Annotated in this window: 49 protein-coding genes and 1 pseudogene; 37 read left to right on the top strand and 13 right to left on the bottom strand. The window is 46.9% G+C overall.

Features of this window, described 5'->3' with window-relative positions; genetic code table 11:
* The first annotated feature begins 171 nt into the window (after nt 1-171).
* The 11 genes and pseudogenes from PsAD37_RS14010 to PsAD37_RS13965 all read left to right on the top strand — a co-directional run bounded on the left by PsAD37_RS14010 (nt 172) and on the right by PsAD37_RS13965 (nt 8154).
* A complete protein-coding gene (locus PsAD37_RS14010; protein ID WP_063296680.1) occupies nt 172-1554 on the top strand; it encodes a DNA cytosine methyltransferase in 1383 nt (460 codons plus the stop codon).
* A gap of 312 nt (nt 1555-1866) precedes the next feature.
* The gene (locus PsAD37_RS14005) at nt 1867-2907 is read left to right on the top strand and encodes a hypothetical protein (RefSeq protein ID WP_063296679.1); all 1041 of its coding nucleotides are present in this window, start codon (nt 1867-1869) and stop codon (nt 2905-2907) included.
* Between the two features lie 182 nt (nt 2908-3089).
* Nucleotides 3090-3281, top strand: a pseudogene (locus PsAD37_RS29580) (primase-helicase zinc-binding domain-containing protein); the annotation flags it as partial.
* A 36-nt stretch (nt 3282-3317) separates the two neighbouring features.
* The gene (locus tag PsAD37_RS14000) at nt 3318-4211 is read left to right on the top strand and encodes a toprim domain-containing protein (RefSeq protein ID WP_244272527.1); all 894 of its coding nucleotides are present in this window, start codon (nt 3318-3320) and stop codon (nt 4209-4211) included.
* Nucleotides 4208-4567, top strand: coding sequence for a hypothetical protein (locus PsAD37_RS13995; protein ID WP_063296677.1), 360 nt, complete (start codon nt 4208-4210; stop codon nt 4565-4567). Before PsAD37_RS14000 ends, PsAD37_RS13995 begins: the two co-directional genes overlap by 4 nt.
* A 196-nt stretch (nt 4568-4763) precedes the next feature.
* Complete coding sequence (locus PsAD37_RS13990; RefSeq protein ID WP_063296676.1) at nt 4764-4943, top strand: hypothetical protein; 180 nt, start codon at nt 4764-4766, stop codon at nt 4941-4943.
* A gap of 82 nt (nt 4944-5025) precedes the next feature.
* Nucleotides 5026-5358: a hypothetical protein gene (locus tag PsAD37_RS13985; protein WP_063296675.1), complete on the top strand. Its 333-nt coding sequence runs from the start codon at nt 5026-5028 to the stop codon at nt 5356-5358.
* A 236-nt stretch (nt 5359-5594) separates the two neighbouring features.
* Nucleotides 5595-5999 (top strand): hypothetical protein, encoded by a 405-nt coding sequence (locus tag PsAD37_RS13980; RefSeq protein WP_153039751.1) that lies wholly within the window; start codon nt 5595-5597, stop codon nt 5997-5999.
* Between the two features lie 106 nt (nt 6000-6105).
* Nucleotides 6106-6789 (top strand): hypothetical protein, encoded by a 684-nt coding sequence (locus PsAD37_RS13975; protein ID WP_063296673.1) that lies wholly within the window; start codon nt 6106-6108, stop codon nt 6787-6789.
* Between the two features lie 43 nt (nt 6790-6832).
* Nucleotides 6833-7081 (top strand): hypothetical protein, encoded by a 249-nt coding sequence (locus tag PsAD37_RS13970; RefSeq protein ID WP_063296672.1) that lies wholly within the window; start codon nt 6833-6835, stop codon nt 7079-7081.
* A gap of 692 nt (nt 7082-7773) precedes the next feature.
* Nucleotides 7774-8154: a hypothetical protein gene (locus PsAD37_RS13965; RefSeq protein ID WP_063296671.1), complete on the top strand. Its 381-nt coding sequence runs from the start codon at nt 7774-7776 to the stop codon at nt 8152-8154.
* Nucleotides 8155-8454: 300 nt separating this feature from the next.
* On the opposite strand, the gene PsAD37_RS13960 is transcribed toward PsAD37_RS13965, so the two are convergent.
* Complete coding sequence (locus PsAD37_RS13960; protein ID WP_063296670.1) at nt 8455-10269, bottom strand: UvrD-helicase domain-containing protein; 1815 nt, start codon at nt 10267-10269, stop codon at nt 8455-8457.
* A complete protein-coding gene (locus tag PsAD37_RS13955; RefSeq protein WP_063296669.1) occupies nt 10266-12095 on the bottom strand; it encodes an ATP-dependent endonuclease in 1830 nt (609 codons plus the stop codon). Before PsAD37_RS13955 ends, PsAD37_RS13960 begins: the two co-directional genes overlap by 4 nt.
* A 679-nt stretch (nt 12096-12774) precedes the next feature.
* On the opposite strand from PsAD37_RS13955, the gene PsAD37_RS13945 reads away from it, so the two are divergent.
* Nucleotides 12775-13299 (top strand): hypothetical protein, encoded by a 525-nt coding sequence (locus PsAD37_RS13945; RefSeq protein WP_063296667.1) that lies wholly within the window; start codon nt 12775-12777, stop codon nt 13297-13299.
* Between the two features lie 53 nt (nt 13300-13352).
* On the opposite strand, the gene PsAD37_RS13940 is transcribed toward PsAD37_RS13945, so the two are convergent.
* A complete protein-coding gene (locus PsAD37_RS13940; RefSeq protein WP_063296666.1) occupies nt 13353-14057 on the bottom strand; it encodes a hypothetical protein in 705 nt (234 codons plus the stop codon).
* Nucleotides 14058-14398: 341 nt separating this feature from the next.
* Between PsAD37_RS13940 and PsAD37_RS13935 the strand changes: the two genes are divergently transcribed.
* Nucleotides 14399-14752, top strand: a complete 354-nt coding sequence (locus tag PsAD37_RS13935) for a helix-turn-helix transcriptional regulator (RefSeq protein ID WP_063296665.1) — start codon at nt 14399-14401, stop codon at nt 14750-14752.
* Between the two features lie 276 nt (nt 14753-15028).
* The gene (locus PsAD37_RS13930; protein ID WP_063296664.1) at nt 15029-15949 is read left to right on the top strand and encodes a M48 family metalloprotease; all 921 of its coding nucleotides are present in this window, start codon (nt 15029-15031) and stop codon (nt 15947-15949) included.
* A gap of 203 nt (nt 15950-16152) precedes the next feature.
* Here the strand turns inward: PsAD37_RS13930 and PsAD37_RS13925 are convergent, their stop codons facing one another.
* Nucleotides 16153-16833, bottom strand: coding sequence for a hypothetical protein (locus tag PsAD37_RS13925; RefSeq protein WP_193778268.1), 681 nt, complete (start codon nt 16831-16833; stop codon nt 16153-16155).
* Between the two features lie 607 nt (nt 16834-17440).
* Between PsAD37_RS13925 and PsAD37_RS13915 the strand changes: the two genes are divergently transcribed.
* Both PsAD37_RS13915 and PsAD37_RS13910 read left to right on the top strand, forming a co-directional pair.
* Nucleotides 17441-17893: a thermonuclease family protein gene (locus PsAD37_RS13915; RefSeq protein WP_063296661.1), complete on the top strand. Its 453-nt coding sequence runs from the start codon at nt 17441-17443 to the stop codon at nt 17891-17893.
* A 133-nt stretch (nt 17894-18026) separates the two neighbouring features.
* The gene (locus PsAD37_RS13910) at nt 18027-18521 is read left to right on the top strand and encodes a hypothetical protein (protein ID WP_063296660.1); all 495 of its coding nucleotides are present in this window, start codon (nt 18027-18029) and stop codon (nt 18519-18521) included.
* 340 nt (nt 18522-18861) lie between these two features.
* Here the strand turns inward: PsAD37_RS13910 and PsAD37_RS13900 are convergent, their stop codons facing one another.
* A complete protein-coding gene (locus PsAD37_RS13900; RefSeq protein ID WP_063296658.1) occupies nt 18862-19356 on the bottom strand; it encodes a hypothetical protein in 495 nt (164 codons plus the stop codon).
* A gap of 210 nt (nt 19357-19566) precedes the next feature.
* On the opposite strand from PsAD37_RS13900, the gene PsAD37_RS13895 reads away from it, so the two are divergent.
* From PsAD37_RS13895 to PsAD37_RS13865, 6 genes are all read left to right on the top strand, one after another.
* On the top strand, nt 19567-19818 hold the full coding sequence (locus PsAD37_RS13895; RefSeq protein WP_063296657.1) for a hypothetical protein: 252 nt from the start codon (nt 19567-19569) through the stop codon (nt 19816-19818).
* The gene (locus PsAD37_RS13890; protein WP_063296656.1) at nt 19808-20302 is read left to right on the top strand and encodes a hypothetical protein; all 495 of its coding nucleotides are present in this window, start codon (nt 19808-19810) and stop codon (nt 20300-20302) included. The genes PsAD37_RS13895 and PsAD37_RS13890 overlap by 11 nt, the downstream gene beginning before the upstream one ends.
* A gap of 167 nt (nt 20303-20469) precedes the next feature.
* Complete coding sequence (locus tag PsAD37_RS13885) at nt 20470-20862, top strand: hypothetical protein (RefSeq protein ID WP_153039750.1); 393 nt, start codon at nt 20470-20472, stop codon at nt 20860-20862.
* Between the two features lie 3 nt (nt 20863-20865).
* Nucleotides 20866-21222 carry a hypothetical protein gene (locus PsAD37_RS13880; RefSeq protein ID WP_063296654.1) on the top strand — a complete coding sequence of 119 codons (357 nt, stop codon included), beginning with the start codon at nt 20866-20868 and terminating at the stop codon, nt 21220-21222.
* Nucleotides 21223-21323: 101 nt separating this feature from the next.
* Entirely contained in the window at nt 21324-22163 is an 840-nt protein-coding gene (locus PsAD37_RS28555) for a hypothetical protein (protein ID WP_063296653.1), read from the top strand.
* 1137 nt (nt 22164-23300) lie between these two features.
* Nucleotides 23301-23783, top strand: coding sequence for a hypothetical protein (locus PsAD37_RS13865; protein ID WP_063296651.1), 483 nt, complete (start codon nt 23301-23303; stop codon nt 23781-23783).
* Nucleotides 23784-23861: 78 nt separating this feature from the next.
* Here the strand turns inward: PsAD37_RS13865 and PsAD37_RS13860 are convergent, their stop codons facing one another.
* On the bottom strand, nt 23862-24179 hold the full coding sequence (locus tag PsAD37_RS13860) for a hypothetical protein (RefSeq protein ID WP_063296650.1): 318 nt from the start codon (nt 24177-24179) through the stop codon (nt 23862-23864).
* A 149-nt stretch (nt 24180-24328) separates the two neighbouring features.
* On the opposite strand from PsAD37_RS13860, the gene PsAD37_RS13855 reads away from it, so the two are divergent.
* Together PsAD37_RS13855 and PsAD37_RS13850 are read left to right on the top strand one after the other, a co-directional pair.
* On the top strand, nt 24329-24850 hold the full coding sequence (locus PsAD37_RS13855) for a hypothetical protein (protein ID WP_063296649.1): 522 nt from the start codon (nt 24329-24331) through the stop codon (nt 24848-24850).
* A gap of 598 nt (nt 24851-25448) precedes the next feature.
* Complete coding sequence (locus PsAD37_RS13850; RefSeq protein WP_193778267.1) at nt 25449-26150, top strand: tyrosine-type recombinase/integrase; 702 nt, start codon at nt 25449-25451, stop codon at nt 26148-26150.
* Between the two features lie 194 nt (nt 26151-26344).
* On the opposite strand, the gene PsAD37_RS13845 is transcribed toward PsAD37_RS13850, so the two are convergent.
* The 3 genes from PsAD37_RS13845 to PsAD37_RS13830 form a co-directional block, all read right to left on the bottom strand.
* On the bottom strand, nt 26345-26596 hold the full coding sequence (locus PsAD37_RS13845; protein ID WP_063296647.1) for a hypothetical protein: 252 nt from the start codon (nt 26594-26596) through the stop codon (nt 26345-26347).
* A gap of 672 nt (nt 26597-27268) precedes the next feature.
* On the bottom strand, nt 27269-28048 hold the full coding sequence (locus PsAD37_RS13835) for a hypothetical protein (RefSeq protein WP_153039749.1): 780 nt from the start codon (nt 28046-28048) through the stop codon (nt 27269-27271).
* Between the two features lie 177 nt (nt 28049-28225).
* Nucleotides 28226-28870 (bottom strand): hypothetical protein, encoded by a 645-nt coding sequence (locus PsAD37_RS13830; RefSeq protein WP_063296644.1) that lies wholly within the window; start codon nt 28868-28870, stop codon nt 28226-28228.
* A gap of 718 nt (nt 28871-29588) precedes the next feature.
* Here PsAD37_RS13830 and repA point away from each other — a divergent pair.
* From repA to repC, 3 genes are all read left to right on the top strand, one after another.
* Nucleotides 29589-30809: a plasmid partitioning protein RepA gene (repA, locus tag PsAD37_RS13825; protein ID WP_063296643.1), complete on the top strand. Its 1221-nt coding sequence runs from the start codon at nt 29589-29591 to the stop codon at nt 30807-30809.
* Nucleotides 30809-31855 carry a plasmid partitioning protein RepB gene (gene repB / locus PsAD37_RS13820; RefSeq protein ID WP_063296642.1) on the top strand — a complete coding sequence of 349 codons (1047 nt, stop codon included), beginning with the start codon at nt 30809-30811 and terminating at the stop codon, nt 31853-31855. The genes repA and repB overlap by 1 nt, the downstream gene beginning before the upstream one ends.
* Nucleotides 31856-32048: 193 nt before the next feature.
* Nucleotides 32049-33347, top strand: coding sequence for a plasmid replication protein RepC (gene repC, locus PsAD37_RS13815; RefSeq protein ID WP_063296641.1), 1299 nt, complete (start codon nt 32049-32051; stop codon nt 33345-33347).
* A gap of 747 nt (nt 33348-34094) precedes the next feature.
* On the opposite strand, the gene PsAD37_RS13810 is transcribed toward repC, so the two are convergent.
* Nucleotides 34095-34745 carry a recombinase family protein gene (locus PsAD37_RS13810; RefSeq protein WP_193778266.1) on the bottom strand — a complete coding sequence of 217 codons (651 nt, stop codon included), beginning with the start codon at nt 34743-34745 and terminating at the stop codon, nt 34095-34097.
* Nucleotides 34746-34887: 142 nt separating this feature from the next.
* Nucleotides 34888-35778 (bottom strand): hypothetical protein, encoded by an 891-nt coding sequence (locus tag PsAD37_RS13805; protein ID WP_153039748.1) that lies wholly within the window; start codon nt 35776-35778, stop codon nt 34888-34890.
* Between PsAD37_RS13805 and traF the strand changes: the two genes are divergently transcribed.
* From traF to PsAD37_RS13790, 3 genes are read left to right on the top strand one after another with little or no spacing between them, the layout of a single operon-like run.
* Entirely contained in the window at nt 35757-36764 is a 1008-nt protein-coding gene (gene traF / locus PsAD37_RS13800) for a conjugal transfer protein TraF (RefSeq protein WP_063296638.1), read from the top strand. The two genes, PsAD37_RS13805 and traF, sit on opposite strands and share 22 nt — an antisense overlap.
* A complete protein-coding gene (locus tag PsAD37_RS13795; RefSeq protein ID WP_063296637.1) occupies nt 36764-38164 on the top strand; it encodes a conjugal transfer protein TraH in 1401 nt (466 codons plus the stop codon). The genes traF and PsAD37_RS13795 overlap by 1 nt, the downstream gene beginning before the upstream one ends.
* Nucleotides 38164-41319 (top strand): conjugal transfer protein TraG N-terminal domain-containing protein, encoded by a 3156-nt coding sequence (locus PsAD37_RS13790; RefSeq protein ID WP_063296636.1) that lies wholly within the window; start codon nt 38164-38166, stop codon nt 41317-41319. The genes PsAD37_RS13795 and PsAD37_RS13790 overlap by 1 nt, the downstream gene beginning before the upstream one ends.
* A gap of 75 nt (nt 41320-41394) precedes the next feature.
* Here the strand turns inward: PsAD37_RS13790 and PsAD37_RS28075 are convergent, their stop codons facing one another.
* On the bottom strand, nt 41395-41703 hold the full coding sequence (locus tag PsAD37_RS28075; RefSeq protein WP_153039747.1) for a hypothetical protein: 309 nt from the start codon (nt 41701-41703) through the stop codon (nt 41395-41397).
* A gap of 458 nt (nt 41704-42161) precedes the next feature.
* On the opposite strand from PsAD37_RS28075, the gene PsAD37_RS13785 reads away from it, so the two are divergent.
* The 7 genes from PsAD37_RS13785 to PsAD37_RS13755 all read left to right on the top strand — a co-directional run bounded on the left by PsAD37_RS13785 (nt 42162) and on the right by PsAD37_RS13755 (nt 46321).
* Nucleotides 42162-42443: a helix-turn-helix domain-containing protein gene (locus PsAD37_RS13785; protein ID WP_063296635.1), complete on the top strand. Its 282-nt coding sequence runs from the start codon at nt 42162-42164 to the stop codon at nt 42441-42443.
* 14 nt (nt 42444-42457) lie between these two features.
* Nucleotides 42458-42991, top strand: a complete 534-nt coding sequence (locus PsAD37_RS13780) for a transglycosylase SLT domain-containing protein (RefSeq protein ID WP_153039746.1) — start codon at nt 42458-42460, stop codon at nt 42989-42991.
* A complete protein-coding gene (locus tag PsAD37_RS13775; protein ID WP_063296633.1) occupies nt 42992-44185 on the top strand; it encodes a hypothetical protein in 1194 nt (397 codons plus the stop codon).
* Between the two features lie 367 nt (nt 44186-44552).
* Nucleotides 44553-45089 carry a conjugative transfer protein MobI(A/C) gene (gene mobI, locus PsAD37_RS13770; protein WP_063296632.1) on the top strand — a complete coding sequence of 179 codons (537 nt, stop codon included), beginning with the start codon at nt 44553-44555 and terminating at the stop codon, nt 45087-45089.
* Nucleotides 45086-45313: a hypothetical protein gene (locus PsAD37_RS13765; RefSeq protein ID WP_063296631.1), complete on the top strand. Its 228-nt coding sequence runs from the start codon at nt 45086-45088 to the stop codon at nt 45311-45313. Before mobI ends, PsAD37_RS13765 begins: the two co-directional genes overlap by 4 nt.
* Before the next feature lie 44 nt (nt 45314-45357).
* On the top strand, nt 45358-45732 hold the full coding sequence (locus PsAD37_RS13760) for a hypothetical protein (protein WP_153039745.1): 375 nt from the start codon (nt 45358-45360) through the stop codon (nt 45730-45732).
* Nucleotides 45722-46321, top strand: coding sequence for a hypothetical protein (locus PsAD37_RS13755; RefSeq protein WP_063296629.1), 600 nt, complete (start codon nt 45722-45724; stop codon nt 46319-46321). Before PsAD37_RS13760 ends, PsAD37_RS13755 begins: the two co-directional genes overlap by 11 nt.
* A gap of 84 nt (nt 46322-46405) precedes the next feature.
* Here the strand turns inward: PsAD37_RS13755 and PsAD37_RS28550 are convergent.
* Nucleotides 46406-46629: hypothetical protein (locus PsAD37_RS28550; RefSeq protein WP_206600074.1), on the bottom strand; the 224-nt coding region annotated here is incomplete at its 5' end.

Genomic DNA, 46629 nt, shown 5'->3' with positions numbered 1-46629 from the left:
CGTCAACGAAGACGCAATGCTGATATTGGTCAAAAAACCAATAATAGACGCCTATTCTGCTTTTCAAGAAGTTAGCGTTACATCAATATTATCAGATAGTTATTTCTTAAGTTAGCGCCTATGGGGCCATGCCCCATCAGGGGTGTGGCTCGTTTTCTTATGAGGAAGACCATGCCAACAATCAAAGTTTTGAAACTAGGAACCACAAAAACTGGAAACCGCCGTTTTTGGGTGGAAGGCCACTATCTTGGTAAAGAAGGCTTTACTCCGGGGATGGGCTACAACGTCCATGTGGTTGATGATCAAGTCCAGCTGAAGGCTGATACCCTTGGCCAATACACTGTGAGCAAAAGGACCGCGAAAGGCACGCTAAAGCCAATCATTGACCTTACAAACGGTGTACTGGCTGAACTATTTGAGGGTGTCGAACGTCTGCGCGTTCAAATCTCTAAAGGGATGATCGTTATAACGGCGCATCATCAGGAGATTAAAACACGCAGGCGGGAAGCGCGGCTTAAGGAGAAGGTTCAACGCGGGCAGTCGCTGTCAGTCTGCAGCTTGTTTCATGGCGGCGGCATACTCGATAGGGCCTTGCATTCTGGAATGGCGCAAAGTGGTCTGCGATCCAGTGTTTCGATTGTCAGCGAGCTGGAGGATGAATTCCTCAATCACTCGATGGAAAATCCAGATATCTGGAGCGAAGATGTCATAGCCTTATGTGGGCCGGTTGAAATGATGAACCTTAGGAAAGACCCGCCAGAAGTTGACGTACTTTTTGGTGGGATTCCGTGCACTGGTGCTTCGCGAGCAGGTAGAGCGGCAAACAAGTTGGACCATGCTGAGTCTCACGACAAGGCAGGGGCTATGTTTTTTACCACTCTAAGGTTTATTGAGGAGCTGAATCCAAGCGTTGTAATGTTGGAGAATGTTCCTGAATACCAGAATACTGCTTCTATGGAGGTGATCAGATCTGTTCTCACCAGCATGGACTACAAACTCTCCGAAAGGGTGTTTGATGGTAGCGAGTTTGGTTCACTTGAAAAGAGAAAGCGATTGTGTGTGGTGGCCGTAAGTCGTGAGTTGGATCCCATCGATCTTGATGCGATCCTTCCACAGCTGCTTAAACCAGTAGATCTTTCGATAATTTTGGAAGATCGTCCTCTCGATGCGGATGAATGGAAGAGCCATGCGTCCAAGGTCGATAAAGAGAAGCGTGATCTAAAAGCCGGGAAAGGTTTTCGGATGCAGCTGCTGGCGCCTGATGCTCCTTCATGTGGGACAATTGGGGCCGGTTACAACAAAAGTCGTTCAACTGAACCGCGATTGCTTCATCCTGAAGATCCGGAAAAATCACGTCTTTTCACTCCCGTAGAACATGCGCGAGTCAAAGGCATCCCTGAAGAATTGGTTGCTGGTTTGCCAGCTACCACAGCGCACACCATCTTGGGTCAATCGGTCATATGGCCGGTGTTCGAAGCTGTTGGTTCAGCTATTGCAGAACATGTCCAACGATGGGCTTTCGAGGGCTATGCATTGCAAAAAATGGCAGCGTGAAGCCCGTTGCAAAAATCGGTGAGATAAACCACTTTCAATAAAAGAAGTTCTCCGGCGTGCGAAAGCATGTCGGGGAACAATCTGGACTTGTGTTGACCCTCGAAATTCAGTAGTTTTTGTTTAGCTCAATTCCCCATGCTGATAACGGTATTGGCAATCGAGCTTTGTGATGCTGTTGCATCGCATAGAAAAGCTAGCTGAGCTTTGTAAATAAGCAGCAATGAAGCGCATTTGCGCAAACACATATCAATACCCTGCCGGGAGATCTCCCGCAGGGGGACTCCTTGGTTTTTTAATTGAGGAGTAATCCTAATGACAAATCCATCTTCAAAATATGATGAAAATATCTTGTTGTTTATCGCTAGAGGCAAATGGCAAGACATTGTTCAAAAAATGAAACCATCTATTGATCCAGCGATACTCAAGCGGATCAATAAAAACAATGGAAGTGCGTCAGTTAATGGTGCGCGTTTCGATAATGGTTTTGCACTGCTTAGTTGGGACCTGAAGAAACCCAAAGCGGAAGTAGTCAACTTGATCGGTGAGCTTCTACATGCTCCAGAACATTTAACTGCAGAGCAACTCACTGGTGTTGTCCCTTTTGCTGTTAAGCAGGTGATCAAAACAGACGAGAACAAAGTCGTTCAAGCCCCAAAAGCTGAGCGGTCGATCAGAAGTAACTGGATTAGGTGTAGCGAGGAAAACGCAAGACCTGCCCATAAGTTTCTGCTCCAAAACGGGCTGACCCGTATACTTGATTTGGAGAGAAGTGACATTTGGTTTGTTCCTGGCAGGAAGAACCTTTTTTCCTTTCGAAGGGCTACTCATAGCATTGTCTGTGGTAGTCGAAACTCAAATGGAGAACTTGCGGCTCACTATCGCATTCCGATTTCATCCGAGGGGATATTATCGGGTGAGATAAAGCGCTTCAGTTCCGATAAGCGATCCACTTTAGCCAACACAACGCCGGTACGTTTGGGTTTTCCTGACAATGGCATTTTGTTCCTGGCTAAGGACGTTTTAAGCGCAATGGCAATATTCGAAGCAACTGGGATCCCTACTTGGGTGAGTATCTCAGGCGACTGGAAAGGGGTCACTCTTCCAAAACATGTTTCGACTGTTGTTCTTTGGGCAAACAAACGTAGCAAGGATACCCCGACCCCTGATGATGAGCATTTCATTGATGTTTTACAAGGGCAGGGAAGAGCTTGCGGATTGTTAACTCCAACAAGAGACCTAAAGGTGGGAGAACCAGAGCTATCATGGTTTGACATGTGGCAGACGGAAGGCGCCAGTGCGTTCCCTACGACCGCCAGAGCCCTATCTGTTACTCACAGCATAAAGGCCTCTTGAAACTGATTGATTTGGCTTTGGCCAATCAACCTTAAAAGCGCGAAAGCGCTGAACATTAACCCATGCCGGGGAGACTCCCGGTTGGGGCCTCCTTGGCATTTTTTTCTTCTCCAGCGGGGTTTCGTTGAAATCCAGTTGTCTGGATTTGAACGAAATCTCGCTTTAGCCAAGGAGGTAGTACGATGGTTTCTTATGACGCGAAGGTTGTTCAAGAGAAAGCTGCAGGCAAATGGGGGCAGATTGCAAGTGACCTGGCTCCTGATCTCCAGCCAGCCTTAGATGCAAATCACAGGCATGTTCCGTGTCCAATACATGGTGGCACAGACGGTTTCCGGCTGTTCCCACGTTTTGACGACAGCGGTGCTGCTATCTGCAATACATGCGGGTGTTTTTCCAAGTTTAAGTTGCTGATGGAAGTCAATAAATGGGACTTCTCGAAAACAGTAAATGAAGTTGGAGCTTTAATTGGTGCGTCGGCAGTGGACGGTAGGAAGCATCCGACCTCCAATAGCAGAGCGTTTAAAGCAACACCTGTGACAAAACAGGCTCCAAAGCCCAACAACAAAAGCATTGCTGATTACCGGAGAAAGCTCGACTATTTCTGGGGTCTCGGCGTTAGCGTTGGGCACCAGTCAGCGGAGCCTTTGCGAAAATATTGGCAGTCCAGAGGCCTGAGTAAGCTACTTCACGGGCCTTGTGATGATGTGCGTTTTGTTAGACGCTTCAAGCATCCGAGCGGGCAGTATTTTCCTGCCAAGTTTCTGGCTATTCGAAATAAGCAAGGTGATATCGTAAATCTTCACCGAACTTATCTGACAAGTGATGGCCAGAAAGCGGGTGTCGAAAATCCGCGGTTGATGATGAAGATACCAGAAAGATTTTCGATTGCCGGTTCTGCAATTCGATATGGAACGCCAATTCAAGGCGTTCTAAGCGTTGCTGAAGGCTTTGAAAATGCCGGTGCGGTTTACTGTGCAACGGGTCTTAATTGCTGGTCAGCAGTGACCGCAAACATGCTGAAGAGGTTCAAACCACCAGAAAGCGTCCATACGGTGCTGATCTGGTGTGACAAGGACATTCTCGGCGTCGGTGACTCGGCTGCATTAGAGTTGTGCCAACGACTGAAACTTGAAGGGCTTTCTGCCTTTATCATCAAACCGAAAGGGACCATTCCTCAGGGAACCAAGGGACTCGACTGGAACCAAGTTTGGCAACAGCAGGGATCTCAAGGTTTTCCGAGTGGTGAGCACCTCTGGCGGTATCTCAATGCACACAGGTCTCCAGATATGGAGGCCTATGCATGATCACGAGAGACGTAATTATCGTGAGGATACGAAAAGCGTTTCCTCATGCTCCACTCAATCTCCCCAAAGTCGCAAAAGCTTGGCTTGCTTTGCTCCAGAAAGACAAACTGACTTTTGATGATGCTGGAGAGTTGGACGTGATTACAGGCACTGACAATTTCGTCTTGCTTAAAATCTTTGAGAGGGCAAATTTCAACCCTGCCAAAGCGTTCGCACTCTGGCTCCAGGTTGATAGCGACATCATTCGAGAGATCTATTCAGATCATAGCTTGGATGAAAGTGTCTATCAGGACTTAATTGCCTGGGCTGGGCGGCGATACGATCAAATTGACGAAATCGTTGAACTTGGAAACTGACAGGCGCGCACTTTGTGCGCCTGTCCCCCTCGTCTCTTTTTCTATGCTCAAAAAGCATTGATGAAGCGATTTAGTGGTGCGTTGCATCGCTTGGTGAAGTTAGCTGGACTTCGAAAATAAACAGCATTTTCAATCAAAATATCATGAGCCTCTTAGGGCCGCTGGACTATCTGGCGCACCAAAGGACTAGTTCAATATGAACCATTACACATTGACATGGGAAATCGACGTGGAAGCTGCGACTCCCGAAGAAGCTGCTCAAGAAGCATGGAACATCATGCGAAGACCAGGCAGCTCAGCAAACGTCTTTAACGTTTCCGACGAAGAAGGCAATTGCGTAAAAGTGGATCTACAGGAGCTTATTGAGAGCTCTTAAAGTAGGTACTGAAATCATATCAACCCGCTGGGTGCACGCACCCAGCAGGGGAAGTGCGTCCGGCATAATAAGGATGCATTACATGCAGATAAAACGAAGTAGCAAGTTTCTTCGAAGGCTATTACAGCTCTTCGGTGTAGCCTCAGGCTATAGGCCTAGTGAAACATCGCTCGATAAGATTGCATCGATCTCAGAAAAACTTGGCATAAGTATTTTTGTCGGGGGAGTCATAAACGTTGCGATCAAAGAGACTATTCCAGTCTCAACATTACTCTTCTCCGTTCTGGGGGCAGTCATTATGTTTGTTACGAGTATTTTTACTACAGAAGCAGCAAGCAAAATGAGGTCTGAAAAGCAGTTGCGCGCAACGCGCAATAAGCGTTATCATTCACAAGAAGGAAAGCCTAGGAAATGAATATGTCTTTTATTCTTGTATCATCACCTATCCTGATTTTGTTTGCTGCATGGGCGATCTTTGTTTCACTTCGTGCGATCAGAGAAGCCTCTCACTATAAATAAGTTTGAGGCCACAACCATCTGGCCGTTAGGCCTGTTGCTCCTAAAATCACAAACTTAATTCCAAATAGATCCCGCTTGGGTGCACGCACTCAAGGGGAGATGGTGCGCCCAATTTTCTTGAAAGGTCGCACCATGACAACACTCAATCCTTCAATCACTTCATCTGAACGATCAGACAGCAAACCCTCTTTGCAAAATGATTTTGCTGCTGCTGCTGCTTGCGCGAGCGTTCAAGCAATCAAAAGCACTTCTCCTGATTTGGAAGCTAGTGTGTGGGTCGTTGGTCATGATCATGATCATGGGCTGGATACGCCCCTATTTACCAAACAAGAGGACTTTGATGCGTTTTTGATGAAGCAGCTGGAAAATTATGGTCATTTGCCATCGGATCGAATTGGTGATGGTAAAGAATTTTCCGACCCTGTGGATATGTTATGTTCGTTAGACATGCCTTGGGGACCGTATGACACCCTTCAATGGGAAGAGATAACGCTCGCTTCAGGCGATTTACTTTTTACCAAGCGAACTGAAACGTAGGCGAACTCCAAAGGCGAGACCGTCTTTTTCAATTTTATCAACCTTCATGAGGGTGGCGGCATCCCCTCATGAAGGGCCGTTGCTCTCTCATTTTTGGAGAAGCAAAATGCAAAATATCTTTCAGTATTTCTCAGCACAGCAAATGGGCGCGAAGGGTTACTCCAGCGAATCTGGTTTGAAGCCCTCACCACTAAAGCTCATTGACCGGTGGTCAGCTTCCGAACTAGACAAAAACATCCTTAAAAATTGGATCTTGAACACTCAGGATTACTGGATGAAAAATGGGCTGTTCGGTTTCACTAGGGATGGCGACGGGCCTGTTAACGTAGTGGTCTCGCTACCAAATTGTGGAACCAGAACAATCAAAGAAACGGCGATCTTAAAGGCATTCTTTCGTTGGCTGGATCGTGACGTGAACTCGGTCGTGAAAATGATTGAACGCGAGCAGGAGAAGCTGAGTCGTGTTCCGGAAGACTGGGTCGCAGTGGAGAGAAAACGTACCAGACGATTTATCGTCTCGGTCGGACACATGCACCGGTGTGCCGGTGATTTTGATGTTAGCGGATGGAGTGATCAGCAGAAGGATGACCACATCTCTTATTTCATGAGTGGGCATACCGCTGTTCAAATTCTTGTCGACATTCGAGATCAGCAGACCGGCAATGCCGTGCAAAAAGAGAGTTCACTTTCAGAACCCGGATTATATTGGCCTTCGCCAATCGGGGTACTTCATGAAGCTATATCTGAGATGAGAGAGCTCAGCGCGAACAGTGCCTCACTGGCAGCGTAAAAAAATAAACCAACTTCAATTTTCCAGTGTCAGGAGAAGCGTATTGTTTTTCATATTCATTGGCTTGTTGTTTGTGGCGATCATCGTAATCATCAAAACGTCTAAGCAATTGAGGCTTGAGAAGGTCAACAATCAGAGTTTGCAAGAGATACTGGTTGTTGCTGTGCACGAGCCTGAGCAAGCTCACAAACTCGCGAAGCAATGGGATGCAGAGGCCCAAGAGCATCATAACACTTGGCTTATGCTACCAGAAAATGGAGGAGGCTATGCGTCTTCTGCTATAACAAGATAGGGGGGGCTAGAGCCCCCTTTTTTTGTTTCAACGCGCCCTGTGGTTTGGTCGTTGAATATTCCGACCATGCTGTATCTCATATATGTGAGGTCTGTTCCAGTAGGGGGCGGAATGACACTCTAAGTGTCACGACCTGCAATCATAATCACCTCGGCTTGCAAACATCGCTATGGGATGGAAAAAATGTATCACTCTAAGTACAGCTTCGTTTAAGATATGTTGCTTGCTAAGCATGGCGGTCAGTGACCATTGCCGCCGTTCGCTGGTTACGGAGCAGCCTCAGCCAGAGGCAGACGCAAACCTAGGGTTGACCTTAATCAGCTTGTAATCAGGGCCAGGAGTTGCCATTCGAGCAGTTCCATCAAGGGTTGTAGGCGTCTGCTGAAGGGATGTTCTGAGTACCATGGTGAGCAGTCTTTTGTGGATCGATGCGATCACATGAGCGGGGCATCAAATGATTCTCAGAACCCATAGTGGCTAGTCATGTTTGAGGAGGCGAAGTATAAACAATAGAAGGAAAAGGTCGCGACTACAATATCTCCTGCATAGACGTGTTAAACAAGTCTGTATTAGCTTGATAGTCGCCTTTAGTGGCCAAACGATTATCAAAGTGAGTGCATGTTGGGCTTCGGTCGCTACAGGTTACCTGTAACAGCCGATTGATTGTCTAAGAAAGGTTATTGCACACCGATATGAGATCTTTTTATGCTGGGTTGTTTGTTTTCACTTCAATAGTTGCTGCGTTGTATTTGTCGATTGATGACAATGGCGTGATGTGGCCGTTTAATAAACCTACATTTTCGTTTTCACTTTTATGCAGAAACACCGCTGACGCGGCGGAAAAGGCGGCGAAATCGAGAGATAGTGGATATCCTTTGAAAGAATTTCTTATTGAGTTCAGCAGACCAGTTTGGCAACAAAAAGAGAACTCAATTCAAAGACAGGAATATATTTCTGCCGCCATACTTGCTTATTCAAATCCCAATGTTTCACCTGGCGTAATACATGATATGCAGGCGGATATATGCGAGGCCAAACGCGCCTATTATTTAGATCAGTTTTCGAAAAACTAAACCATACCCGGCTGATGTTGTGATGTTCAAAATCACCTTCGAGGGTCACTCAAAAATTGATTTCGCTTGGGTCAGAGGTGGTCATTCAGATGTCTCTATACTGAGTTGCACCAGAGCCACCCAAAGGCTTTTGTTGTTACTCTCAAGAGCGAACTGGTTGCTTGCTCAACCCTCACTGGACATTCTACACTTCTAAAACCTACCTATCGATTTACTGAATGCCACCGCTCATGAATGGCAAAGCATTTTGAGTTTTTTGATGAGTACATGGTGCCTAACCCAATCATCACGCTTTGCTTCCTACATCAAAGCGCGAACCAAAATACACTTGTCTTGTTTTGGCGTAAGAACGGTTGTCCGATACTTTGACCTAGTCACAGCCATGCGGAAGTTTTTCCGGTACTGAGCAATGTTGTCATTCGCCTCGTTTTCTCGCACAAATCTTCCACTATTTCTGACTATCCCTATGCCTCTCACGATGATAGGCATATCTTCAAACAGGATTGTCTCATCAAATTGTTTTCCTTTGGCTTTGTGCAAGTTCATTATGACCACACCACCCTCAGGCTGCCCTGCCATGGCAAAATGTTCTTGTACAAATGCCTCTTTAGTTAAATCAAACGCGCTTGGGTAGGCAGCGGCACCGTCCCAGTCTTCCGATAGAACTAGACGAAGCTGCTTTCCGCGATCCAGAAAGCGCAGATTGCGGGCTTCTTCCGCGATGTCGCGCAGTTGAACACAGCACCCCTTCTCCAAAACATTACGCACCATCACCCAGTCTTGCTGTGGATCACCAGTAAAAGAAAGAGCAAGTACTTCCTTGTAAACCTGCTCCATTTTTCGCATCTTCGAATTTGCAGGCAGATCTTTACCTATGGCTTGCCGCTCGCGACGTTTTTGAAGGTCCGCAACGAAACTGTTAGCCGTCTTGAGGTGGCCTTTAGCAGGACTGCTCCCACTCCGCCCGCGATAGAAACTGGCAACTTGTAAAACAAAGCGCTCGAAACCATCAGCTACTGGTCGTTTCTCAAGCAAAACCCCGATACAGTGAGCCGACAAAATAGCAGCATCCCGCTCGATCACAGCTGTATGCGGTATAAGTGGCATTTTCCCTAAACCTTGCGTGAACAAGTCAGAAATTTTTTTGGTCAGTGGCTTGGTCGGCACCAGCACAGCTACAGACCACGCTTCGCCGCTTGCCTTCATAGCTCGTTTTCGAGCCTGCATAACTTCGGTGATTAGCTTAGTATGCGCTTGCGCTTCAATGCGGGGGTATCCAACTAAATCTACCCCTTCATAGGCCAATTGAGAAAACGTCCCTCTAAGTATGTCATCACCAAACAGTGTTATGTCCGTATGAAGGTTTCGGTGACTGAGTCCACCTAAATCAATCTCTTCCGCTTCAAAATAGTCTATAAAATGGTTTGATCGCTCCGGGTCGGTGGCAATGAAATCGAAGATTCTCTGATCAGGATCAGCGAGAGCAAGACATCGCGACTTGCTGCCCAATCGCTTAACGATTTCCCACTGCTCATCGCTAGTATCCTGAAACTCATCCAAAATAATCAGAGGATACCGGTTCGCAACGAGATCGCCAATGGTTGGAAATTTGGTCAACAGATCAGCCAACAATGGCGCAAACAGATCGAAGCCAATTCTCCCATCTTCGAATGCAACAGTTTGCAGCACGGCTTTTTCTTCATCGGTGAGCTCAAGCAATCCGTCATCACGGGATTGATCCGTGGTGGTTCGAAGTTCAGACAAGACACCAGCAACATCAGCCGGTAGCAATAGTTCTAGTGAGTGTGGCAGGCCTAAAAGGTATCCGTGCCCCTTAAGTATGCGCCAAAAGAAAGAATGGTATGTATCAACTTCAATGCGATTTGAAACAGCCTTGGGCACGTTAAGATCACGGGCAATACCTTCACTCACACGAGAAACCGTCGCCCGCGCGAAACTCAAGAACAACACATGCTGCTCAGGCTTTAGCTCTGCCTCAACAAATGCGGCTGCCTTCATAATTGAGATTGTCGTCTTGCCAGCACCTGGCCCACCTAGCACCAGACAATGCCCTTCTGCATCCAAGGCCCGCCGCTGCTCGTCAGTTACCTTCATGCATCTGCTCCAGCTAGCACCAGTGGCTCAGGATCATCCTCTTCGCCAACACAGAGTTGTTGGATTGCTAAACAGGCATTCCGTATCCACTCAGGGATTTCTTCAAATTCACACTGCACTAAAAAATCTGCCGCGACCCCCTCTCCTTTGTATTTGGAAAGGTAGGCCTGCATCGCATTGGCAAGATCAGTTTTAGGAGTCGGAAATTGCGCTTGAAGCGCTTGCGGCCACGTAATGCTGTCGATGTATCGCTCCATGGCCGCTTCCGTAGTGCCTGCCAGCACCATCTTTTCAAAACCTTTCTCATCATGCATCAGTACAAGGTCAAGTGCGGCTTTCATGTCGGTCGTCACCGCTGCGTCTTGATCATCGCAGGTACAAATAACCTCTTTTCCAAGGCCGCGATATAAACCCGCCATTGCAATGATTTTGCTCTCGGAACCAGCATCAATCGTACACACACCGATGCTTTCAAGGGTTTTGAAATCTGCTGGTCTGAGTTTAGACAACCTTCGCGCCACCGCTGGAAACGCAATCGCTTCTGTTGCGCCCTCTGCCAGTAACACCCTACTTGACAGCAACCCCTCACAAAACACTGTTCGAAAGTTCTGACGGTAGAACTTCGGTTTGATCGAAGCAGGAAGTACTATCTCACGTTGTCTTAATACACCTGCCGCATCACGGCTAAGCGGGACCGTTTCTTTGACCCTAAACTCTTCGATTACATATGGCGAATGAGAGGTGAAAATCGTTTGCGATGAGAGCTTGCGAACTTCGTTGACAATCTGTTTTTGTGCATATGGAGGTATGGCAATCTCTGGCTCTTCCATTGCGAATATTACATTTTGCTTACCAGCAGCGATCTGAGACAAAAGTGCCAACACCAGCATATTGATGGTGCCTGTACCTTGCCGGTAATACGGAGCCAAATGTTCTCCATCACCAGTAGACATGAACGCAGTTACGATCTTGCGCAGATGCTCTCTAGTGAGATTTGATACTCTGAGCTGAGGTTGAGCACCCCACTCCTTTGGTACGTACTTCTTGAGTGCAGCGTTCACACTCTCAAGCACCTCTCCTAAGCCGCCTTCTGCGTCGTCAGATAGCTGCAGTGTCGAAAGAGACTCGAGACTGTCTTCCCACAACTTTGGGCGGGCCTCCTGCAATCTGAGAATAATGTCTAGTAGGCTTCCCCGTTCTAGACTAAGCGCCCGTGAGCCGGTTCGAAGGGTTCGAAGGTACAAGAAGCCACAGGTTTGCTTATCCTTTTTGCGGAACGGTTGCCGTTGTCCATCCTCATCTGTTTTCGTGAAAAACGTCTCCCCAGAAAAATCATCATCTTCGGTATCATACCAACCGATAAACGAGACACGAATGCAGGGCGATGCTGTTGCTACCTGTCCAGCAGTTGGCTGATCTAGGACACAACTTTGGGCATCGTCCCACCATTCGACATTCGCAAAAAAACGAGCTTTCTGTTCATCTGAGAGATCACAGACTGTCGCGTCGATCCGAAGAACCGGCGCGGTTCCTTCCGCAGGCTCTTCGACCTGTTCTGCCTCACCAATTGGGTCTTCATTAGTGTCGACCGCAGCTACAGCTGCTGGCTCTGGCTTACTTAGAATATACTTCCCTTGAAAGAAGTCGTGTTCATCGACTGGCGGCATCCTATGCGCGCGATCTGGTCCTAGCACTAAATCCAGCGCTTCGAGAACTGTCGACTTCCCTGTATTATTATCACCAATGAGGACCGTGTGGCTCGGGAAAACCAGTTCAGCTTCGGCTACCCCCCGAAAATTCTTAATGGAAAGGTTGCAAATTCTCATACTGCCCTCAAATGTTTAAATTATTCAACCAGCTTAACTAATCTGCAGGACAAACGGCAATATATAAAGCAAATTATCTTTGAACCCACGTCCGAATGAGTTGTGCAAATATATCGAGCTAAAAATTTCTTGGAATTCAACGTATTCTCTTCGCCCTCCACAAGTCACCGCATATTGAGAGAAAACTTCTGCTTGCTACCTTCCTTCTAAAACCTGAAGGTCAGTCGGTTGGTTGAGTCTAGGTGTCTGCTGTTAATTGATCCTCCAAACACATCTCGCCCGCAGCTAGCTTCTGCTTTCCGCCCTTTGCAATAAAGTGAATGAAGGTAACCCAGCGTTGTGGTCTTACTCTCACTCTGCGAACTCAGAGTTGGCCGAACGTCGGCAAATGGTCAGTCGGGTATTTCCAGATCGTCAATAAGAGCGACTGTAGAAGCCTTCAGTTGGACGTGTCTCAACTCATAATGGAAACGCCCGAAAGTCAGCTCATGACCCTTCAGGGTGATACTCTATTTCCACTTTTCGCTCAGACAGCAGAGAGAAGTTTTCGTCAAATTGATACATAGCTGCGCTCGCAAGCAGCCGAAAACTGGCATGTATTGATTGCGAGCTAGGCGAAGTCTTAGAACTCAGCTGAGCGTGAGATTAAACAAAAGTGAATGCTTGTAGGGGTGAACGTATGCGTACTGGTATCGAACTGATTGCGAGTGAACAGGAACGACAGATCCATGAAGAACGGCGGGGGGCAAATGGCGAGTACAAATACCAACGCGGCGAACTGAGTTCGGCTGCAGCCAACTACGCTCTTGCCTCAACCATGTGTTCGATGCAACAGGATAATCAATACAACGGCAATCCGCCACTCTATCGGACTGATATGTTCGATTGGCCTTTCACAGGCGCTTCTTGGAACCCTGGAAACCAGATCAAAATGCTGTCGATAGCTGGGGCTTTCATAGCGCAAGAACTAGAACACTTGATTCAAGAGCAAGGCCCGGATGTTGTTTTCACCGACGACCCCGCACCAACGATTTCGCCGCAAAGTCTTGAGAGCATACATATGGGAGACTTCCTACCTGAGCTGAAAGATATGTCTCGTTCTGAGCTTCGGCAGCACCTAGTGGAACTAAATGCCAGAATGGAAGAAGACAATGGGTTTAAAGAAGCGATCCAAGCAGAGCTTGTGGGGAGGCGGATTATATGAACGAAGTGGTTAGCCAATGAACAAGGCCAGCAATTTTGCTGGCCTTGTTCATTTTACGCAACCTGCGCAAAAGTTTCTGTCAGATCGCCTGAAACTCGTTCGATGTGAAACATCAAGTCGGTCAGGTGGACGCGAGCACATTCAGTGCTCTTGCTGTTTTCCGGATCATCCAACTCAGTAAGAATGAATCGTAAAAGGCGATCCGCAATTACTGCGTCACGGACGCCGGGAAACTCGGTTTTCAAATACGCATATTTTCCATTCTTATAGCTCGAAAGAACAATGCACTGACTGTGATTCCAAAGATTTTTCACATGGGACTGTAAACCCTGGCGGGGTTCTGCGGTTGGCTGGAGTACCTTGCACAATTCCTTAAATATGTCCTGCCGTGTTCTGTTTATGTCTGTCAGTAGCCATTGATAAAAATCTAGGACTAGATGCTGGCGATGTACCGCCAAGTCAAAGGCTGTCTCTACCAATGGGGCTGAGTTGGTGGACGAAAAATCGCAGGTCACCTTAAACGGCGATTCTCCGATGTCACGAACGGCATTTGAGTACCAGTGTTCAAGTTCTGCACGATCTACGTTGTCGTAGTCAGACTCTCTGACGAACCTAAGTGTCAATCTCCTAAAGAGTTCGAGGGAAATCGATCCAAAGAACCGCACGCCGCTATGTGAACTATCTGTGGGAGCTTCTAGCCCGAGACACGGATATCCGCGTAATTCAAGGCGTCTACGAATTGCTGCTGTGTTAATCATATGCTTACTCCAAATTTGGAGGGAGCACCGCCCCAGAGGTGCGATGCACCTCTGGGGTTTCAAAACATAGTTCGCTGTTTATTTTCGAAGTCCAGCTAACTTCACCAAGTGATGCAATGCATCACTAAATCAATATTCGTACTGCACGATAGCTTATCCGATTGTGTATCGCAATCATTGCAGCCACAGCTGGGTAATCGTTGGACATTCCATAATACATATTGCGCGTTCTTTCTGTGTCAGCGCGGCGTATAGTTTGACATATCAAATTGATATCAATCTTGGGTGGTATTATGGCTTTGGAGGATAGGATAATGTCGAAAATCAATGCGTGAGGAACAATGGAAATTCACGAACGGCTGCGAATGGTGCGGAAACACCTTGATAAGAAACAACTCGAATTTGCTGATGAATTGGGTGTCTCCGGCACTTCTTATAAGAACTATGAGGGAAACGTGACCCCCGTTCCGAGCGCTGTTTTGATTCAGCTGTCTAAGGAGTACGCTATCTCTGCTTCATGGCTCTTATTAGGACGAGGTGATATGCTGGAGCCGTCACCAATTAGATTGGTGAAGAGCGCGGTTTTAGCTGCGAAAACCATCATTGATGAATTCGGTTTTAAGCCGGATGTTAACCAGGAAGCAGAACTGGTTTGCAAAATGTTTCGTGAACTCTATGAACTTCGATCTAAGTAGAGCTTCTATAGTACCCTCTCTCCGCGACTTTAGGTTGGTTGAGGCAACTTGCATGAGAAAGCGGATCTGAACAGCGCTTTTGTACGCAAGCCCATATTTGGCCGCGACTGCGCAAATATTTCCATCCATGAAGGCAGCACTACAATTGAAGGTGCGAAGGGGCCTTAAGGCCAGGAAGGATCTGCAAAGGCTCCCTACTTTGTATAATAGCCAATTTACTTGATAGCTAACGGACTACAGGGTAGTTTGCATGAGGTATTTCATAAGGTATTTCCGATGCTTAAGCTATTTCGCGCATTGATAATTGAAATTGTTGCGTTGCTTACACTTGGCCTCTACCTGATCGGGTCTGCTATGCTGATCGCATTAGTCTTGCAGCTGGTCAGGCGACTACTTTCACTGTTTTATGCTAACGTTCCGCAAATCACGGACCTGCACGCATTTGGTATAAGCGCTCTCGTAACTGTTTTTTGGGCCATGGTCGCACATGTCATTCCTGGCCTGATTGAAACTCTCACTGACATTGAGGTAGGGGCTAGAAAGCCTAGTGAACGCGAAAAAAAACAATTGGCCGATGCTCTTGAACTGGTGCAGCTACAAGCAACGACCGCCAATGTCGCGCTACCGCGTATCGTCTTGCGTGTCATCGATCAAACAGGTGAGAATGCTGTTGCATACACGCGAAACCGAGTTGCAGTCACCAGCGGCTTGCTTATTACAACTCAGACACGAGACAACGGACTGTTGGAACTTGGATCCGTCATCGCGCATGAAATGGGACACTTGCGCCATTGGGACACGCGATGGCAAATGCTTTCACGCCTATTGATGGCACCGTACAACTTCTTAATCAAAGTGATAATCAGGATGCTTGGTCCGATTCCGCTCGTTGGTCCGGTTTCCATCTTAATACTGATGGCTTTATCGGTGCCCGTTCGCATTGCAAATAGTTTGCTGCCGTTAACATCCAGACTTCAAGAGTTTAGAGCAGATGAATTTGCCTTTCGTCTGGTAGGTCCATCAGGGATCGCAAGTTTGTTCGACTCTATGTATCGCCGTGAAAATGTCGCGGGTTCCGGCTTGTTTGCATATTGGGTTCGCTCTCACCCACCTATAGAATTGAGGCGCGACCGCCTGCTGAAACTGGCCGATAAAGTTTCAAACTCCACCGTTGTTCACTCAGCTGAGCGTGCTTAGTGCCGCTGATCTGGATGATGCAGAGTTCCTCTGCCGTTGAGCCTCTTGGCCTGTGCCCTGCTCCTGGCCGCGCCGCGCGCTGCGGCTCCAACAGCTCAGCGCCCTGCCGCTGAGCTGGAACAAACCAAGAATTTGTGTCTCTTAAGTATGAAGCATTATTACTTTTCGACACCGGCGGGATAATTGTTTTCTATCCGCCCGTTTTACCGTTCTTTTTGCTTCTCATCTTTCTTGAGTGCCTTTTCCACCCAATCAGGTGCTTCACCTAAATCTTTGTCGGTCACATCGTCGGGAAACTTTTTCCAAAATGCGATGATCGCACTCGAAAACTCGTCGAGGTGATCTTCGTTCACTTTGAGCTGATCAAATTGTATCCACATAGGATGTTCGCTTGGGAGATTCTTAAAAAACTCTGGGTATTCATCGCGCAGCGTCTCAAATGATCCTCCATTTCCATGCTTAAAGACATTCACCACATGGCGGCAGCGGTTCAAAGATTCAAAAAACTCAGTGTCCTCAATATTCCAGCCCATGGATTTCAGTAGTTCAACGATCTGATCGAAATTTGCATTCCATACCCGCTTTGGGAACTCTTTGCCATCGTACCATTTTCTGATTTCTGTTGTGAGTAAGTCTCGGAGCTGCTTATCCCATTGGTGGAACATTCCGGCAGTAATGATTAGCCGTGTGGTTTCACGCAGATCGACAAGCATGCCATAAAATTCGATTGCTTTCTGTTCGGCCCTCTCATAACCGTGCGCCGGATCGTCGGTTTCGGGGTTAAACCACTTTCCGCTTTCTTTCAGCCATTCGTCAGCGTGTTTGTCTGCATCTTCATTGATATTCTCAAATTGTGACAGCAAGCGATGCTTCCCCTGCTCCACATAGAATTCATGCCCCTCTATCAGACTTTGCCTGTAAGGTTCGTACATCAGAAAAAAAAACTTTTTCGCGCATGCCTGTTTCCTTCCCTACAACGTTCCTTTTCGGGCTTCTGCAAAGAACTACCGTACATGAAAACGTGCGGCGTGTTTTGCTTGCCTTCAAGCAGTCTATCGAGTGCTATCCAACCAAAGCTTACCCTGATGTATTGCCAATAACACTAGAACAACAACCCCACCGCTATAGGACACCATATCCGCAGCTCGCTCAGTCATTTCACCAAAGGTTTCCACCGAGCTAGCCCATCTGCTAAAGCTGAAGGGCTTGATCCAAATCCCGGCAATCACAAGGGCAACGAAATTAATTCCCAAGTGTCCAAGAAACTTGTCCGCGTTAAGCCATCGCCAATTTTTTATAACCAGCACACAAAATGAACCAAGGGGCAATGTATTCTAAAGGAAGCAGGTAGTTCATGTTTCTCCTCAGGTTCACGATTTAGCACTCCCCAATGTTTGACCTTGATTTGTGGTGTTAGCTCAACTGAGAGTGCGCCGATTCTGTTAGGGTTGAACACTATACCAAAATTCATGTGGGGAGCTCACCGGCGCAATGAAACGCAACAATGTATTGGTTCTGTCAGTTTTTTTTGTCGGCCTGAATGCTTGCATAGCTGCAGAAGCACTGGCTGAAGAGAGCTCTCGCGAAATTAGCCGAGCTCGGGTTGAGTACCAAAAGTGTGACAAAGGTCGCGGCCCGGACTGTGTGATTGATGGCGATACGTTTTACATCGGATATGAGCGGATCCGTATATCTGACATCAATACACCCGAGACCTACCGCCCGGAATGTGATTACGAAGCTCAGCTCGGAGCAAAAGCAACAGCGCGCATGATTGAGCTCCTGAATGCCGGCCCTTTTGAACTTGTGGCTACTGGCAGAGACAAAGATCGCTACGGTCGTCTCTTGCGAAAAGTTGTGCGTGATGGTCGGTCTCTGGGTGACATACTGGTGCGCGAGGGACTGGCAAGGCATTGGACTGGGCGCCGGAAGCCTTGGTGCTGACTCTGCTAAGCGCCGTGTTGATCTGCTCTGGAATTGCGCGATCTGCTTCTTCGTGCCATATTTTCTGGAATTGGCCCTCGTCGAGGGAGCATTCATTTCAGTCTCAGGCCTAGGGGAGTAAACAGGCTACAGTATGTTGCTATTGATTATTGTCCTGGCGTTGGTTTCACTGGTCTGTTTTTTCATTGCGGTAAAACGTGGCAGCGCTGTTCTCTACTTGGGAGTGCGTGATTTTCTTTGGTCAATGTGTCTGCAATTAACGCCGATTTATACCGGATTGTTGTTGTTGTGGCTGCGGCCTGAAGGTGCGCCGTTAGCGGTAGGTAGCCTTCTTCAGACGTGGCTTCAAGTTGTCGTTGCGGGACTTAGTCTGGCGGTATTTCTCTATGCCTTATCCAGATCGCTTAGGTTCGCTATGCTCGCAAATGGAAATCTTGCCGGGTTCTGTTTATTCCTCCCGAAAACCATAGCTGGTTTGATTGTTGTTTGGTTTTCCGGAGGTGTAATGAGCCTTTTACTCGGCCAGAAACGAACCGTAAAAAGGACAATGTTGTCGCTGCTGATCTTTGGCTTCGGTGGCCTGCTCGTGGAAGCGCTGATTACGCCAACTCTGAAGAAATCACCTTAGTTAGATTGCCTATTCTGGATGAGGGCGTTTAATCTGTCGTTGTTGTTCAGTAACTTAACCAACATCAATGTGAAACTGCCGAGCGTGAACGTCTTGATGATATCACCCGCGCTCGCAAGCGACATGACTCCCGCGTTGTACATTTGGAAAGCTTGGTAGAAGACATCTGCGAACATCAAAAGCGCAAAGAACTTCAATAGGGTATTTTTAGTCGACTTCATCGCAAAAGACCTGTCTTTGTTTTGTTGCATCAATACAGCGCGTATAAATTGCATTTTGCATCTATACTTCGCTTTGTGTTTTGGTTTCAACCCACCATGATGATGGTTTGTCCTGCGGCTCAGCCTTCTGGATGCCGCCGCCGCTGATCTTTGTTTTGCGAAGCCTTAATGTCTTTGCGCAGCTGAGTGCAAAAATCTTCCAAGTCGTCTCCAGCTTTGTAAAGAACGTCCATGGTTTGCACGTAAACGAGTGCTTTTGCGTCCCAGATAGCATTTATTGTTGCTAGCGCTAATTTTTGCGAAATGCCTACACAGAGCGGACTGCGAAAGTAGACCTGATCCAGAGGTATCTCACTTTTTGACAAGGCATGAATGAGCGTTGCTCGATTTGGGAGTTTTGCCGGCCAACGGTCGTCTCCCCATCTGGTTGTCTTCACGTCTCTGATATCGTCTGTAAACGTGGTCGGCACCTCTTCGATGCCCGAAAGCCAGTCGTTATGCGCTCCCCATGCGCGAGCGCCAGCTATTTGCTGGGCTTTGCTCGGGAGCCACTTGTGCAGAGTGATGCAAGCCCATTTTTGGAACTCGCTACCGTTATGTGTTGCTAAAACCAAACCCTCAGCCTCGCTGCTATTTATACCACAAATAGCAAAAATATATTGACTTCGGCAATGATTTTATTTTTACTATATGTGGTAAAAATAAAATGTGTCGAGAGCTGGCGTGAGAATGCTGTGCCGAGTGATAGCGTAGATTGGTAAGGCATGGCCTCTGTTTGAAATAGCAGATGCCCCTGCCCTTTGAACGATTGAGGTAAGTGGCAAATGTTGCCTTTGACTGACCATATGAAAGAACTCATCCGGGCAACGGTAGAAAATGGTCTTTCAGATCACGAGATTTGGGCCAAGGTTCGAGTCCAGTGTGGCAACTCAGGCTACAACGTTGTTAACGGCCTCATTGACCGTAGGCTGCTCGATTTCTTTAAAGGCAACAGCGGCGATACGCTCAGGGCTACAGAGGCAGGAAAGGCCTACGTTCGCGAGAATAACCTTTCTGGAGGTGCCAATGGGTACTGAGGGCAATGAGAAGCATACAATGGGCGAGTATGCCGATGGTTATGCAAAGGGCCTAGAAGACGCTGCCAAGCTCGCTGAAGGTTGGCCGACACATTCAGCTGGTGATGATTATCAAACTGATGGCTCGAAGTTCTGGGATGCTGGAAACAACTATGACCAAGGCCGGATAGATGCTGCAGCAGCAATCCGGCACTGCACAAATCTCAATCAAAAATCTAACCGATTAGACAGGAGTACCGTCATGCAGAGTTTTGTCACACCAACATGCGTGGCTACGTCAAAGCAATTCATCTTTGAACTCGGTGCTGCAGGGCTTTTGTATCATCCTGAAGATCGCGCTGACGACTGCCTGCGTGATCATAACCTTGATGCAGAAACACTCGCCTCTATTCAGGAAAAGATGGACGCAGCGTCCAGCCACCTGAGCGACTCCTGCGCGGTGGCTCTGGAGGTTCTTAATGGATCTGATCCTGAGACATGCTAAATTCAGTGGACCATTTTGGGCCGATCGTTAACCCAAGAACCCTGACATATACGACATACGTTGATCCGTTTGGCGCGCGCAAGAACTTCCAGAAGCCTTTTGACTTAGCTGTTGTCGATGCAATTTCGACAGTCAGCAGAGTGCACGTCTATTGCAGGGGGTTGTTGATGGACAAAAGCGATCCCTACGATGATTACTATGGATTTGGGACAGGCCACGAACGCGCGGTAAAAGCCGCGAGGCAGCTTGCAACTAATCGTTTAACCTCCCGCTCCCACATCAGTGTGAAAACGACTGTGACTATCAGAACGGCTTCTTTGGACAATGAACGCGAGCCTTTCCATGCCGGCTCTGTGCGCTGCTGTTATGTGCCGGATGAATGGCTGCAGGATGATGAAAGTTCAAGCGCAACAAGCGAAATATTCGAAATTTGGCGTAATGGAAAATCTGGCGTGGATGCCGCGAAGTTGGAGACTCTGGTAGCTCAATACTTGGCAGCTGATGTAGCCGGAGAAAGACGTAAAATTGAGGCAGAACTTCAAATCAGCAATGTGAGATGAGCTATGTATATTACTCTAACGGTCGGTGATAATCGTCAAAATGGGTGCATTTATCTGGCGCGGTGGAACATTGAGAGCCGACAGCAGGGTCTAAAAACCTTATCTGATGTGGATCAGACTATTGAGGATGAAGCGGCTGGTGATCCCGATAAAGACCCGTTCTTCTTCATACTTGATCTTTTCGAGGATGAAACAGAACAGATTGGAACCAACAGCAAATGTTTGCCATTGCAACTTGCTTCAAGGCTTGCTCCTGAGCAGGTTTCGTCCTGGCTAGACAAGCGCCCTAACCCGGACAGGATTGAAGAAAAACCTCCTCTTATTCTGGATGAGTTCCCTGACATAATGGGGTCGCATTGATTGATCGTTTGCTTAGTAGTTTTTTGAAGTAAAGAGAAGTCAACCGCTTCAGACCCTGCTGCTTTTTGTTTGTTTCCTTTGACAGAGAAAGTTACGGATTGATGGAACATTGGATTTTTGTGACGCTCCCATTCACAGTCATTTTTGTCTGTTGGCTTATGAAAAATGCGCCAGAATGGGAGATAAAGAGAGATATTAGAAGGCAGAAGTCGAAAGCAGCATGGGAAGATAAGGCGCGTTACAACCGTCGCGCTAAGTATGGGTGTGATCTTGTCGAGTTTGAGAGGCAGATCCTGCCATTCAGGAGTTATCGTGCCAAAGGTGTATCTGAGCTTGATACACAGAGTATTGAGGTTGGAGTACATATCCCTGCAGACACCTACCACATCGGCCCAAATAGTGTTGTAAGTATTGTCCGTAGTTCTGGCCTTTCTCGGGACACAATCTACCACGTCTGGAAATTGACAAAACACTCGTTTGTAAAAGTTGTTGCTACCCACGGAGAACTTGTTTTGGCGGCTGTAGTGCACTCCAAAGCGGCGGCGCCATCTTCAGTAGAAGCGCCTCATGGGCTCCTTTTCGAGATTGAAGCGAGTACGTTGCAAGAGTGGGTAAGCCAAACCGCGGACCGCGAGAGATCCTGCAAGATTCCGCTCATATGGGATTGGAATAGAGTACGAATTGCACGGCAGGCACCGGTGTATGCTTTTCCGAGCAATGAGGACGAAGAGTCTCAAAGTGAACGGCCGCAAAAAAAATCATCCGCAGTTCGCCGGAGCCGCACCTACCGCGCCGCGCGTGCGTCGAGACAATCAACTCGAAACACTTCTGGTTGCGGCGACCTCTTGGCCGTAGCTGCCGCAGTTGCTGTTGCGAGTAGTAATAGCAACTCCGGAACTAGCAATGACAGTGGGAACGGTTCTGATGCCAGTTTTGGCTAAGGGGGGCAATTTCGCCCAGCCCGATCAAGATGGTTCCGGGCTTTCATCCAGATAGTCGTGGGTAACAGCTCACACGTTTGGTTCTTTGGTAGTGTGAAGCTTCCGCATAAATTACGATTACTAAATCCACCTTCTTTGCGAAGCAGCAGCGCATGCCAATCTGCGCAATCGGAGGAATTAGGCGCTCCGACAGTAGCAAAGCCTAGGTAAAGGAGGTGGTATGCTAGGTGAGATTTGAACTGAAGTTTGAATTGAAAAAGACCCGGAAAAGATTGGACGTCTGGTTCCGGGCCGTTTTCAAAATCACTTGGTGATCGGACTGGGGGGCGAAAGCTCCCCTTTCCTTTTTAGAATATAGCTCTCAAACCTCAACAAATCAAGAAATGAGAAGTTTGAGTTGTTCAAATCGAGACCTTTAAGCTCTCCTAACTGTTGCATTAAGATTACAAAACACCTTCTTTCTCCTTGTTTGCAAGGACTTCGCAGTTTATGCTTTTTTCAATTGAAGCTGCTTTCCTTAAGGGCCGATTGGTAAGTAGCTTTAGCGATGCATTTGCATTGCTTTGAAGAGCTAGCTGGGCTCTGCAAATAAGCAGCATCAAACCATCATTCCATTCCAATGAACCTTCTGGGTGTCTACCCAGAACGGGCGACATCCAGCTCACTTATGGACGCCTGCCATGCACAATCCATTTCTTCATCGACCTGCAGACTGTGAACCGAAGTTCCTGAGGCTATCATCTGGCCACCTAAGCGCAATCACTCGTGATTGGTTGGCCCAACGCTCGCTCTCGCTTGGTTATAAAGAACCTCCAAAAAAACCACGTCTCGGTGCATCAACTTCCTTAGGATGGTGGGTTACAACACTGAACTCGGAAGAAGATTTAGCGAAAACGCCTGAAGACCTCCGTTCCTGTCTCGTTTTGGCCAGAGAAGCCAAACTGACGCATCTGTTATTCGAAAAAGGGGCGGAAACCATCAGCGGCCTTCCTTCGTTCGCGTAGTAGGAAAGTCGAACTCAATACAAACCCACTGGGTGCACACCCAGCGGGGGGAGTGCATCCGTCATTTTTGATTACGACCTCAGGTTTTCCGTAGCTGGAAACAGGAGGACGTTCAAATCTCAAGGAGCACAAAATGATTATTTCAGTTGACGCAAACGCACCTGGCTATTGGGAAAGTGTCAGAAAAAACGCAACCCAAAGGAGAGCGTTTGAAGCCATTAAAAAAGGTCTCAAAACAATTCGTATCTCTCAGGTCTATGAGCAGTATGTTGAGGACCATTTATACCTGATCCAGGAAGTAGCTCGGAAAGAGGGACTCCATAAGGATCTTGATCAATATAAGCAATTTAGGTGCGAGTGCGCTGATACAATGGGTCTGCCAGAGCTAACTGATTGCGATGAAAGTGATATTCATCAGTTCTCACTAGAAGCGGTCCTAGAGGCTGCTGAAGCTCTTTATGGTGACGAAGGTGGTCTTGGTAGATCTCAAGAGCAGTGTTCTTGCTGCGGAGAGTTAGCTACCTGTCATCGCTGGGAAAAGGTTGAGGGTGGTAGCATCACCTTTTATACAAGCATTTATTGTGAACACTGCGGCAGAGACGAATTTGACTCTTGAGTGTAAGTTAGCACCGGTCATCTTCAATAGAATTTATGAGAAAAAGGGGGAGCTTTCCCCCTTTTTTTTGAGGTGGCTTCAGTCTGTATCAGTAGGGTTTTCGAGTTCACGACGGCGGTCTTCGTTTTCGTGATGCATCATGCCAGCCAGTATGACGAATGTGGCGACGAGCAAAATACATCCAGCAGCCATTATGACGATGGCCTTCATAGGCAAAGGGTCTGGCGAAAAACGATTGAAGACTAACCAGCATAAACCTGTGGCAGAAGGTAATATAACACTCGGATTTTTAAAGAGTTTTGAAATTTCTGAACGGAAGTCGGGGTCTACCCGTTTTCCCATGGTACGGCAAAGCAAGTCCCACCGGCTCTTCAGATAGTCGACGAATTTTCGCATTAGTTTTCTCCTATAAGCTGTTCTTGTTGAACAACGCGAGATTAAGAACTCGGTATGCAAGGAACAAAAAAAACTTGTGCTGAGCATTTCTTGACTCTCTTTGCATTGGAGCGCAAAAGAGAACATAGAGTGAACAAATAGGATAGATAATGGGTTGGCAACCTGGTTTTGTCTGGAAAGAGGTAACAGGGAAAGCAAATACGTTCCTGGGCGCTTCCATGCGGTCAAAGGAAGTGGCGATCATGCTGTGGCAAGAGCCAGCAGCGCCCCCTGCCCTTTCGTGGCAATGGCAAGTGTTGCACATGGGCGAGAAGAAAGCGTCAGGAGGTGAGGCGAGCCGTGCGCTTGGGGTTATCTCTTCCCAACAAGCTTATTCGCGTTATGTCGGCACTCTAACTGATTTCCATTTGAAGTCGGCCGCACCAAGAAAGCTCCGGTATATCTGGGCGCCGGATAGAGGCGCTGCGTTTGGTGAGGGGCGCGGTGTGGGCCGCGTGCCGGGAGATCGAACCGTAAGAATGCGGGTCCAAAAGTGCGTTGAAGACAGTCAACATAGTCTGTGGTCTTTCATCGTTACCCGAGGTGCAGAGAAGATTGCCAGCGGCTACCGCAGTAGCAAAGCGGACGCAGTATTTTCAGCTGAAAGCGCGTACGATGACAGCCTTGTTTGAGGCGGACAAAACCAGCTGCATTGACTATTCTGCCTTGCGTAAGTATTCAAGCTTTGTATTAGTCGCACAAAGCTTGCTGTAGTTTTGTTCAAGGCTAACAACTCTTCATTATGTTTTGTTCTGGTAAGTCAACTCACACATTTTAACTTGGTTTTCCTTCGTTTTTGTTGTTTTTATTCTATTAAATAACTATTTAATATAGCAAGGCGCACGGAGGTGCTGCAGGTGCGGTAAGCCATCGTCAGGCGCTTGTTATGGGGTGTTTCTGGATCTGCAATTGGGTGCGCCTTGGTTCTAAAAATATGCACTTGAAAGGACAGTCATGGGTAATCAAGTGACTCTCTTACCGACGAAGTTCAAGCATCAAGCTCTCCAGGTTGATCGGGACCGTTTCCATCACTTAAACCCAGCGGCGCTTTATCTTGGGCAGCTGCAGTCCGATGCCAGTAAACATACAATGCAGAGCTTTTTGAACAGTGCTGCAAAGTGGCTTGAGCAAGACGTTGAGGCGACTTGGAAAGACTGTGAGTGGGTAAGGCTAAATCGAATAGCTCTTTTGGCATACGTAGAATATTTGCATAAAGATAGAGGGTTATCTTTGCGCACAGTCCGCACCGCGTTGGCCGCGCTCCGGGGCGTTGCTCGTGAAGCTTGGCTTGCCAATCTCATTCCTGAAAATGAATACAGGAAGATAAAGGAAGCGCTTCCTCGCATTAGTGGTCATAAAATTGCAAAAGGACGTGCACTCTCAAAGGATGAGCTGTCTGCGATGTTTAATGCATGTCGACAGAGACAGTCCATTCGAGGGCTTCGCGATGAGGCGATCATTAGTGTTCTCTCGCTGTGTGGTCTGCGTAGAGAGGAGCTGGTCAAGTTGAACTATGAACATGTCGATTGGAAAGCCAGTGCACTGATTTTCACTGGTAAGGGAAACAAAGAGAGGGTCTCATTCATGTCGAAGTCTGTAATGACCAGAATACATGAATGGTGTGAGCGTGTTCGTGGGTCGCATGATGGACCTCTTTTTTTTGGAATTACTCGTGGAGAGATCACCACAGAAGACCGGCTAACCGTGCAAGGTCTACATTACATTGTCACCAAGTTGGCTCGTGAGGCTGAGATTGAGCGATGTACAGCGCATGATCTAAGACGAACCTATGCAACTCTGCAGTTCGAGAACGATGTCGACATTCTGACTGTCCGAGACAACATGGGGCACGCGAGTGTCACAACAACCCAGATTTACGATCATCGTGACATGGAGGCTCGTCGTGAAAGTACGAGCTTTATGGAGTTATGATTGGAGCTTGAGTAATGGTTTCCGAGTTTATTTTACTCACCAAGTTAGTTTACTTTAATCGCCTTTCGGTCGGGTTGTTGGACTGTTTGTTTTCGAACTGTTTGCAGCTCTTTTTTTTGAAAGGAAACTGCCGGAGGTTGGAGACGCGATCACGCGCATTAAATGACATGCTCGCACCTGGCGCTGTTTGATTGTCATCCGTGGCGTCCAAATGCGTCGGCTAACGTTTGCCGATCAGCCTCTGTAATCGCTCCCGTATCACCACAAATATGGCAGTTTACTTCTTGAACAGGTTTACAGCCTATCGGGCACGGTTCGGTTTTCAGTTGGCTTTTGAGCAGATCGTTTTCGGCCCGAAGCTTATTGATTTCTTGAATCATATCTTGGGTGGTTCCGTACCGTTGACCATTGCCAATGTGTTCAACTCCGCATTCCAAGTCAGACATCTTTTACCTCTCAGCATTGGGGCTTTATGAAAGTGCTATCAAAGAATTTTTCACGATGTTGGTAGCTACGAGCGTTTTTTTGGAGAATGGCCTGACGCAGTCTGAAATAGACGCTTTTACGCAGCTTTTTTTTTGCTCATAGAATATTTGCTTTGAAGTATTTACTTGCTGGACTGGTGACCAGATGTACCATGCGTGGTCTTCAGTGCCACCTTTTCCGTTTCGTTCGAAACTGATGCGATCCAACAAAACAACTTTGCCACAAAAACGAGCGTTGTCTCTGAACAAATCTGTTCGCGTTATACCGCTGTCAATTTTTGCTGTGAGAAGGAGCGCAACGTAGCCCGTACAAATTTGTAGTGCGTGGCGGGCGTACCTGGCCCTATGAACACATAGCTGCACCAATGGCCATCTTAAAGAACATAAAAGGTACAAATTAAGCTCTTTTGCACTCTGCATGAGCTTACAATAACGTTTTGAAGCGTTGATTTTGGGTTTGCCTCGCAGAGAAGTGTTCAATATCAATCGAATTGACCCAAAATAAACAGTATAATGCTGCTAATCTGTTCATTTCAGAGTGTGAACCACGGGTCTACCCTAAATAACGTGCAATTTGTTCTCTATCTGATCCTCAAGATGGCCAAATATACAGCCTGGTGCCCACTGGGCCGACTAGGAGTTCATGGCCTGTCGGACATATCGTTTGATCTCCTTTTCTCGCGCAATCAAGTTCACGACAGACTTGTCAACCGACTTCTTGTAATGGAGGCTGATTGGGTTCCCGGTCACGATGACCTTAGAGCCATTACGATACGGAACTACTTCAATCATTACTGATGCATGACCTTGTTTGCTCGCTTCCGGAATATCCAGCAGGAACTCGTTGCCACGGCTACCAAGTGGACGGGCTGCTTTATTCTGATCAAAGCTGGCGATTATAGCCTCTGTTGAGTACGAAGAGGGAATTTCTTGTCTAAAAGAGTAATATGGTTGTGAAAGCATTCGTTCCAGTTCAAGGAAACTGGATGCTTGGGTTGAATCTCCCTTCCACTTAAGGAAATCAATTCGTTCATATGGGGTGAAGGTGACACGATAGCCGTTGCTCACAGGTTTTGCCGTAGCCTTTACACGATAGACGTGGGGTGCCCATCGGTTCTTGGTGTACTGAACATCCCCTCGGGATCGATCAATAGTTACGTCAAATGAGTGCGTGCCGGTTGGAACCATGTCTGTCGTGCGCTCTGGAATGTGAAATACCAATCCAAAGGCGACATCATTTTTGTCTACAGCTTTGGCGGGCACGATATAGGTTTTACTGTAATTTTCTACGGGGGTGACGATCTCTGTTCGTTTAATAATCCCTAGAGGGTCTTTTGCAGTGGGTGCCGTTACTTGACAACCTGCGAGAATTGATAAGAACAGTAATGAAGACAGCCGGTAGTATTTTTTCAATTTCATTCTCCAAATGCGAAAGTCACTCGAATTACTCTGAGTATGCAACATATATATCGAACTTATATTGTAAATACTGAGGTTAATCAAAGTTGTTGATTGTATTACCAGTACAAAAATAGATATTGTTTGTTCTGTTGTGTCTTCTTTTCAAGAATTGAACTAATCTAAAGTTATTTACTCATGTGATAAGCTTTGTATATGTTTTCCGCAAAGGTACGATACTATCTTGGGTAGGTGCTTAGTTGGTATGTCGTTGATTACCAGAGTCCCACTTCCTCTTTGTGTATCGATCGACAAGCTTGCGTTTTCTTGACCGAAATACGGAGAAGCATCTAAGCAAAATGATGCATCCAGAAGTCTGGTTGTTAAATCGTCCGGTACAATGATGCCTAAGGCTTGCACTGTCTCAGCTATTTCTTTTCTTTTTTGTTTAAGGTGTCCAATTGCAATAACGGAACGAATTGAAAGGGGTTTGACCGGCTCCAGCATGGTCGTTTGGATCTCATTTGCGATCTTGGTATGTGCTTTATTAGACTTCACACGGCTCTTTCTGAGCCGGCGAACTAGATTCGGCACCTTTTCTCCTTCTTCTGCAAATCGAGCGAACTCTCCAATCCAAGCTGGTGTCTCCTCATCTGTTGAAAGAACGAGTGAAATGCTGATCCAGTCCCCCTCTGAGGAGGCCTTTAAAGCAATAGGAATGCTTGGGTGTTCGAAGCGCGCTTGATCCTGATCATCCATATCTGCCAATTGCCTGATCATCTGATCCAGAAATTCGCGCTCTGAAGTTTGCCAATTATGATGGTCAGGTTTGGTCATATGCTCATCGCCCTCAATATTCTGCTGTTGAGTGATGCATATGTTTCTTTGATAAGGCCAATCCGAAGCTACGCGCACTTTTGAGCAAAATGCTTCTTGATCCCCTTTTTAGGGATAGCTGATGCGAGTTTCTATTCAAAGGGTGTATGCTGGTTTTGCAGCTTGAAACTGCACAGATGCGGCGTTGAACTGGTCGTGCTCTTAACTGACCAGTGGGAAGCACCTCTCAATTGATTTGAGAGGTGTTTTTTTGCTTTGGAGACAAGCTTTGTCCTGGTTGGCAAATTTTAAGTGTGGAAATTCAAAAAAGTGAGCGAAGCTTCCCGTGCCGAGTGTGTGGATGAATATTTTGTTTCAGATGAAGTGAAAAGCCAGAATCAGTAAGAAGCTGATTCTCGAAGGATCTACTTCATTTTGCATGTCTGAGTTGAGAACGCAGGCTGAACGTTGTTACCGACAGTTTAATTCATAGGTCAGAATTTGACTTCAGAAGAAGAATGAGAAGAAGCTATGAGATTGAAAAATATACGTAATTCTGTCCTACCAGACTGTTTAGGGGTGAGCGATTGCCCAATTACCACCTTCAGTAGATCAAATAGTTAATGAGCATTAACCAAAAAACCGTTGACCAATTAAAAAATAGGGTGCAGCTTCAAATCTAATGTAATGGCGAAAAATACGCCTGTACCTTAGATTTGCATATAGAGGTTTTGGGGTGATGTCCGAATTATATCAGGTTGACGGTGATGAGATGCCGTTATCAGTTGCAGACCAAGTTAATCAGCATGCGAAGCTCCTCTCGGCGCAGTTGTCTCATCTGAGTGAGATGACATATCCCCCTAAAGCGCAAAAAGTGATGCGGACATTCACTCCACGGGAAGCATCTGACATTTTGGGTGTCAACACGCACACGCTACGTTCAATAGACGACAGTGTCTTCAGACTGTTTGAGCGTGACCCGCGCAACAATAGAGCCTATACGCTTGAAAATCTCTGGGAAATTAGAAAGTACCTTTCTGAAAATGGCAAGCCGGGTAAGTGGCCGGGGCTGGTGCCTACTCGGACTGAAGATGAGAAGCTGCAGATTATTTGTGTAGCAAACTTTAAAGGTGGTTCAGCGAAAACTACAACAGCCACACCGTTGGCTCAGTACCTCGCAATGCAAGGTCTTCGCACGCTTGCTATTGATTTGGATCCTCAGGCCTCAATGACTTCGCTTTTCGGACTGCAGCCAGAGATTGACATTGGTGACAATGCATCTTTGTTTGGAGCTATTCGTTATGACGAAGAGCGGGTTCCAATTGAGCAAGTTATTCGAAAAACGTATTTCTATAATCTCGATCTGATTCCGGCCAACTTAGAGCTGATGGAATATGAGCACCGCGTCCCGACCGCAATTAATGATGGTATAGCAAGAGGAAAGAACGCATTTTACCGCTCGATTCATAATGCATTGGATCCTGTCAGAGACGATTACGATGTTATTGTCATTGATGCTCCACCCCAGCTTGGTTATCTGACGCTGGGGGCTGTATTTGCAGCTACCGGCGTGTTGGTGACTGTTCATCCCTCGATGATTGATGTCTCAAGTATGAGCCAGTTTCTAAACATGCTCGCTGATCTGATGGTCGTGATTGAGAACAATGGCGGGCGCGTTGAGCTCGATTTCCTGAAGTATGTCTTTACTCGATATAACCCCAACGATCATCCGCAGTTAAATTGTGGGACACTCATGCGAGGGCTATTCACCGATAATGTTTTGAAGAGCTCTGTTCTAGAATCAACAGCGATTGCTTCTGCCGCGCTGGAAAAAAAGTCCGTCTATGAAATTGACAAAGGTATAGTAAGCGGGCCGACGTTAACGCGAGCGTTAGACAGTGTGAACGCAGTTAATCGAGAGGTTTATGAACTTCTCCGATCGGCATGGAGGCGCACATAATGACCAAGAACAGCCGGAAGAGCCAGGTCAACAGGCTCTTCTCTGCCCCAATTGATGCTGAGACACTCTTGAAAAAGAGCGCTGGAACAAGGCCAAAGAAGCCAGGAAGCACTGGCCCAATTAGAGCAATGTCAGGCAGCTTAATGGAGGTCGAAGAAGCTAACGAAAAAATGAAAGAAATGATTGCCGCAGGTGTGGCAATCTATTTGCTGGACCCCTCTGACATCGACCCCTCTCCGGTTCCGGATCGGTTTCGTTTTACAGACGAAGAAGCGTTCGAGAGCCTCAAAAAGTCGATTGACGAAGGCGGTGTTCAAACACCAATAACTGTTCGTCCTCATCCGGATCAGCCAGATCGATACCAAACTGTATATGGTAATCGGCGGCGAACTGCGTGTGAGCAACTTGGTTCCAAGGTCCCTGCCCTCGTAAAACCCATGAGCCATGAGGAGATGCTTGTCGCGCAGGGACAAGAGAACAGCGAACGACAGGACCTAACCTTCTTGGAGGTACTCTGCTGGGTATGGAAATTATGGGAAAAGGAGAACATACCCAGAAACACGATTGCGCGCGCAATTGGAAATAAGTCTGAAGCTACGGTGTCAACTTACATGTCACTTGCACGATTACTGCCGGATACAGAGGTTCTTGAATGGATCGGTAATGCTCGCGGAGTTGGCCGACCACGATGGGAAGAGTTCGCGGCGCTATGGGATCATGATCTCGTCAAGGAGGCGATTAGAAAAGAGATCTCTAACGCCACCCAAGAAGATTACAACGAGCTTGGAACGGAGGGGCGTTTCACGCATCTGTTGGACATCGCAATAGATGTCCCCAAGCAAGAGAACCGACAAAAACGTACGAAACGGCAAGTCGTGCGTTCGAAGTTTGGACCGGCGTCGGAGGTTTTGCTGAAGGAAACAGCAACCAAAATGTCGTTTGAGATCGATTTGAAAAAACAGCCGAAGTTTGCTGCATTTATCCGGGAAAACCTGGAGAGTTATATCCAAAAATTTCGTGAGGAGGAAGAGATGGAAAAGCAATAATGCAAAACGGCTTTGAGGCAGAACCTGCAAAGCCGCTTTAAACTGCTCCAAGCATAGCGCTCGAACAGATAGATCTTAGCAGTTCCAATCTAGTTCGACACCGACCATATTTCAACCCACTATTTTCTGGGAACGGTTTTTGGCGCTTTTTTTTTGGAGTGATTGATAACTTTCTTCATTCGAGAGCGCTCTTATGACCATGAGTGTAGCACCATTTCGCAAATTAACCCCGGCAATGTTAGCCAGCCAGCGTCTGGCTATGGCAAATGACATTGTTAAAACGACCAAGTCCGAAGTAGCGATGGCTTTGAAAAAAGCAGCTCCTGCTTTGGGGATCGACGGCACTACCTATCATATTCTGGATATACTGATCGGTCTCACAGCAGCGGAAGACTGGCAGCAATCTCGCCGTCCATTGGTTGCGATTTCCAATGAAAAACTGGCTGAGTATGTCTCCCGCTCAAAACGCACTGTGGTGAGGTCCCTGCGCAGGTTGGTTGAAGCGGGTGTCCTGGCCTACAAGGACAGCCCCACCGGTAGGCGCTACATCTACCGACGGGGCGAAGAACGAGTTATTGAGCATGGTTATGGCCTTGATTTCTCACCTGCAAGGCAGCAGTTAAAAAAGCTCAAAAGGATTGGTAACGAGTTTGCCGAACGTTTGAAGCATGAAAAAGACGCTAGGCGAACCAATAGTCAGCTTCGCCGTGCTCTAGAAGACCTACGTCTACTAGCCAAGCAGGAAGGTGTTGACTTTGAAGAGATCGCCCGTGTCCACAATCAAATTGAACAGCAAGGGTATGACCTCCTTGAGAAGGCAGAGGCATTAACACTTCTTCACGAGCAAGCATTAATCTTGTTTGAAGGACAGTCTGAGGAGGTAAATCTAGCGGATGATGAAACCTCAAGGTTGAGCAGTAGAATTGTTCATTCTGAACAAATGACAACCACAGGTGTCATAGATGTCACCCCATATAATAATACAACCCATCAAGACTCAAATTTAAGTAAGAACAGGCGGCGATCATCAAAAGATGATCACTCAAAATCTCCAAGTCTCGCCAAAGGCTCGACCAAAATGGCTTTAGAAAAAAATGGCTTGAGCAAATTTGGTGCCAAAACACCAGTTAGTGACGGATTTACGAGTGCACTGTCTGAGGTATCATTAGGGCTTTTGCAAAGCGCCACTCGTGAGGCACAAGAAACACTTGAGTTTGAGTTATCAAGTTGGGGTGCGTTGGAACTAGTTTGCAGAAAAATGCGTCTTTTAGTTGGGCTATCTGAAGCTGGATGGGAAGACGCAAGAGCCAAGGTGGGGCCATATCTTGCTGGTGCGGTTCTAATTACAACAGTCGAGAAAACTCTTCGCGTTCCGCAAAGCATTTCTCGACCTGCCGGTTATTTCAGGGCTTGCATAGACCGTGCGATCGACGGCAAGTTGATGCTCCATAAGACACTGTTTGGTCTGAATAACGTCGGTCTTGATGCGTAGAAGAGGTGCAATGAGCGCCCTGCTTCTGGCCGCACCGCGCGCTGCAGGTCCTGCGGCCCGACGCTTTGCTAAAAGAGGAACATGTTGACTGGCAGCGGGAATCTTAATGAGTGAATTTGCGGTGTTTGTTTTCAGCAAGCAGGTAGATGAATGGGAAATACAAACAACAGCCAATTAGCGTAATCAAAAATAGGACGCTTCGGCTCCACGCTCTGCATCCATTAGGGGTGATGAGAGTTTTGGGCTGTAAAACGGATGTTGTGGGCTGGCTCGGATGTTGATGCTGGATGTGCGGGCGCTTTGGCGCGTAGATTTTTACAGCTGTAAAAAACGCTCTGTCTGCCAGTTTTGCTTAGGATCCACCACGGGGTGACGGGGCTTCAGTATGAGGCGGCGCCTCTCCGGTTTGATTTTTTACAGCTGTAAAACGGATGTTGTGGGTTGGCTCGGATGTTGATGCTGGATGTGCGGGCGCTTTGGCGCGTAGATTTTTACAGCTGTAAAAACGCTCTGTCTGCCAGTTTTGCTTAGGATCCACCACGGGGTGACGGGGCTTCAGTATGAGGCGGCGCCTCTCCGGTTTGATTTTTTACAGCTGTAAAACGGATGTTGTGGGCTGGCTCGGATGTTGATGCTGGATGTGCGGTGCGCTTTGGCGCGTAGATTTTTACAGCTGTAAAACTGTTATTAGCAAGGACTTGCCTTAACCTTCGTTTTTGATCCCTTCATCAAGGATGAAGAGGCTAATCAAACCATCGGGTGGGTCTCTGTGGTTCGGCTGATATAGGACTCTATATCTATTTGACTAGGATCCCGTAGAATACCGGATGCCGTTTCGTCAGCGTCACATCGTCTTCGGTAATAGACCGCTTGAGCTTTTACCTTCCATTTTTCCGCGACCTCTTTAACGGTCATGCCGTCTTTCAAGTCGTTTCTCATGTTCTCCCATTTCTTATTAGAGATTTCTGAGGGACGGCCAGCAGACCTAGTCGCCTGCAAGTGTCTGTATACCGTTTTCAATTGAGATACCGATTGGGTGTACTTGGTGAGAGCACCACAGAGATCGATTGCGGTTGCATTTAGAAGCTTTAAGCCGCTAGACATGTCCAACAACTCGATATCACGTTTGTTTAGGGATTCGAGTGTTGCGACCAACTCTGGCAAGCGCCAAGATAAATCGCTCAGTTGACGTACAACTATCAGATCACCCTTCTTGCTTTTGTTGAGAACTTCAGCGAGTTTGATGCGTGCACGGGATGCAGATTGAATGCGCTCAACAACCACTTGATCACATTTGTGCGGAGCAAAATCTGCTCCAGTAAGAGTTACAGCATTAGTATCTAATTGAGTGCAATATCCATAAATCAATTTTCTTGATCCCCAAAAGCGAGTGGTCAATATCATGTCTCGAGATTTCTGTGAGTTTTCAAATAGAACTGATAGCAAAGAAACCTTTGGCTATTCGGCAGCTTCACGCACAATTTGAAATTTGAAGAAAATGCTTACAGCTGGCAAATAATCTGGGCGCCCGTTATGAAGCTTATTTAACCAACCGGAGGTGAGGGGAGGGGGCCGCGTTACGCCAGCGAAATTCTTCATATGGAAGATCATCAAAAAAGGCTGTCTTAAATACAGGCACATCAAGGCTGCTGTCGAAATGGGCTTCGTCAGCTGACAACTGCTCCTCAATTCGCGTGCATACGATTTCATGTGCTCGCTGGATAGCCAAGTTCCCCATTGTCGCAAACATGCCTGTTGCTTGTCCCATACGAGACCATAGGAACATTCCTTCTGCACTCTCGCGATCTTCGAAAACACGAGCCATTTCGTTATTCAAAAAAACAGGGAACATCTTCCGACCGGCGAAGCATTGTTTTGCGAATATGTTCGCGTTGTGTTCAACCAATCGTGAGCCAAAGTGCAGGATTGCTAAGAAGCCCTCAGCTGGAAGCTCAGCGCCGTGCCACCAGCTATCAACTTCTAGCCCTTTTGTACCCGCGATCTCAGCAAGATCCATGTTGTTTAAGCCCAATCGTTCTCCATACAGCTTTAGCATAGGCGCTGCAGTAGGATCCAACGGGGTGTAGTCTGAATAGTCAGTCACCTGTACGGAGTGCATTTCATTGAACATATTAGCCTCACGTATTTGCAATTTGGTTGCTACCATGCAAGCACAATGGAGTTTAGAATACAAGCAAAAAAAATAATAAAAACAAAGACTTAGCTTTGTATTGTTGAGACAAAAATAGTGGTAAAAGCGTATCAAGAGAACAAACTTTCTTGAGTAAGCTGGTACAGAGGTTTTGCTCTTGTCTGGAATTTCCCAAAAGTTTGCAAAACAGATAGATAGCTCGCCACAGATATCAGCTGGTTGTGCAAGTTTCGCTTCATTGAAACGGAGCTTGTTTGATGAAACGTACCATTGGAACATTGGGTTTCTTTGCCCTATGCCTTTGCGCCACTGTTTCGTGGTCACAAAGCCAAGAAGAAGGCTTCTTTGAGCGTTCTGAAGAAGGTTGGTTTTGGTATAAAGAGGAACCTGAAGTGGAGGAGGTCGCACCTGAACCGGTAGCACCTGCTCCCCAAATTGTTATCTCCTCACCTGAACAGTCAGAAGTACAAGACGATCCTGCTCCTAAGGCTCCTATAACGATAGGCGCTGCGTGGCTAAGGGAAAACATGCCGCGCTATCTTGATGCGGCGATGGATAATCCTACGCTAGAAAACGTTGAAGCTTATTTGATGCTTCAGAGGATAGCGATGGATCGCTCTCAAACGTTCGCGGAAGTGTCCCAAGTTGTAACGGTTGGCAACCAGAATCTTGATGAATTAGCACGACGACCTTCTGCTAGTTTTGCCACGCAGCAGCTAGATCGAATTGCTGGCCGTAAAAGAGAGAAGCTTCTTAGCACTCTGACGGAGAAAGTTGGTTTCTTCTACTTCTTCAAGTCCGATTGTGAGCTCTGCTACACCCAAGACAACATCATGAACCTCATTGAAGACAATATGGGTTTCAGCGTGATGCGTATCTCCCTAGACGGCAAACCTATTCCTGGCCTGCAAGCTCGTCCGTTTAGTATCGACGATGGCCATGCTGAAATGCTCGGAGTTCAGGTTTTACCTGCGGTGTTCTTGGTGTCTGATGAGGGTGAAATCGCGCCGATTGGCCAAGGAGCAATGGCACTCCCACAGATTTCCCAGCGCGCGCTGATTGCATCACTCAAAGCTGGGTGGATTACCAACGAGCAGTACAATGAGACACGCCCACTAACTGACTTAGATAACAACCTAGCTGACAGACTAGGGATCGACGGGCAACCCATTGAAGGGATGCCGACAGTTTCTGGAGATGAATTTGTTCCTCCAAAAGTTCTTTTGAAAGCCCTTAAATCAAATCTACAGAGAGGTAGGCAGTGATGTTACTTCGTATTGGGAAGAAAATTGCCGCTGTATTGGTATCTGCTTGCTTAGTCTCATCTCCAGCTACTGCTGGTGGTATAGACACGCAGTTAAATAAAGTTTTTGATGGAATGAGCAATGTAACAATGCCCGGAGTTCACGAAACCCAGAGGAGGGGGGTTTTGTCTGGTGGCCGTTATACGAGCAAGGTAAAGATCTACAACGAAAACCTCGTGTCATTTACACCTCCAAGTTGGAAAGCTGGCTGCGGGGGCATCGACTTTTTTGGTGGGTCATTCTCGTTCATTAATGCTGATCAGTTGGTTCAGTTGATGCGGTCGGTTGCTGCTAATGCTGCCGGTTATGCGTTTCAGTTAGCTTTGGCCAACGTGTGTGAAAGCTGCTCAAGTATGATTGAGGCACTCCAGAAGAAAATTCAGGAGCTTAATCAGCACTTTGGCAACTCTTGTCAGTTGGCACAGGGGTTGGTGAATGATGTGACGAGTGGGATGGAGCTGAAAGGAAAGGTTGATGGTTCGCTAGTTGAAAACGTTAAAGGTTTCTCTGATGACATCTTTGACGCTTTTGCGAAACCAGGAGGAAAATCGACTAGAGAAAATCTTGAGGAGAATGACCCAGAAAAGTTGAAAGACTTGATGGGGAATATCGTTTGGCAGGCGCTGAACGAAGGAGGGGTCAAAAGTTGGTTTGCCTCTGGAGATGACACTTTGATGCGGTCGATCATGTCTATTACAGGCTCGGTGATTGTGGGAGACTTAGTACCAGATCCTCACTCTCCTGCTCCAGATCAAAAGACGAATTCAATTACCTATTTAGAAGGTAATTTGATTTCGCTTCAGGACCTTATCCAAGGAGGTAATCTAAAACTATACAACTGTATTGAGGGTGGAGACCTTTGCACCAAGGTAAACCTGCGTAACGAGCGAATTACTGGATTTAAGCAGCAAGTTGAGGAGATGTTGCTTGGTAATGGAACTAGTATCGGAATTGTAGCAAAACTGAAATCTACTGAGCAAGTTCTAACAAGCAAAGAAAAGAACTTTTTGGCTTACCTCCCAAGCGGGATGGGGGGCATGTTTTACAATATAGGTTCGCTGAGTGAAGACTCGGCACGCTTGTTTGCCCAAGAGGTTGCTGCCACTGTTGCCGTTTCTATGATCTACGACACGGTCTTACAGCTATTTCGGACAGCACGCACAGCGTTGACGAAAAAAGAGTCTTCTCCATATCTGACAAAGGTCCATGATCAGCTCAACCGAAGCCGGAGTATTCTCGGGGCGCAATATCAAGCGCTTATTGATGAGCACGGCAGTATCGCAGAGAAAACGTTCTACTGGAGAGAGGTCCTAAGAAATACAAGAGCTATACAATACGGCCTACCTAAGGGTGCAGTGTAATGGACTTTACACTTTACTCCATTGGCGATGCGGCGTTCCTGGAACAAATCCTGATCTCCATAGCGATGATTACTGGCACAGGAGATTTTGAAACAATGGTTAGCATTGGGCTCTTGCTCGGTGTCATCATTGTTACTGTGCAGTCTGTTTTTGGTGGTGCTAAGGCGATTAACTGGCAACAAGTCTTCTTAGGATGGCTGGTGTACGGTATGTTTTTCTTCCCCACAGTGACAGTTAATATTGAGGATATACAACGGGGGGAAGTGCGCCCAGTCGACAACGTGCCCATTGGTGTTGGCATTGCTGGAGGTATCATCAGCAACATTGGTTATGGGCTCACGGAGCTGATGGAGCAGGCCTACTCTCCAATTTATCCTGCTATGAGCGAGAATGGCTATATGGAAGCCCTTCAAGTGTTAAATCAGGCTAGACGAAACGGGTACAATAGCTCGGTGATTCAGGCGATCAATGCGAGTTACGGCTCTGGTGCAGATTTCGCAACGTCAGCCAAGAACTACATTGCTGAATGCACACTCAAAAAAATGGAGATGAGCAATGTAAATAAAGAAAGCCTTTTCGAACAGGAGATCCTGGAGGCCATCCAGTTCAACAATAATAACTATGGAACCATGATATACTTGGCGAACCCTAATGGGCAGAACGTGTCTTGTTCAGAGGGGTTTGCGTTGCTGAGTGAAGCATTGGCCAAGGTAATTCCCGGTGGTGAGGTTGATATACGCATATCTCAGCTGCTTAATCTCAACACTGACTTGGGTGAAAGCGCTCTAAGAAAAGTAGGCAACGGTCTCCAAGCGCTTGGTTTGGTTTCGGCATCGGCTTCAGAATACATGCAAACTGCAATATTGGAGCCCCTCTACTACGAAGCGGTATATACCCGATACTCTGATTTGCAGGACTTTAATTCTGCACAGATGGTCGCCCAAGCTATCGCTCAAAGAAATGTTCAATGGTCCGCTGAGCATTCTCTTTTCTTGTCTGTTGTGGATCCCGTACTCGCCTTTTTCGAGGGCTTCATTTATGGCGTGACGCCGATTATGGCCTTTATCATCATGCTCGGGGGCATGGGGATCACTCTCGCAGTGAAGTACTTCCAAGTGCTGATTTGGGTACAGCTTTGGTATCCGATCTTATCAATTACGAACCTTTACCTCTATGTCGCTTCATCGAATGAGCTGGAGCGCGTACTTGATTCAAAGTCGATCACCACGATGTACGGATTGAATGAAGCGGGTGATGTACTTCAGAGTTATATCGCGACTGGAGGGATGCTAGCAGCTGCCACACCTATGTTGGCGCTCTTCATTATTTCCGGTTCAACCTACACGTTTAATAGTCTCGCTAGCCGGGTAAATGGAGCAGATCACATTAACGAAAAGGCCATGGCTCCTGACATGCTTCAAAGTGGTCCGTTGGTCAAAGCTGCACCAATGAATACGTGGGACTCTCACTCGGGTATGACTAAATCAGGTACTGAGTCACTAATTGGCAATATTGAAGCAGGAAAAGCGCTCCAATCTGCGGCTTCTTCAGCAGAGGTTACGTCGAGAGAAAAGACCGACGAATTTTCCAGATCAGTACAACACGCCTATAACAATACCTCCAATGTTTCTGAGCGTGATACTCAAGAAAGAGCGGTGGCACGCCGACTTTCAGTCACCAATGGTGAGACCTTCAATGCGTTGAATAACCAAGTAAAAAGTTTCCTAAGATCACGAGGCTTAGATGAGGGCCGTTCTGAGCAGATAGTAGGTGCGCTAGCGATGAATGGAGGCGCATCAGGTTCTCTAGCGATGAATGGAGACGCATCAGGTCCTCTAAGTACCGGCAAAGCTGGTCTTTCGGGAGGAGTAAGTGGGTCAACAACTACCTCGGATAGTATATCGAGTTCGAAAAACTCTCGGCTTGCGCAACAGTTTGCAGAGCAGTTTGGGTTTGATAAATCAACACATAACGCTCTCTCGAACGAACTCGCCCAGTCGTTCTCAACCAATACAGCGTCAGATATATCCGATACTTGGGGTTATGGTTATTCCGAACAGATTTCAGAGTCTGCAAAAGAAGCGACTAAGGCGAGCCAGCAGTTCACTCGACTTAACCAGGCAAGTCAAAATGTGGGAGTATCGTATTCTGCACCGGCAAATGTAGTTGGTGCTGAACTGCTCAGACAGGGGTTAGGCGGAACAATCCAGGAGCAATTACGCTTTGCTCCGCAGCACGTCAGACAAAATGCATCTGATATGGAAAACCGCTTCACACAATACATGAATATGTCACCTGCAGTCGCTAAGGCTACTGCAGGTATCTTGGCGCTGGCCAACGATGGAACCTCTTCAATCAATTCGTTTATGAGCCAAGCAACAGGAGCCAATATTGCTCCTCAGGAAGTTGGATCTCAATTTGGAACACCTAGACCGTCTGGCAGCGGAAACATAACTCCAGCCACGTCTGGCAGCGCGAACAATGCACCTGCTGCCTCTGGCAGCGGTAATGTGCTGCAGGTTGGGACTGACGGTCAGCCTTTGGCACCTGCAGCAAATAATTTGAATTTGGAAGATATGAAAAACCGACAAAATCATTTCGAAGACGATCGGTTGAAGCGTATTGGATTGGGAGTCAAGCGACGTGAAAACTTCGCCGAGGCCCCTCCCGGTATGTTACAAGAACATGAAAGAAATACAGATTCTACTTTGCAGGCTGCTAACGAGGGTGTTGCTAATAGTGATAGCCGTGCCGTGGCTCGTGAGGAGTTAATACGATCCAAAAATGATCAAAAGTTCTTGCAGAATGTAGGCTCTACTGTTCGGGAAGGTTGGAAAGATTTCTCACGGTCGATTGGTCTGAAAGATCAAGCATCAGCTTTTGAGACTTCTCAATTATCAGAACGTTTGCAGGAAAAATTTAACTTAAGCCCTGCTAGTGCAGACTACGTCTCGGCACAAGTGGGTGGACGTGATGCTGATGTTCAAGAAGCTACAGGAAACCTCCATCAGGAGCTGCGAGACGATCCTCTCCTGTATGCAGCGATGGTGAGCCGTCTAGATTTCGCGGCCTCTTCTCCAACGAGTTTCGGAGAAGCGATAAGGCCGGTGATGAATTACTATGGGGCAAGCACCCCTTTTGAACAGCGGGATTAACCACAAATCAAAGAGTGCGTGACTTCAGAGCGCACTCTTCTACTCTTAGTTTTAGAAAAATTATCTGCCCCTTATTTAAAATGGGCTGCTTGTCGGGACATAATGCCGTGAGCCATCATTAGGGCCATTTTCGGCGAAACCCGTAAAATCAATAATTTGTGTTGCAGGGGAAACGTGGGATCCTGGGTCAAGCATATCCGACCCTAATGGATCTTTGACTTCCGAAGTGCTTTCGTCCCAGCTAATGGCACTTAAATTTCTCAGTAACGGCGATACGACTGCAGACACAAAAAACCACCAAGCTCCGTTGTAGTATCCCGTGAACAATGCGAAGGCGGCAATCAATAGGTAAGCCTGCCAGCAAGTAAACAAACGCAAAATCATAATGCAACCTCCAATATAATTTAATTATAAAATATTAAACTCTAGATTGCAATCAATAGATGACGTTAGATTCGCCGCGCATCACGAGTAATGCGTAAGGTGCAAGTTGGAAAATACTCGGCTTGTCTGATACCGAATATTCACAACTTAACTAAATTTGACTATAAGATGAAGTAAATTCAAATCATATTTAAAATAAAATTTAATCAAGATTGAATGTTGCGTGAAACGACTAAAAACTTAGTAAATGCATTACGGATGTCACACCATTACAGATCTTGCGCTACGGAAACCTGCTCAAATTCATCTGCTTATGCGGTATGCATGAAATGCATTAAACTAAATTAAAGACGATAAACCTGACGTTCTCATCCTCTAGTTGACATGCGCAATTAAACGCAACTAACTGCTCCTGAATACTGACAACTTTAAATAGTTTCTTGGTCAGGGAACCAGATATGAGTAAAACGGGTGAAACCGATCCAGTACCAAAAGATTCCAAAGAACGAGTTGCTTGGCTGAAGTATCGTTTATCAGTGAATGGTTACACGATTCAGGCGCTCGCCGACGAAAATAAGGTCACGAGGCAAGCTGTGAGCGCAGCATTATCTAAACCAACGAGAAAACTCCGTTCTATAATCGAGCAAGCAGTGAAGATGCCAGCATCGAAAATTTGGCCTGAGCTCTGCCCCAGATACATGGATACCTATAGGTTGGACGAAGATTCATTAGGTTCATGAAAGTGGTATTCAAGATGCGTTACTGGATCTACGTAACATTTTTATTTGTTTTATTATCTACGTCACCTTCTGCTGCTGTAGATCTCCATGACACGATCTTTTCAAAGGTTGGCGAGGAGCAACGCATAGACCCCTTCTTGCTATATTCAGTTGCTCTGGCTGAATCCGCAAAAAGTGTTGGCAAGGGCAATATCGCACCGTCAATTTGGGCACTAAGAGCACCAAGCGGTGCTGTGTACCCGTTCACCTTGGAACTAGCTCTCTCAGAGCTAGATCGCCTTACAAAAGCGCACGGGAAAATGGTTGACGTGGGCCTGATGCAGGTGAACTTGCGTTGGCATGGGCATCGGGTACAGCATCCTTCAGAACTATTGGATCCTGTGGTGAATATTGAGGTTGGGGCGCAGATCCTGGTGGAGGCGATACTCTCAGCACCCGATGACATCGAATTGGGTATCGGAAGGTATCACACATGGGCCGATGAAAACCGAGCACGAAACTACGGTCAACGTGTCCTCGCTATCTGGCGAAACATAAAGGGCGAATAGATGGCCTTTTCAGAGATCACGGAAAGCTTGGATAAAAAGGCAAACGAACTCTATGAAGCCCGAGCCCCGCGCGACTTGTGTGACTTTGAGTTGGCGATGTGGTTCTGGGTTCGCGAAGCTGCTCAAAAGCGTGGAACTGAAATTTTTGACCTGTCACAAAAAGCAATACGTTCTTTAAGCAAGCTGGATGACTATCACCTTGAGTTGCTCTCAAAAGGAGGATGGCTGTCTTTTGGCTTAACACTTGACGACTTTGACTTGCATAAGGTGCTTGGCGAATGCAGCGGTACGAATATGTTTGTGGAGGACGTATCGATTGAGGAACCGTTGGTGCGTTATTACTGGCAGGTTCTCAAGATTGCAGTTGATCACGATAAAGAGCTAGCCAGTCAATTGTGCGGCGTATCTCCAGCGATAATGCAGAAGCTATCTATCGTATCGCTCTCTGAGCTGTTTGTTATCGCGAGCAAGGTGGAGTGCCTTCTTTCGTTGCGCTTTTCGGAGCAAGTAATATTCGACATTCTTAGCTTGCAAATCCGCAAGTATGAAGACCCGGAAAAATGTACAGTCTCTGAATTACAGGACCTTGAAGCGGACTTGATTGCGAAAAAAACAATTCAGATACTCACTAATTGGATATCGCGTTTTGGTAGTCTTGCGGGTGAGGTTGCTTCGCGGGTGAATGCGGATATGTCCAGTTGGAAACGTAAAGCTGTGGCCAGGTTTCTGCTCGTCGCGGGGTTCTCTATCGACGCTGTAATTCCACACGTTGGTATGGGCGCGACTTCAATACGTAATCTCTATGACGACATGAGCCCTGAGACTGTGAAATTGGCGGAGGCTCGAAAGAAACGTGAAGACTACAGGAACGTCCTTTGTAATGCTGGTGACCTCATGTTGGCGTCTTTGGGCGCCCTCTGTTATCGCACTTATTTAGCCGGTGATATCGAAACCAAAGGTATCGAGATTCCAACCATGTGTAAGGCGTTCAAGCTCTATACGGCCTCACTGCGAGAGTGGCCTACGCGCTCGACCGGATGGCGTGATAATGCGATGCCAGTGCTGCATTCATTGCTGCTTTATATCGTGAATTCCGAAGCATGGGTAGATGAGTGTCTTTCATGCAAATCAGATCATTATGTATGGATTGACCAGAGTACAGTTCGGAGCTGCCCTTTCTGCAAACAGTCGTAGATGCTAGGTTTGAACTTGATTGTAAGCCGCCAGCCTTTTTCCGAAAATGTTTGATACATGTATCTCCGCTTAGTTGGTAGGAAGAGAGCAATATTCTCAATATGACTCTTCTATTTCCACATATATATGGAAATGAATTCATAAAATGCCGAATACTGTAAACCTATTGTATTTGATGATCTAATTTCCAAATATATTTGGAAATTGTAGGCATGAATAGGTGGCATAAATCGGATCGATTGGAATAGGAAAGAATATTTCCAAATATATGTGGAAATTGACACCGTAATATGGAAAGCTACTACCTAGGGTTTCATAGTGAAATTAGGCGTGTAATTTCCAGATAGATAGTGATGTGGAAAATGTGATGGAATATACGCTGGATGAATTAGGGTCAAATAAGGGTGCTGACGTTGAAGATGCACGCCTTAAGTTCCTGTTGGATGACAGGGCGAATGCCGGGGCACGACAAGCAGAGATCCTGGCTTGGCTAGATGCGGAGTTGCGCGCAATTTTGATTGAGGGACAGGCCGAAGCTGATTGGTTTTGGAAGACACATGCCGCCGCACGCAAAGAAAAAGATGCAGAGCTGGCGACGTTTGGAACACGAGTTCGGTTGGTGCAGAAAACGACATTCTCTGCGGAGTGGTTTAAGAACCGCTACATGAAGGTAGCGGGAGGAAGCACTAGAGTATTCTCGACATACATGAGTAAGCCGAAAGGTTTTAAGCACAACATGAACTCCTTTCGGGCAGCTTTGGATTGGGAGTTAGATCTTATTGAAATCATCGAGCCCCGTTATGCTCTACTGCGAGAAAGGGCGGCAGCTCTCACAACGATCCGCAAAACTGTTAAGGCCATTGAGAAGTGTCGCACGAGCTCTACAAGGAGAATTGAAAAGTGAAACACTCAGTCACGCGGCTGGTGCAACATGCGAAAGATAATCGTGTTCAATATCGTCGCAAACAAGGTGAGCGTGAACACAGAATTTTTGAAAATGAGGCCGCGAATTTTCTAAATGAAAAGGCTATTTTGCAACGGCGTGCGGATCAACGTTGGTACAAGATCGCGATGTGGTGCTTGTGGTTGTTACCTTGGATACCGCTCTTTATTTTTTTTAAGGCTTAGAATTGGTCATGAGTTTACCCTGCAAAACTAGATGGCATGATCATGTGGAGTTAGCACTTCTTTGTTGGGATGAATGCAGTGCTGATTGTGATGGCATGACTGCGATCATCTCATACCATCTGCGTAAAGCGTTTGTCCCTCACACGTGCATTCAAGGTGGGTTGAATGACCGCACGACCGGTGCTCTTGTGGCGCCACATTTTTGGATCTGTCTTGATGGTGAGTTCCTGATCGATCTTCGTGCAAGGAAGTGGCTCGGAGACGAAGAGAGTATTCCTCATGGAGTGTTCCATCCATCCTTTTTTCCGAACGTTTCTTATGCCGGCAAGCCCGTCAGTGATATTGGCTACGACAAGGAAACCTTGGAAGCCATAAGTGACTGGACCCTAGATGAACTGGAGATCCCAGGTGCTGTTTGATGATACTGTTGCTTTTTGGATCTTTGCGGCTGTCTGGGTCATGGCGATCTTGTTAGTTGATCTGAGACATGGCACTCGACATGCAGAATTTAAGTTGTGGTCGATCAAGGAGCAGCTTCCAACAATAGTTGGCGACTCTGTTCTCGTGGGATCTGAAGTTGAACTTGAAGGCACCATCGGAGTTGGACACTTGGAAGTCTGCGGCCGCGCCGATCAAATTCTGCGTACCAAGAGCAGTCATCATTTTCTAATTGACACGAAGTTGCGACGTTCACATCGGGTGACTGAGGATGATCTTATTCAGGTATCGGTCTACGACCAGCTAATGACCGAAAGCCAATATCAGCCGAGATGTGATTTCGCGTTTATCCGTACGGTTGTCTTGAATGAAACTGGCAAGACGATCCGATACCACAATGTTCAACTACTTGGCGTCGATCAACTAAATGCGTTGTCAGATAGCGCTCTTCTTCAAACTGGCCTTGTTCGCGAAAAGAAGACCGATGATCAGAGATACAAAGAGGTGGAAAAAGACAACTCACCGCAAAACGACTATCGAGGTTCCTTAGATTTTCGGCCTGTGCGCTAAATTTCAACTCTAGTTTAAAAGAACGAGGGATGAAAAGCAGTGTCTAATCCAGAGGCTAAAAAGAACGGCGAAAGTGGTCGGTGGTTACCAGGCTTGCTGGTGGGGGTTATAATCGTCCAAACGGTTTTCGTCGGCGCTGCTCTTCTTGCCTATCAAAAGATTGATCAATCCAATGTGCAGGGTGTGCGTCCGGCGAACCCGACCTACAAAACGGAAATAGGCCCTGTTACGCTGGCTTAGCAGCGTAACACCACGGCATGAGATCGTTGAGGCGGGTGATCTTGTGATCAGCGATTTGAGCCAGAACC

This window comes from Pseudovibrio sp. Ad37, assembly GCF_001623075.1.
GTDB lineage: Bacteria > Pseudomonadota > Alphaproteobacteria > Rhizobiales > Stappiaceae > Pseudovibrio.
The sequence above is the reverse complement of the archived record's forward strand: the minus strand, read 5'-3'. Positions and strand labels throughout refer to the sequence as shown.

What these genes read in the sequence shown, in the direction of transcription:
- PsAD37_RS13865 (WP_063296651.1), top strand. Translation starts at nt 23,301, where the DNA reads ATGATTATTTCAGTTGACGCAAACGCACCTGGCTATTGGGAAAGTGTC.
- PsAD37_RS13790 (WP_063296636.1), top strand. Translation starts at nt 38,164, where the DNA reads ATGGACTTTACACTTTACTCCATTGGCGATGCGGCGTTCCTGGAACAA.
- PsAD37_RS13915 (WP_063296661.1), top strand. Translation starts at nt 17,441, where the DNA reads ATGAAACGCAACAATGTATTGGTTCTGTCAGTTTTTTTTGTCGGCCTG.
- PsAD37_RS13930 (WP_063296664.1), top strand. Translation starts at nt 15,029, where the DNA reads ATGCTTAAGCTATTTCGCGCATTGATAATTGAAATTGTTGCGTTGCTT.
- mobI (WP_063296632.1), top strand. Translation starts at nt 44,553, where the DNA reads ATGGAATATACGCTGGATGAATTAGGGTCAAATAAGGGTGCTGACGTT.
- PsAD37_RS13910 (WP_063296660.1), top strand. Translation starts at nt 18,027, where the DNA reads ATGTTGCTATTGATTATTGTCCTGGCGTTGGTTTCACTGGTCTGTTTT.
- PsAD37_RS13895 (WP_063296657.1), top strand. Translation starts at nt 19,567, where the DNA reads ATGTTGCCTTTGACTGACCATATGAAAGAACTCATCCGGGCAACGGTA.
- PsAD37_RS13785 (WP_063296635.1), top strand. Translation starts at nt 42,162, where the DNA reads ATGAGTAAAACGGGTGAAACCGATCCAGTACCAAAAGATTCCAAAGAA.
- PsAD37_RS13890 (WP_063296656.1), top strand. Translation starts at nt 19,808, where the DNA reads ATGGGTACTGAGGGCAATGAGAAGCATACAATGGGCGAGTATGCCGAT.
- PsAD37_RS13975 (WP_063296673.1), top strand. Translation starts at nt 6,106, where the DNA reads ATGCAAAATATCTTTCAGTATTTCTCAGCACAGCAAATGGGCGCGAAG.
- PsAD37_RS13985 (WP_063296675.1), top strand. Translation starts at nt 5,026, where the DNA reads ATGCAGATAAAACGAAGTAGCAAGTTTCTTCGAAGGCTATTACAGCTC.
- PsAD37_RS13885 (WP_153039750.1), top strand. Translation starts at nt 20,470, where the DNA reads ATGGACAAAAGCGATCCCTACGATGATTACTATGGATTTGGGACAGGC.
- repA (WP_063296643.1), top strand. Translation starts at nt 29,589, where the DNA reads ATGTCCGAATTATATCAGGTTGACGGTGATGAGATGCCGTTATCAGTT.
- PsAD37_RS13965 (WP_063296671.1), top strand. Translation starts at nt 7,774, where the DNA reads ATGAGATCTTTTTATGCTGGGTTGTTTGTTTTCACTTCAATAGTTGCT.
- PsAD37_RS28555 (WP_063296653.1), top strand. Translation starts at nt 21,324, where the DNA reads ATGGAACATTGGATTTTTGTGACGCTCCCATTCACAGTCATTTTTGTC.
- PsAD37_RS13775 (WP_063296633.1), top strand. Translation starts at nt 42,992, where the DNA reads ATGGCCTTTTCAGAGATCACGGAAAGCTTGGATAAAAAGGCAAACGAA.
- PsAD37_RS13955 (WP_063296669.1), bottom strand. Translation starts at nt 12,095, where the DNA reads ATGAGAATTTGCAACCTTTCCATTAAGAATTTTCGGGGGGTAGCCGAA.
- PsAD37_RS13990 (WP_063296676.1), top strand. Translation starts at nt 4,764, where the DNA reads ATGAACCATTACACATTGACATGGGAAATCGACGTGGAAGCTGCGACT.
- PsAD37_RS28075 (WP_153039747.1), bottom strand. Translation starts at nt 41,703, where the DNA reads ATGATTTTGCGTTTGTTTACTTGCTGGCAGGCTTACCTATTGATTGCC.
- repB (WP_063296642.1), top strand. Translation starts at nt 30,809, where the DNA reads ATGACCAAGAACAGCCGGAAGAGCCAGGTCAACAGGCTCTTCTCTGCC.
- repC (WP_063296641.1), top strand. Translation starts at nt 32,049, where the DNA reads ATGACCATGAGTGTAGCACCATTTCGCAAATTAACCCCGGCAATGTTA.
- PsAD37_RS13960 (WP_063296670.1), bottom strand. Translation starts at nt 10,269, where the DNA reads ATGAAGGTAACTGACGAGCAGCGGCGGGCCTTGGATGCAGAAGGGCAT.
- PsAD37_RS13995 (WP_063296677.1), top strand. Translation starts at nt 4,208, where the DNA reads ATGATCACGAGAGACGTAATTATCGTGAGGATACGAAAAGCGTTTCCT.
- PsAD37_RS13935 (WP_063296665.1), top strand. Translation starts at nt 14,399, where the DNA reads ATGGAAATTCACGAACGGCTGCGAATGGTGCGGAAACACCTTGATAAG.
- PsAD37_RS14010 (WP_063296680.1), top strand. Translation starts at nt 172, where the DNA reads ATGCCAACAATCAAAGTTTTGAAACTAGGAACCACAAAAACTGGAAAC.
- PsAD37_RS13780 (WP_153039746.1), top strand. Translation starts at nt 42,458, where the DNA reads ATGCGTTACTGGATCTACGTAACATTTTTATTTGTTTTATTATCTACG.
- PsAD37_RS13880 (WP_063296654.1), top strand. Translation starts at nt 20,866, where the DNA reads ATGTATATTACTCTAACGGTCGGTGATAATCGTCAAAATGGGTGCATT.
- PsAD37_RS14000 (WP_244272527.1), top strand. Translation starts at nt 3,318, where the DNA reads ATGGAAGTCAATAAATGGGACTTCTCGAAAACAGTAAATGAAGTTGGA.
- PsAD37_RS13945 (WP_063296667.1), top strand. Translation starts at nt 12,775, where the DNA reads ATGCGTACTGGTATCGAACTGATTGCGAGTGAACAGGAACGACAGATC.
- PsAD37_RS13860 (WP_063296650.1), bottom strand. Translation starts at nt 24,179, where the DNA reads ATGCGAAAATTCGTCGACTATCTGAAGAGCCGGTGGGACTTGCTTTGC.
- PsAD37_RS13980 (WP_153039751.1), top strand. Translation starts at nt 5,595, where the DNA reads ATGACAACACTCAATCCTTCAATCACTTCATCTGAACGATCAGACAGC.
- PsAD37_RS13830 (WP_063296644.1), bottom strand. Translation starts at nt 28,870, where the DNA reads ATGACCAAACCTGACCATCATAATTGGCAAACTTCAGAGCGCGAATTT.
- PsAD37_RS13855 (WP_063296649.1), top strand. Translation starts at nt 24,329, where the DNA reads ATGGGTTGGCAACCTGGTTTTGTCTGGAAAGAGGTAACAGGGAAAGCA.
- PsAD37_RS13940 (WP_063296666.1), bottom strand. Translation starts at nt 14,057, where the DNA reads ATGATTAACACAGCAGCAATTCGTAGACGCCTTGAATTACGCGGATAT.
- PsAD37_RS13845 (WP_063296647.1), bottom strand. Translation starts at nt 26,596, where the DNA reads ATGTCTGACTTGGAATGCGGAGTTGAACACATTGGCAATGGTCAACGG.
- traF (WP_063296638.1), top strand. Translation starts at nt 35,757, where the DNA reads ATGAAACGTACCATTGGAACATTGGGTTTCTTTGCCCTATGCCTTTGC.
- PsAD37_RS14005 (WP_063296679.1), top strand. Translation starts at nt 1,867, where the DNA reads ATGACAAATCCATCTTCAAAATATGATGAAAATATCTTGTTGTTTATC.
- PsAD37_RS13795 (WP_063296637.1), top strand. Translation starts at nt 36,764, where the DNA reads ATGTTACTTCGTATTGGGAAGAAAATTGCCGCTGTATTGGTATCTGCT.
- PsAD37_RS13805 (WP_153039748.1), bottom strand. Translation starts at nt 35,778, where the DNA reads ATGTTCCAATGGTACGTTTCATCAAACAAGCTCCGTTTCAATGAAGCG.